Origin of the sequence: Nonomuraea sp. NPDC049607, assembly GCF_040675375.1 — a bacterium.
Classification (GTDB): domain Bacteria; phylum Actinomycetota; class Actinomycetes; order Streptosporangiales; family Streptosporangiaceae; genus Nonomuraea.
Window position 1 is genome coordinate 183,818 of record NZ_JBFAOV010000016.1, and the last position, 56,012, is coordinate 239,829.

Consider the following 56,012-nt stretch of genomic DNA (forward strand, 5'->3'; position numbering starts at 1 on the left):
CCGCTGCTGGCGGAGGGGAAGCCGGGGGAGGGGGCCTGGGCGGTGGCGCCCAAGGTGTTCGCGACCGATCTGGAGTCGTTCGGGGAGAGGTTGCCGGGGATCGCGGAGGAGTGTTTCGGGCCGGCGGCTGTTGTGGTGACTTATCGGGAGATTGCGGAGCTGCGGAGGGTGCTGGAGCGGCTGGAAGGGTCGCTCACGGCGACGGTCCATGGCGGTGATCCGGACGAGGCCGAGGAGATCGTCGAGGTGCTCGGGCGGAAGGCGGGGCGGCTGATCTGGAACGGATGGCCGACCGGGGTGGCCGTCTGCTGGGCGATGCACCACGGTGGGCCTTGGCCTGCTTCGACGTCGGCGTACACGTCGGTGGGGGCGACGGCGATCGGGCGGTGGGTGGCGCCGGTCGCGTACCAGGACTGGCCGGAGGGGCTGCTGCCGGACGAGCTCAAGGACGCCAACCCCCTCGGGATCCCCCGCCGGGTGGACGGCCGCCTGCAGGCGGGCTGACGGACGCGCCCAAGAACGCCAACCCGCTCGGGGCTCCCCGCTGGGCGGACGGGCCCGCCTGCGGACGCGCCTGATGCGCTCTTGAGGGCGGCGAGCATGCCGGGGCTCAGGCGCGTGGGGGAGGGGCGGGCGCGCAGGAGGTGGAGACCTTAGTCAGGGGTCTTGAGTGGGTTCGGGAGAGAAGCGGGGCGTAAGGGGAGGGGGCGGGGCAGGAGGTTGGTCTATGGCCGGTGAGGGAGGGGGCCGGGGAGAGAGGCTTGGGGTTGGTCAGGTGGCGGCGATTTGCAGGCCCTGCGCTGTGATGCGCTCCAAGGCGGCCAGGTGTTCGGGGGACGGGTCCAGCAGGGGCGGGCGGACACCGCCCACGTCCAGCCCCCGCATCCGTACGCCCGCCTTGACCAGCGACACCGCATACCCCGGCACCAGATCACGCAGTTCCACCAGCGGCAGGTAGAAACCGGTGAGCAGCCGCCGCACGAGCACCTCGTCCCCGCCCGTCACCGCCTTGTGGAAGGCCAGCGCGATCTCGGGCGCGAAGGCGAACACGGCGCTGGAGTACAGGCTCACCCCGAGCCCGCGGTAGGCGGGCACGGTCAGCTCGGCGGTGGGGAGGCCGTTGAAGAACGTGAACTCCCCGCCGGGCGCGGCCGCCCGCACGGTCAGGATGATGCGCTGGAGCAGGTCGAGGTCGCCCAGCCCGTCCTTGAAGCCGATGACGTTCGGCAGGGCGGCGAGCTCGGCCACGGCGGCGGGGGAGAAGCGCGCGTTCGCCCGCTGGTAGATGATGACCGGCAGGTCGGTGGCGGCCGCCACCTCGCGCACGTACCGCACGAGACCGGATGGTGGGGCGCTGACCAGGTACGGAGGCAGCAGCAGCAACCCGTCGGCCCCGCTGTCGGCGGCGGCCCGCGCGACGGCCCTGGCGGTGGGCAGCGGCCCGCCCGCGCCCCCGAAGACGGGCGCCCGCCCCCGCGCCGCGGCCACCGACGTGGTCATGACCTTGGTGTAGTCGGCCAGGTCGAGGGCGTTGAACTCACCGGTTCCGCACGCGGCGAACACTCCTCCCGCCCCGGCCGCGACCCCGGCGGAGACGTGCTCGGCCAGCACCTGCTCCGAGACGGCCCCGTCGCCGTCGAAGGGGGTCACGGGAAAGAAGAGAACACCGTCCAGCCGCATCGGCAGTCCTTCCAATGAGGGGGTCTAGCGGATGCCTTCCCTGCGCAGAGTGGCAGCCAGCTTGCGGGTGTGCTTGATCACCGCTTCGGTGATCCGCTCGATCTCGGCGGGCGGGAGCGCGACCGGCATCGAGCAGCTGATCGCGTCGGTGGCCGGGATGCGGTAGTCGACCGCCACGGCCACGCAGGCCACGCCGGGGGTGCCCTGTTCGCGTTCGAGGGCCCAGCCGCGGGTGCGCACCTGGTCGAGCTCTCCGGTCAGCTTGGTCAGGTCGGTGATGGTGTGCTCGGTCAGCGCCTTCAGCGGGTCGGGCAGCAGGGCCACGACCTCGTCGTCGGTGAGCTGGGCGAGCAGCACCTGGCCGAGCGCGGTCACGTGGGCGGGCAGCCGCCGGCCCACCCTGGGGATCACGTGGCCCGCCTCGCGGGACTCGCGGGTGGCCAGGTAGAGGACGTGGGCCTCGTCCCGGCGGGCGAAGTGCACGGTCTGGCCGATCTCGTCCCGCAGGTCCTCCAGGGTCTGCTGGGCGAAGCGCAGCGCCGGGTCCTTGTCGAGGTAGGCGGTGCCGGTCAGCAGGGCGTGTGGCCCGATGCCGAACGCCGACCTGGTCGTGTCGGTCTCCACCCAGTTGAGCTCGACCAGGGTGCGCATGAGGGCGTGCAGGCTGCTGCGTGGGAAGCCGGTGCGCCGCTGGAGCTCCGAGAGCGTCATGTGGTCGGAGGACTCTGCCAGGGTCTCCAGGATGCGTACGGTCCGCTCGGCGGACTTGACCAGCTGTGGCTCCATACTCGTCCCATCTCGGCGGCGGCTTCAGGGTGTCAGGATATGGGATCCCGTCCAGATACATGGACATCAGCCCTTGATCGCCCCACTGGTCAGACCTCGCATGAACTGCCGCTGGAAGGCCAGGAACGCGATGATCGACGGCAGCAGCGCCAGCAGCGAGGCCGCGAGCAGCACGCCGAGGCCGACCTCCTCGTCCGAGCGGAGCGAGCGCAGGGCGATGGGCAGGGTCCAGGTGCTGGAGTCCGTCGAGACGATCAGGGGCAGCAGGTACTGGTCCCAGATCATGGTGAAGCCGAAGACGCCGATCACGCCGAGGGCCGGACGGCACAGCGGCACGATGATCGTCGCGAAGATGCGCAACTCGCCCGCGCCGTCGATGCGGGCCGCCTCCTCCAGCTCGACCGGCACCTCCTTCATGAACTCGGTCATCACCAGGATCGAGAAGCCCCAGGCGCCGACGGGCAGGATCATCCCGGCGTACGTGCCGATCAGGTTCAGGTGCAGGACGGGCAGGTCGGCGAGGACCAGCGACAGCGGGATCGCGATGATCTCCTCGGGCAACATCATCGTGGCCAGCATGAGCAGCATCACGACCGTCATGCCGCGGAACTTCTTGCGCGCCAGCGAGTACGCCGCGAACACGCTCACCAGCAGTTGCAGCAGCAGCCCGACCCCCACGACGACGAAGGAGTTGAACAGGTACAGATAGACGTTCTTCTCCCCGGCCTGGACGAAGTTCTCCAACGTCAGGTCGTCGGGCCACAACGAGAAGGACGTCGGGTCGAGCGTCCTGCTGAACGCGCTGACCAGCAGCCCCACCAGCGGCCCGGTGAAGACCAGGACCATCGCGGAGTAGAGCGCGACCTTGCCCGCGGTGGCCAGCGGCCCCCTGCGCGCCTCCAGGCCCAGGGCGCTGTCGAACCTCATGTCGCCTGCCTCCTGCGCAGTGCCTGCACGACCAGGGTCAGCGCCAGCGTGGCCAGGAACAGCACGATCCCGCCCGCCGAGGCGACCCCCAGCTCGTTCTTCTGGAAGCCGAGCTTGTAGATCAGCGTCATCAGCACCTCCGACGAGCCGTTGGGGCCGCCGTTGGTCAGGACGTACACCTCGACGAACACCCGCAGCCCGCGGATGGCGGCCAGTGTGAACAGGATCCAGAACACCGGACGCAACGCCGGCAGCGTGATGTGCCGCAGCCGGTGCCGGGTGGAGGCGCCGTCGACGGCGGCGGCCTCGTACAGGCTGCGGTCCACGCCGACCAGCCCGGCCAGGAAGATCATCATGTCGTACGGCGTCCCGCGCCAGACGCTCATCAGCATGATCGACCAGAGCGAGGAGTCCTCGCTGCCCAGCCACGGCTGAGGGTCGATGCCGACCCACCCGATGACGACGTTGAGCATGCCGGTGTCGCCCGGATGGAACATGATCCGCCACACCTCGGCCACCGCCGCCATCGTGGTGACGACCGGGAGGAAGGCCGCGGTCCTGACGAACCACAGATGGCGGGCGGGCCCCTCGACGAGCAACGCGAGCACGAGCCCGAGCAGGAGCGAGCCGAGCGTGGTGCCGAGCGCCAGCACGAGGCTGTGCCAGCTGGCCGCGACGAACGCGTCGTCGGCGATGATCGTGCGGTAGTTGTCGAGGCCGACCCATTCGTCCGAGACGTACTGGACCTTGTTGAAGCTCTTCCACAGGCCTAGGACCATCGGGATGAACTTGAAGTACAGGAACAGCAGCAGGGCGGGCGCGAGGAACAGCCAGGCGACCAGCGTCCCGCGCCGCCGCACCGGCCTGGCGCGGCGGCGCGGGGCGGCCGTCATGGCCGCCGCCCGGGTGACGGCCGGGGTCATGACGCCTTCTGGCTCTGCAGTTCCTGATTGAGCTTGGTGGTCAGCTCGCCCATCCTGGCCTTGACGTCGGCGCCGCAGTCGGCCCACACGGCATTGATGACGTCGGCCGAGCCCTGCCGGATGGGCGCCCAGTTGGGCACCGGCGGCGCGTAGACGGCATGTTCGTAGGACTCCTGGAACACCTTCCAGCGCGGGTCCTGCCGCTCGGCGGCCATATCGACGCCCTTGTTCACCGGCAGGCGGACGATGGCGCCGTTGGCGTCCTTGTTCATGCCGATCCGCTGGCCGTCGGGGGAGATCGCGAACTCGGCGAACCTCTTCTGGGCGTCCTCCATGCCGGAGCCGGCCATGAGGTACACGTTCTCGCCCTCGCCGAGGGTCCCGGGGCCGCCGGACGGGCCCTTGGGCACCGGCAGCACCTCGATCCTGTCGGTGCCGACGCTCTTGACGAACCGGGCCAGCACGTACGGGCCGACCAGGTAGATGCCGCCCTGTCCCTTCTCGAACACCTCGTGCGTGACGGTGGTGTCGTTGCTGACCGCGCCCGGGTTGACCGTCTTGCTCCGGCAGAACTGGTCCTGGAGGTACTGGACGGCCTCGACGGTCCTGGGGTCGTCCGTCATCGCGGTGAACCTGCCGGGGCCGGTGGGCTTCACGAAGTCGCCGCCGTTGGCGTAGATGAGGGAGGAGGCGTACCAGGAGGCGTAGCCGCGTTTGGTGCCGGCCGGGATCACGAAGCCCGCGGTGTCCTTCCGGCCGTTGCCGTCGGGGTCCTTCTCGGTGAACGCCCGCGCCAGCTCGGCCAGGTCGGCCCAGGTCCGCGGGGGTTGCATGCCGACCTTCTCCCGCCAGTCCTTGCGGACGATGAGCGCGAAGGCCTGGGCGGAGAAGGGCGCGCCGTAGAACTTGCCGTCGGAGCCGGTGGCCGCCTTCCAGGCCAGGTCGGAGAGCTGGTCGCCGCCGGCCAGCTTGCCCTTGTCGATCTCCCGCAGCCAGCCCTGAGAATGCATGTTGCCGAGTTGCGCGGTGTCGTTGATGACGATGTCGGGGAGCGCCTTCTGCGAGGCCTGCTGGTTCAGTTTCGTCTCGAAGTCGTCGAAGAGCGCGACGACTTTGGTCTTGACCCCGCTGGCCTTGGTGAAGGCCCCGGCGAGTTTCACCGCCGTCTTCGCGGCATCGGAGTCGGGCGGTTGCCTGATCCAGATCTCCAGCGTGTCGTCCTTGCTCGATCCCCCGGAACCGCAGCCCGTCAGCGTGGCGGCCAGGGTCGCGGCGAGCGCGAGTCCCAGCAAACGGCGTGACATCAGACCGCCTCCCGTTCACATACATGGACACATGTCGTGTGTCTGAACTGGTTCCTGTGACGGTAACTATGGCGAGACAACGCGGTCAATATTCGAGTATGTGAATTTGAATCAGAATTGTGTACAACGGTTGGCATGCGCATTCTGATGACCGGCGCGGCGGGAAAAGTCGGCACGCTGCTCCGTCCCCGGCTCGCCCGTCCAGGTCGTACGCTGCGGCTCTCCGACCTCCACCCGGTCGAGCCGGGCCCGGACGAGGAATGGGCGGGCGCCGACCTCGCCGACCCCGCGGCCATGGCCGCGGCCATGAAGGGCGTGGACGCCGTCCTGCACCTGGGCGGCCAGAGCCGCGAACACCCCTGGGACGACATCGTGCACGCCAACGTCAACGGCACCCAGGTCCTCATGGAGGCCGCCAGGAACGAGGGCGTCCGGCATCTGGTGCTCATGGGCAGCCACCACGCGGCCGGCTTCCACACCAGGCCGCGGGACGGGTCCGTCCTGCCCGACTACGCCTTCCCGCGCCCGGACACCTTCTACGGCGTCAGCAAGGTCGTCATGGAGGCCCTGGGCAGCCTGTACCACGACCGGTTCGGCATGAACGTGACCGTGATCCGGCTGGGCACCTGCAACGAGGGCTCGGCCGACACCCGCGGGCTGGCCACCTGGATCTCGCCCGACGACCTCGCCCGGCTGGTCGAGGCCGCGCTCACGGCGCCCGGCTACCACGTCGTCTGGGGCGTCTCCGACAACGCCCGCCGGTGGTGGTCGCTGGCCGAGGCCCGCCGCATCGGCTACGCCTCCCGTGACGACTCCGAGCCGCAGGCCGCCGCGCTCGTCGCGGAACAGGGCGAGCCCGACCTGGCGGACCCTGTGCACGACCGCGCCGGCGGAGTGTTCACGCTGAAGGAACTCGGCGGCTCCTGGTAAGCAAACGGTTGCAAAAACCTTGACGGCTAGACTGCCGAAGGTCAAGGCTTGGCTCTGGCAACCGTTTGCAAGGAGGACGGGCGATGACGGTGACGATCAAAGACGTCGCACGCGCCTGCGGCGTGCACGTGTCGACCGTCTCGCGCACCTTCTCGGCGCCGCACCTGGTCAATCCTGCCACGCGGAACCGGGTGCTGGCCGCCGCCGACGACCTCGGCTACCGGCCCAACAGGGCGGCCAGGGCGCTGACGACCGGGCGCACGTTCAACCTCGGCCTCATCGTGGCCGACATCGCCAACCCCTTCTTCCCGCCGCTGATCAAGGCCGCGCAGGCGCAGGCGCGAGGGCGCGACTACCACGTCTTCGTGGCCGACACCGACGAGGATCCGCGGGTCGAGGAGGAGCTGATCCGCACGTTCGCCAAGCAGGTCGACGGCGTGCTGCTGTGCAGCCCCCGGCTGTCCAACCGGATGATCGAGCGCCTGGCCGAGGACGTGCCGTCCGTGCTGGTCAACCGGCGGATCAAGGGCATGCCCGCGGTGCTGATGGACGTCGGCAAGGGCGCCAGGCTCGCGCTGGAGCACCTGGCCGGGCTCGGCCACCGCAGGATCGCCCTGCTGTCCGGCCCGCCCGGCTCGTGGACCAGCAACGAGATGCAGGCCGCCGCGGCCGAGATGCCCGGCCTCGACCTGCTCTTCTTCGGCCCCAACCAGCCCACCGAGTCGGGCGGCCTGGCGGTGGCGCCCGACGTGGCCGCCTGCGGGGCGACCGGCGTGCTGGCCTACAACGACCTCGTCGCGCTCGGCCTCATCGAGGGGCTGACGGCGATGGACGTCGACGTGCCGGGCCGGATCAGTGTGATCGGGTTCGACGACATCCTGCCCGGGCGGCTCGGCCGGCCCAAGCTCACCACGGTGGCGATGCCCGCCGCCGCGGCCGGGCGGATGGCGGTCGACCTGCTGCTGCAGTCAGAGGGCGAGGGCGCGGTGATCAACCTGGACACCGACCTCATCGTCCGCGAGTCCACGGGAAGGGCCAACACATGATCTTCGGAACGCTGCCGTCCGGCGAGAGCGTCGAGCGCGTGGAGCTGTCGTCCGGACGGTTGCGCGCCGAGGTGCTCACCTACGGCGCCGTCCTGCGCTCGCTGGAGGTCTCCGGCCTCGATGTCGTGCTCGGCCTGGACACGCTGGAGGACTACCTGACCCGCAGCCGCTACTTCGGCGCCGTGGTCGGCCGCTACGGCAACCGCGTGGCCGGCGGCCGTTTCACCCTCGACGGCCGCGAGCACCGCCTGCCGGTCAACAACGGCCCCAACAGCCTGCACGGCGGCACCCGGGGCTTCGACGCCCAGGTCTGGACGATCACCGCCCGCACCCCCTCCTCGGTCACCCTCGAACTGACCAGCCCCGACGGCGACCAGGGCTACCCCGGCACGCTCACCGCCTCGGTCACCTACACCCTTGAGCACGACGCGATCCGCCTCGACTACGCCGCCGAGACCGACGCGCCCACCGTGCTCAACCTCACCAACCACTCCTACTTCAACCTGACCGGCGGCGGCGACGTGCTCGGCCACGTCGTCCGCATGGACGCCGGGCACTACCTCCCCGTGGACGACGGCAAGATCCCCACGGGCGAGCTCGCCCCGGTCAAGGGCACCCCCTTCGACTTCACCGAGCCGCACGCGGTGGGCGAGCGGATGGACGGCGGCTACGACCACTGCTACGTGCTCGACGGCGACATCGAGGTCAGCGCGGGCGGCCTGACCATGCGGGTGACCACCACCGAGCCCGCCGTGCAGTTCTACGCGGGCGGCATGCTCGACGGGGTCGCCACGCCGTACGGGCCCTTCGCCGGGTTGTGCCTGGAGACCCAGCACTTCCCCGACTCGCCGAACCAGCCGCACTTCCCCTCCACCGTGCTGCGGCCTGGCGAGCGCCACACCTCCTCGACCACCTACCGGTTCACGGCCTGACCCCGCGCAGCTCCGTCGCCGCCTTGATGACCAGCAGCGCCACGTCGTCGTGCGACGGCTCCTGGGCGAACGTCTCGACCGCCTGCCGGACGCGTTCGGCCACCGCGTGGGCGCTCAGCCCCCGGCAGGTGGACAGCAGCGCCGACAGGCCGTCGTCGTCGTCGAGCAGCCGGTCGCCGTCGCGCCGCTCGGTCACGCCGTCGGTGACGCACAGCAGCACCTCCTCCGGCGCCAGCTCGAACGTCTCGACGTAGAACCTGGCGCCGGCCTCGACGCCGAGCAGCAGTTGCGGCGCGGCCACCGTGTCCACGACGCCGTCGGCGCGCAGCAGCAGGGGCGGCGGGTGCCCGGCCGACGCGATCGTGCACAGCGCGCCGCCCTGGGGGAGCGGGGTCAGCTCGCCGCACAGCAGGCTCAGGAAGCGGCCGTCGTCGCCCTCCTCCAGCAGGGCCTGGTTGAGCCGGTCGAAGATGTCGGCCACCGTGTAGTGCTCCTTGGCCAGCAGCCGTACGGCGTGCCGGGCCAGGCCGGTCACCGCGGCCGCCTCGGGGCCGCTGCCGCACACGTCGCCGAGGGCGAAGCACCAGTGGTCGGAGACCGTGAACAGGTCGTAGAAGTCGCCGCCCACGTCGGCGCCCTCCTCGGCCGGCTCGTAGACGACCGCCGACTCCAGGCCCGGCATGGGGGCCACGCGCATGGGCAGCAGGCTGCGCTGCAGCACCCGCGAGGTGGTCGCCTGCCGGGTGTACAGCATGGCGGTGTGCAGGTTGAGCGCGACCAGCCGGCACAGGTCGGCCAGCAGGTCGGCCAGCTCCAGCGGCAGGGTCGGCTCGGCGCGGCCGATCACCAGCGCGCCGTGCGACCTGCCCTGCGTGAGCAGCGGGAACGACAGCACCGTCTCGGCGCCGACCGGCCAGCTCACCTCGTTGAGCGCGGTGCGCGGGATCGCCGGCAGCGACCTGCGCAGGTTGGCGTTGTAGCGCTCCTCGCTGTGCCAGACGTGGGCGAGCCTGGTCATGCCCGCCAGATCGGTCAGGTAGACCGCCGCCCACGTCGCGATCTTGGGCACGACGAGCTGTGCGGTCAGCGCGGCGATCAGCTCCTCGTCGTGCACCCCGGCCAGCAGCTCGCCGGCCTCGGCCAGGAACGACAGCCGGCCGCGGTGGGCGCGCTCGCGCTCGGCCAGCCGCTCGCGTTGCACCGGCACGGCCACCTGGTCGGCGATGTGCTGGAGGCTGACCGTGAGCTCCTGGTCGAACCGTCCCTGCTGGGCCGCGGTCACCACGATGTAGCCGGTCACCTCACCGCCCACGTTCATCGGCGCGCACGCCAGCGACCTGGCCCGCAGCTGCTGGGCCAGCTCGACGTCGCCGGCCAGCAGGTCGTCGATCATCGACGGCGTCCTGCCGTCGGGGCCGAACACGCCCGCGGCCAGCACGCCCACCAGCCCCGCCGTCGCGCCCGCGCCCGCCGCCACGCCGAACCGGTCGCCGCCGTCGGCGGCCAGCAGCACGTACGCCGCGTCGCCGCCGCTGCTCGTCTGGACGATCCGGGCGATGGTGTCCAGCAACTCCGCGAACGGCATGTCCCGGTCGAGCAGGTCCTTGATGCGCCGTCCGGCCTCCCTGCGCGGCGGCGCCGACGGCGGCGTCAGCACGTAGCGGTGGTCGCCGGCCACCATCATCCAGACCGACCGCCGGTCCTCCGGACCGCCGCGGCTGCGTACGTGGGAGACGTAGACGGGCATCAGCCGGCCGTCACGGTGGCGCATGCGCGCCTCGCCCCGCCAGCGGCCCAGGGACAGCGTCGCGCCCAGCGACATCGCGTACGGGCCGTGGCCGCGCCAGGCCACCAGGTCGGCCAGCGGCCTGCCGACGGCCTGCTCGGACGTCCAGCCCAGCAGGTGCTCGGCCTCGGAGTTCCACGACAGCACGGTCCCGTCGCCGTCGGCGAGCAGCACCCCGACGTGCAGCGCCTCGATGGGCGCGGCCACGGTGGCGGGCGCCAGGCCCGGCGTGCCGACCATGACCTCCTGGTGGTCGGGCCCGTCGGTCAGCTCCAGGCGCACCCACACCCGCTTGGCGGTCCGGGTGTAGGTGACGCCCCAGGCGTCGGCCAGCATGGCGGCCAGCGCGAGCCCACGCCCGGCCGCGGGTCCGGAGGGAGGTCCGGGGAAGGGGCCGGTGGCGGGCCCGGACGTGCGCACGGCGTCGGTGGACGGGCTCCCGGGCGCCGGGACCGTCCTGGCGGGCCGGTGGTCGTCGACCTCGATCTCCAGCCTGGCCGGGCTCGCCGCCGCGTCGAGACGGCAGGTCAGCTCGATGCCGGTGCCCGCGTGCAGCACGGCGTTGGCGACGAGCTCGCCCGCCAGCAGCACCGCGTCCTCCGCCAGGTGGCTGAGGCGCCACTCGGTGAGCACCTGGCGGATGAAGCGGCGCGCGTGCGCCGGGGCGTGGGGAGTGCCGTCGAAGGCTGTGCTCGACACTCTGGTCGTGTCCACTGTGCGTCCTAGAACATCACTCGTTGTGGCAGTTCGGTCACAGTCAGAGTGTCAGATGGGTGCCGTTGATACCTCCGGTTGTGAAGAAGGTGCTCCCGGCTGACGCACGTCCCGGAGCAGGCCGACCAGCGGCGCGAGCGCGGGCGCGACCGCCGACGGCACCCGCTGGATCCACAGCGGGCGGAAGGCGCGCGCCCGCGGGCAGCACCAGCAGCGCCGAGGCCAGGCCGCCCAGGCTCACCGGCCGCCGCTCGGCCGGACCGAGCCGGCGGTCGGGCAGCACCACCCAGAGCACGTGAGCCGCAGGTCGGCGACGAGCCGGGCGTCCTCGGGGGTGAGGGTGTGCGGTTGCGCCGAGCGGTAGGGCACGTCCGGGCGCAGGGACGTCTCGATGGCGACGTCCCGGAGGTTCAGGAGGGGCATGAGTCATATATATGAGTGGGCGGTCTGCGGGAAGACCGCCCGCATGTGGCCGAAGGGTGAACCCTGCGGCACCTCTAAGGTGTTCACGTGCCACGACAAGCCCGCTACCGGGAGATCGCCCGACTCCTCGGCAGGTCCATCGAGTCGGGCGAGCTGGCGCCGGGCGAGCGCCTGCCGACCGAGGGCGCGCTCGCCGAGCGCTACGGCGTCCACCGGCTGACCGCCCGCCAGGCGATGGTGGAGCTGCGCAAGGCCGGCCTGGTCGAGACCCGGCAGGGGCTCGGGAGCTTCGTCAGGCGGGCGCCGCGCCGCATCGAGGTCTCCATCGACCCCGAGACGCGCCGCCACCGCCCGTCGGACATCGCGGGCCTGGCGAGCATGGCGGGCGTGTTCGGCGGCGGTGAGCGGGTCGTGGAGCGCTCCGAGGCGGCCCATCCGGCGGTGGCCGGCCACCTGCGGCTGCCCGGCGGCGTCGTGCACGAGATCACCACCCTGCTCGGGACGGCCGAGCGGCCCTGCGTGCTCAGCCGCTACCGCCTGGCCCCCGAGCTGGCCGGGCTGCGCCTCGACGCCAAGGCGGGCGTGCTCGTCTCCCTGGAGGCCGCCGGCCACCCCTACCGCTACGCCTGGCACGCCATCTCGGCCGAGCCCGCCGACCTGCACGACCAGAGCATGCTGGAGATGCAGGCGGGCGAGGCGGTGCTGGTGCGGGAGGGGCTGCTCACGCACGACGGGCGGCCCCTGTGCCATGTCGAGCGGCGCTGCCGCGGCGACATGATCTCGTTCGTCACCCGATATGACTGAGCAGCACCTCGGTGTCCAGCTCGTAGACCGGCGGCGCGGCCGACAGCGGCACGAGCGTGGCCGGCGCCCCTGAGGGGCCGAGGTCCACGCGGGTGAACGCCTGGAGCGGCAGCGGCCGGCACGAGTCGCACGTCCGACCCCGCCGGCATGCGGGCCGGCCGTTCGGGCTCGCGCAGGCCGATGCCGTCCATGAGGGGCAGCACGCTGGGGATCGGCGGGTGGTGCGGCACCAGCACGGTGCCGTCGGGGGCGGGCGTGGCGAGCGTGTCCGCCGGCCAGGCCCGTCCGGAAGGCGGCGCGCTCGTCGTGGTTGCCCATCGCGGTCACGACGACCGCGCCGAGCGCCCGCGCGGCCTGCCCGACCGCGTCCTCCAGCAGCTGTGCAGCGGCCCCTCGGGCACGACATGGACGGTGGTGAGATGGATCAGCGTGTACGTCATGACCGAACGATGCGCGGCGCCACTGAACGTGATCAGTCATCTATATGAATAGAACAGGACATTTCGGGCGCACGGCGCGTCTCCGCGCGTGCGGCGGCGTCTCCGACGTACCTTTGGCATCATGGCCACCCGTACGCCGAAAAGCGCATCGAAGGGGCCGGCGAAGCGGTCGACCTCGCCTCGATCGACCCCCGCGAAGCGGCCGGCCACGGCGGCGGGGCGACCGAGGGCGAAGGCCGCGAGCTCCGGCCGCAAGTCCTCCGTGACCCATCCCGACCCGATCAGCTGGGTCTTCACGATGGTCGGCAAGCTGATCGTCGGGCTGTGGATGCTGCTCGCCAACGGCATCGGCAGCACCGCCCGCGCGCTCGGCAAGAACGCCCGCGAGCTCGACCCCGCCCACCGGCGCGACGGCGTGGGCCTGTCGGTGCTGGCCGGCGCGATCGTGCTGGCCGCGATGACCTGGCGCAACCCCGAGGGCACCGTCTCGGGCGTCGTGAACACCGTCGTGCACGCCGTGTTCGGCTCGCTGGCCTGGGCGCTGCCGCTGCTGCTCGGCCTGCTGGCCTGGCGCTACCTGCGCCACCCCGACCAGAACGCCGACACCGGCCGCATGGTCATCGGGTGGAGCGCGCTCATGGTCGGCGTGCTCGGCGTCATCCACGTCGCCAACGACACCCCCTACCCCGCGGGTCAGGGTCAGGGCATGGACAAGGTGTCGGCCGCCGGGGGCATGATCGGGTTCATCGTGTCGGCGCCGCCGATGAGCATCCTGCCGTCCTGGATCACGATCCCGCTGCTGCTGCTCCTGTCGGGGTTCGGCGTGCTGGTGATCACCGCCACGCCCGTCCACCGCATCCCCGAGCGGCTGTCGGAGCTGCGGCACATGCTGTTCGAGCGGCACGCCGAGCCGCTCGCGTCCCGGGAGCCGGCCAAGCGCAGGCCGCGGACGAAGAAGGCGGAGACCGAGGTCGCCGAGACGGTCAAGCCGTATGACACGCCGGTCCTCGCCGAGAAGGACAAGCTGGCCGACCACTCGCCGGAGATCGTGCCGGGGCTCGTCGACGGGCCCGCGGACGAGGAACAGCCCGTGCCGGAGCGCAGGCCGGAGCCGCCGGAGCCGACGCCCGCGCCGCGCAAGGTCGAGCAGCTCGTGCTGTCGCCGCAGGCGGGGCCGTACAGCCTGCCCGACCTGCAGTTCCTCAAGCCCGGCACCGCGCCCAAGCCGCAGACCAAGGCCAACACGACCGTGGTCAACGCGCTGACCAGCGTGCTGGAGCAGTTCACCATCGACGCCCAGGTGATCGGCTTCACCCGCGGCCCGACGGTCACCCGCTACGAGATCGAGCTGGGCCCCGCGGTCAAGGTGGAGAAGGTCACCGCCCTCACCAAGAACATCGCCTACGCCGTCAAGTCGGCCGACGTCCGGATCCTGTCCCCGATCCCCGGCAAGTCGGCGATCGGGGTCGAGATCCCGAACGCCGACAAGGACCTGGTGGCGCTCGGCGACGTGCTGCGCTCCCAGGTGGCCCAGGCCGACCACCACCCGATGATCGTGGGCCTGGGCAAGGACGTCGAGGGCCGCACGATCGTGGCGAACCTCGCCAAGATGCCCCACCTGCTCATCGCCGGTGCGACCGGCGCGGGCAAGTCGGTCTGCGTCAACGGCCTCATCACCAGCATCCTCATGCGCTCGACCCCCGACGAGGTGCGCATGGTGCTGGTCGACCCCAAGCGCGTCGAGCTCAGCGTCTACGAGGGCATCCCCCACCTCATCACGCCCATCATCACCAACCCGAAGAAGGCCGCGGAGGCCCTGGAATGGGTCGTGGGCGAGATGGACCGCCGCTACGACGACCTGGCCGCCAGCGGGTTCCGGCACGTCGACGAGTTCAACAAGGCCGTGCGCGCGGGCAAGCTCGTGCCGCCGCCGGGCAGCGAGCGGGTCTACCAGCCGTACCCGTACCTGCTGGTCATCGTGGACGAGCTGGCCGACCTCATGATGGTGGCCCCGCGCGACGTCGAGGACTCGATCGTGCGCATCACGCAGCTCGCCCGCGCGGCCGGCATCCACCTGGTGATCGCCACCCAGCGGCCCTCGGTCGACGTCGTCACCGGCCTGATCAAGGCCAACGTGCCGTCCAGGCTGGCCTTCGCGGTGTCGTCGCTGACCGACTCGCGGGTCATCCTCGACCAGCCCGGCGCCGACAAACTGGTCGGCCAGGGTGACGCGCTGTTCCTGCCGATGGGCGCGAGCAAGCCCATCCGGATCCAGAACGCGTACGTCTCGGAGAAGGAGATCGCCGAGATCGTCACGCACTGCAAGGAGCAGATGCAGGTCGAATACCGCGACGACGTGGCCGCCGCGCCGGTCAAGCGGGAGATCGACGAGGAGATCGGCGACGACCTCGACCTGCTGATCCAGGCCGCCGAGCTGATCGTGACCACCCAGTTCGGCTCGACCTCGATGTTGCAGCGCAAGCTGCGCGTCGGCTTCGCCAAGGCCGGACGGCTGATGGACCTGCTGGAGAGCCGCAACGTGGTCGGCCCCAGCGAGGGCTCCAAGGCCCGAGAAGTCCTGGTGAAACCGGACGATCTGCCTGGCCTGCTGGCCGACCTGCGTGGCGAATGACCCCAATGCACGGGTCCACGGCGATAACTGATTGAATATGAACCACTACGCACTGTCGTGGTGGGGAGGCGTTCGCTGTGCAGGAACAGAGCATCGGGGCCATGCTGGCAGCGGCCAGGCAGGCGGCGGGATTGACGGTCGCGCAGGTCAGCGCGGCCACGCGCATCAGAGAAACGATCATCAACCGCATCGAGCAGGAAGACTACGACCAGTGCGGGGGCGCCTTCTACGCCCGCGGCCACGTCAAGGCCATCGCCAAGGTCGTCGGCCTCGATCCGGAGGCCACCGTCCATTTGTTCGACCAGCAACACGGCGGGGCGCCGCAGCCCGTGCGCGCGGCCGCCGTGTTCCAGGCCGACCGCACGCTCGCCCTGCGCGAGCGCCGGGGGCCCAACTGGACGATGGCGCTCGGCGTGGCGCTGGCCGTCGTGGTGGTGTTCGGCACGGTACGGGTGCTGGGCGGTGCGAGCGACCAGGTGCGCACCGCCGACGTGCACGCCATCACGCCCAGGCCGAGCGTGCCGCCGAACACGCCCATCACCGAAGGGCCCCGCGCGGCGGCGGCCAAGGCCAAACCGGGCAAGAACATGGTGACCTTGAAGATCAAGGCCAGGCGTACGTCGTACGTGAACGTGCGCGACGGTCAGGGCCGCATGCTCTTCGCCGGGATGTTGCAGGAAGGCGACAGCTCGACCTGGCAGGCCGCGGACAGGCTGAGCCTGCTCCTCGCCGACGCCGGAGCGGTGTCCTTGCAGGTCAACGGCAAGAAGGTGGACAAACTCGGTGGCCGGGGGGAGATGGTGAGCCGCTCGTTCGGCCTCGCCACGTCGCCTCCGCGGTAGTCCGGCGGGGAGGCCGTGCATCAGGTGGTGGCCAACTCCCGATACCGTAGTGTTCACCATGTCATCCCGCCGAACCGCATCGCTGATCACTCTGGGCTGCGCGCGCAACGAGGTCGACTCCGAGGAGCTGGCCGCGCGACTTGAGGCTGCCGGCTGGCAGCTGGGCGACGACGACCCCGACGTCGTCGTCGTCAACACGTGTGGCTTCATTGACTCGGCCAAGAAAGACTCCATCGACACGCTGCTCGCCGCCGCCGACACCGGGGTCAAGGTGGTGGCCGCGGGCTGCATGGCCGAGCGCTACGGCAACGAGCTGGCCGAGGCCCTGCCCGAGGCGAGCGCCGTCATCTCCTTCGACGACTACACCGAGATCGGCGGCCGGCTCGACGACGTGCTGGCCGGGCGACCGCTCAAGCCGCACACGCCGCGCGACCGCCGCACGCTGCTGCCCATCTCGCCGGTCGAGCGCGGGAGCGCGCCCAAGACCGGCATCCCGGGCCACGGCGAGCTGCCCGACGGGCTCGCGCCCGCCAGCGGCCCGCGCGTGCTGCGCAAGCGCCTCGACGAGAGCCCGGTCGCCTCGCTCAAGCTGGCCTCCGGCTGCGACCGGCGCTGCACGTTCTGCGCCATCCCGGCCTTCCGCGGCGCCTACGTCTCGCGCAACCCCGACGAGCTGCTCGCCGAGGCCGACTGGCTGGCGCACCGGGGCGTGCGCGAGCTCGTCCTGGTCTCCGAGAACTCCACCTCCTACGGCAAGGACCTGGGCGACCTGCGGGCGCTGGAGAAGCTGCTGCCGCAGCTCGCCGCCGTCCCGGGCATCGACCGGGTGCGGGTCAGCTACCTGCAGCCCGCCGAGCTGCGGCCGGGCCTGATCGACGTCATCACCACCACCGAGGGCGTGGCCGACTACTTCGACCTGTCCTTCCAGCACGCGAGTGGGAGCGTCCTGCGGCGGATGCGCCGCTTCGGCGACCCCGAGCGGTTCCTGGGCCTCCTGGAGAGCGTGCGCAAGGGCGCTCCCGAGGCGGGCGTGCGCTCCAACTTCATCGTCGGCTTCCCCGGCGAGACCGAGGAGGAGTTCGGCGAGCTGGTCGGCTTCCTGGAGAAGGCCAGGCTCGACGTGATCGGCGTGTTCGGCTACTCCGACGAAGACGGCACCGAGGCGGCCAACCTGCCCGGCAAGCTCGACCAGGAGGTCATCGACGAGCGCGTTCGCGTGCTCACCGAGCTGGCGGAGGAGCTGACCGCCCAGCGCGCGGAGGAGCGCATCGGCACGGAGGTCGACGTGCTCATCGACGACGACCTGGGCGACGGCGGCTACGAGGGCCGGGCCGCCCACCAGGGCCCGGAGGTCGACGGCTCGGTGACGGTCCAGGGCATCGGCCTGGTCAAGGGGCAGATCGTGCGCGCGGTCGTGGTCGACGCCGAGGGGGTTGACCTGATCGCGCGCATCAAGGCCAGTCCATGACCAGGGACGAGCGCCGCGTGGTAAGCCCGTGGAACATCGCCAACGTCCTCACGGTCCTCCGGTTGGTGCTCGTCCCCTTCTTCGTCGCATGCCTGTTCCTGCCCGGCACCGGCTGGCGGCTGGCCGCGCTGGGGGTGTTCGGGATCGCCTCGATCACCGACCATCTCGACGGCGAGCTGGCCCGGCGCTACGGGCTGATCACCGATTTCGGCAAGATCGCCGACCCGATCGCCGACAAGGCGCTCACCGGGGCGGCGCTGGTGTGCCTGTCGATCCTCGACGAGCTGCCGTGGTGGGTGACGCTCGTGATCCTGGGCCGCGAGCTGGGCATCACCCTGCTCCGGCTGGTCCTGCTGCGGCACGCGGTCATCCCGGCCAGCTACGGCGGCAAGGTCAAGACCGTGCTGCAGATCGCCGCCATCGTGCTCTACATCCTGCCCGGGGTGCCGGAGCCGCTGCGGTGGGTGGTGATGGGCGCGGCGCTGGTCGTGACGGTCGTGACGGGCGGCGACTATCTCGTACGGGCGGTAAAGCTGCGCCAGGTGGCCAGACGGGCGCGTGGGGAGTGATCTGAGCGATGGCGGACGTGGCCGAGGTTCTGGCCCTGCTGGTGCGGCAGGAGGCCACCGTGGCGGTGGCCGAGTCGCTGACGGGCGGGCTCATCGGGGCCGCGTTCACCTCGGTCCCGGGGGCGTCCAAGGCGTTCAGGGGCGGGGTGATCTCCTACGCCACCGATCTCAAGCACGACCTGCTGGGCGTGCCGGACGAGCTGCTTCGGCGCGAGGGGGCCGTGCATCCCGAGGTGGCCGCGGCCATGGCCAGGGGGGTCGCCCGGGTGTGCGGGGCCGGCTACGGGCTGGCCGTGACGGGCGTGGCCGGCCCCGAACCGCAGGACGGAAAGCCCGTGGGGCGGGTGTACGCCGCCGTCCACGGTCCCGGCGGGGAGAACTCGGTGCGGGAGTTGACCTTCGAGGGGTCGCGTGAACGTATCAGGGTAAGGACGGTGCACGAGGCAGTCGATCTCCTCGCAGGTGTGCTGAAGGCTAACAAAGGGGAACATTCCGGATGATTACCGTGTTACGTCCCGAGCGAACATGCGAAGCACGGTCTGACGCGGTGTCGGTGGATACGGGTACGGTGGAGCTGTGAGTGAGGTCCGTGAGCCAACTGCAAGCACCGAGCGCCCGGCAGGCGGGCCTGATGAGTCGCGCGACCAGGCACGAGCGGCAGACCCGGGGCGGCGACGCCCCATGATGACGGCGAGGAGTATGTACGAAGCCAAGAAGACCAATGTGCGGCACGATCCGATCGCGCGGGGCGTGGTGAAGACGTCCACGCCGGGGAGGGAGCGACAGATGATTCTGCTGCGTCAGCTGCTCGGTGACGTGCTGAGGCGGTTGCGGGTGCGTCAGGGGCGCACGCTTCGCGAGGTGTCCACGCTGGCGCGTGTCTCGCTCGGCTATCTGTCCGAGGTCGAGCGTGGCCAGAAGGAAGCCTCGTCCGAGCTGCTCGCGTCCATTTGCGGTGCCCTCGGAGTGCCGCTCTCGCAGGTTTTGCGTGAGGTTTCCGACCAGTTCGCGCTGGCGGAGCTCCAGGCCACTCCTGTTCTGGCCGACGTTCCCGAGCACGAGCGCCTGCCCCTTGCCGAGACGGTTCCCGGGTCGATCGGCGACACCGTGTTCCCCGAGGTCAAGGACATGGTGGCGGCCTAACGCGGCTGGCAGCCACCACACCACAGGATGAGCCTTTCCTGTGGCTGTGCCCCCATCTCCCCGCGGCTGATGCGCGTGCCGCATCGGCGACAGGGTCTCCCTGCCCTGCCATAGACCCAGGTCTGGTTCGCCGGGCGGCGATCACCTGTCGTCACCGTGCCGCCATGCCCCTTGTTGGCCTCCAGCAGCCGGTGGGCCAGCGTGACGAGCCCTTCGAGATCCTCGATCTCCCCGACCTTCTTCCACGGCCAGATCCCGCGCAGGAACAGGGTCTCGGCGCGATAGATCGTGCCGATCCCCGCCAGGTTGCGCTGATCGAGCAGCGCTTCACCGATCGTCCTGTCCGGCACCCCTCGTAGCCTTCGCACGGCCTCGCCCGGATCCCAGTCGGCGCCCAGCAGGTCAGGCCCCAGGTGCCCCACCAGCCGCTCCTCGTCGGCGGTCGTGACCAGGTCGACCATGCCGAGCTTGATCCCCACCGCCTGCCACTGCTCGTTGGCCAGGATCAGCCTCACCTGGTCTCCGCCGGCCGTGCGCCGCCCCGCGGGCATGACCCGCCAGCTCCCGTCCATGCGCAGGTGCGTGTGGACCGTCAGGCCGCCCTCGATCCGGGTCAGCAGGTGCTTGCCCCTGGAGACGGTCGTGAGCACCGTACGGCCGGTCAGGTCGGCGGTGGCGTGCCGCGGGACCCGGAAGTCCGATCTGGTCAGCACACGGCCGTCGAGCGCGCCGCGCAGGCGCGCGGCGGTGCGATAGACGGCGTCTCCCTCGGGCATCCCTCCAGTCTAGGTACCGCCTCCGGGCCTTCACGATGGCCACGGGCCGAGGGCGCCCGCTGTGCCGCCCGGTGGAGGTCAGTCCCAGGCGGCGGGGTCTGCGGCGAGCTGCCGGACGCGCTCGGGAAGGCTTCCCGTGGCGACCTGTTCGAGCGTGACCTCCTCCAGGATGGCCCGCTCGGTGGCCCGCAACGCGATCCACACCTGCTGCAACGACTCCGCCGGACCTCGGTAGCCGACGTGTTCGGGACGCTCGCCGCGCACGTTCGCCAGCGGCCCGTCAACGGCCCTGATCACGTCGGCGAGCGAGATGTTCGCGGCGGGCCGGGCCAGCACGTAGCCGCCCTCGGGACCCCGTTGGCCGCGCACGAGACCCGCGCGGCGCATCTGGAGCAGGATGTTCTCCAGGTACTTGGGAGGCATGTCCTGTTCCTTGGCGAGTTCACCCACAGTAGTCGGGCCCGTGCCGGCTGCGGCGAGTTCGGCGGCGGCACGGAGGGCGTAGTCGACACGAGCGGAAAGGCGCATGTTCTCGATTATCCCTCCTGGTCAACACTGGTTAGGCGCAAGGTCGTCAGAACGGGCAGGTGATCCGAATAGGGCAAGCGCGGCACCTGCCCGGAAATCGCGGTCAATCCCTGGGTGAGCAGCACGTGGTCGATGCGCTCCTTGGGGGCGTCGGCGGGCGAGGTCGGCGGGTCCCCGAACGCGGTCAGCGGGTCGGTCAGCCCGGCCGCCTTCAGCACCTCCATGGCCGGGTCGGTGGGCCGGGTGTTGAGGTCGCCCGCCAGGATCACCGGCCGCTTGACCTGCTCCCCGGCTCCGGCGGCGCGGTGCCCGGCCTCGTCGGCGTCCCGGCCGACGGCCAGGGCGCGGGCGATCGCGGCCACCTCCGGCGCCTGGCCCTCGGGGGCCTGCAGGTGGGTGTTGACGATGCCCACCTCCTTGCCGCCGACCTCCAGGACGATCGCCTGGGCCTGGGCTCCCGTCGGGTAGTCGTGCGCGCCCAGGGGATAGGAGTGCACCTGCCTGACCGGGAGGTTGGTGAGCAGGGCGTCGCCCCACACGTTGTCGCCGGCCGGGGCGAAGTGGTAGCGCATGCCGAGGCCGCGGGCGATCCTGGCCAGGTCGTCGTGGCCGCCGTTCAGCAGCCAGCCGCGGTCCACCTCGCTGAGCAGCACGACGTCGGGCTTCTGGGCCGCGGCCCAGGACGCGATCTTGTCGAGCGACAGGCGGCCGTCCAGGCCGTAGCCCATGCGGATGTTGTAGGTGATCAGGGTGAAGGTGTCGCCCTGCTTGGCCCGTACGGGCGGCGCGGACGGCGCCCCGAGCGTCACGAGCCCCACCAGCAGGACGACGAAGGCCACCGGCAACCAGCCGAGACGGACCGTCGCGACCGGCCGCGGCGAGTGCCGGACCAGGGCCGTGACCACGCTGAGGGCGGCGACCAGCACCGCCACCGCCACGAGGACCAGGCCGTTGGGGAAGCCGAGGTTCATGTCGTAGGCCGCGTAGTAGACGAACAGCCCGACGAAGAAGACCAGCCCGCCGCCGAGCACGGCCACGCCGGGACGCCGTCCGGAGGGATGGTCCGGCCGCGCGGTTCCGGCGAGCAGGGCGCCGAGCCAGCCGATCATCAGCACGGCGAAGTAGGACGCCGTCAGGGTGAGGACCAGCGTGAAGGCCACCAGCACGACCCCGGCGATGAGGTCGAAGACCGGGGACAGCGGTGGATGGGGGGCCTGCACGACGACCATGACCAGGACGACGGCGAGTACCCCGGTCCCCGCCAGCACCTGCCACAGGTCGGTCGGGCTCGCCACGGGCTTGGCCCAGCCGGTGGCGGCCACGCCGGTCAGCAGCATCGCCGGGCCGAGCAGGAACCACGTCAGCGTGGGCGCGCGGTCCACCTCGGCCTCCGGGGGGCGTACGAGGCCGAGGAAGGCGGCGCAGAGGGACAGCGCCGCCAGCCACGGGACCAGGCCGTCGCGCCAGACCAGATCCACGCCGTCCAGCAGCAGATGGACGGTCAGCGACAGGCTCAGGCCGCCCATGACGCCCACGGGGACGGCCCGTCGCGGCACGGTGTGGGCGCAGCCGTACAGGAAGACCAGACCCGCGGTGACGCCGGCGGAGGCGACGTAGAGCTGGCCCACCCCCGCCTGCAGCAGGATCCTGGTGAGGACCAGCGCCGCGGCGCCGCCGAGCAGAGCGTGGCGCGGCTTGGCTAACAGCGCGAGGAAAGGCAGGATGAACCAGGCGGCTGCGTAGAGGCCCATCAGCTCAGGCGGTGTCTCGCCCGCGCGGCCGAACAAGGTGATCAACGACGGGAGGAAGACCCTCAACACGTCCAGCAGCAGCACGAGGCCGAGCGCGAGCATGATCGCCGGGCCGCGGAGGATGGTCATGAGGCATCCTCGTGTTCGGCTCCGATGATATGCAAGAGCACGGGCGCTAAACTTCCAACAACCTTTTCGATTTGACGGTGGGAATCAGCGTGGAGCGTCGTCCTGGTGTGCCCAGACTTCTCCGGGAGATCAACGATCGGGCCGCACTGGAGCTGTTGCTGGCCACCGGCCCCATGACGAGGGGGCAGATCGGCGACCTGACCGGTCTGTCCAAGGTGACCGCCTCCCAGACGCTCGCGCGGCTGGAGGAGCGTGGCCTGGTCGAGGTGGTGGGCGCCCAGGCGGGCGGCAGAGGGCCGAACGCGGCGCTCTACTCGGTCATCCCCTCAAGCGCCTATGTGGCCGGTCTGGAGGTCGGCCCCGAGCTGATCTCGACCGCCGTGGCCGACATCCACGGCCGTACGATCGCCGAGGTCACCGTCGACCCCGGCGGCCACGACGACCCGGTCGCCGCCGTGCACGGCGCGATCGTCAAGGCGTGCCGCAGCGCCAAGGTCAGCCTGGCCAGGCTGCGCGGCGTGGTGATCGGCACCCCTGGCGTGGTCGACCCGCGCAGCGGCGACGTGCGTTTCTCCTTCGACCTGCCCGGCTGGCACGAGGGCATCCACGAGGCGCTCGCCGGCGACCTGCGGCGCGAGGTGACGATCGAGAACGACGTGAACCTCGCCGCCCTCGCCGAGTACGCCGACGGGGCAGCCAAGGGCGTCGACGACTTCGTGCTGGTGTGGGCGAGCCGCGGCCTCGGCATGGCCGTCATGCTGGGCGGCAAGCTCCACCGGGGGCGTTCGGGCAGCGCGGGGGAGATCGGTTACCTGCCGGTGCCGGGCGTTCCGCTGCCGGAGGACATCCGTACCAAGCCGGGCCGGCTGCCCTCGCTGGCGGGCGGCCTGCAGTCGCTGGTCAGCGCCGAGGAAGTGGCCGAGCTGGCCCGCGGCTACGGCTTCACGGCCGAGAGCGCCCGCGAGTGCGTCGAGGTCGCGGTGGCGGCCGGGTCCCGCGGCGAGCCGATGCTCGACGACATCGCCCACCGGCTGGCGCTGGGTGTGGCGGCGGTCTGCGTGATCCTCGACCCGGGGCTGGTCGTGCTGGCCGGGGAGGTGGGCCACGCCGGGGGATCCGCGCTGACCTCCAGGGTGGAGGAGGCCGTGGCGCGGATCTGCCCGGTGCGGCCGCAGGTGGTCACCACGGCGGTGGCCCATGCGAACCCGGTGCTGCGCGGCGCGGTGCTGGCCGCGCTGGACCAGGCGCGCGAGGAGCTCCTCGCGCCCTGATCCGGCGGGGGCGTGGTCGCCCGCCTCAGGCGGTGATCAGTTCCACGGCGGCCTGGGCGTTGGCCCTGGCCGCCCCGTACGTGGCGATGTAGGCGGCGCTGCCGGGCCGCCAGACAGGCAGGCCCATCTCGATCACCGTCGCGTCCTGGCGGGCCGCCACCAGCGCGGAGACCAGTTCCTGGCTCGCCTGGTAGCGGTGGGCGTCCTTCACCACGATGACCAGCGACCGGTTCGCGGCCTTGGCCAGCAAGGTGGGGACGTCGGCGGCCTCGGGCTCGACGCGGACGATCTCGGCGTCCGGCAGCCACGGGCCCACACCCCACGGCACGGTTCCCACGGCGATCGTGGGCGGGGTGTCCACCTCGATCACCAGGGGTTCCACCAGGGGTTCCGTCTCGCCGGTCAGCCGCACGGCGCGGCGGGCGGCATGCAGGCCGACCCCGTTCTGCTCGGCGGCGACCGTCTCGGACGCGCCGAACCAGGCCCGCAGCGCCCGGACCCGCTCGGCCGCCTCCTCCAGCCTGGCGGCCGGCAGTCGGCCCTCGGTCACCGCGTCCACGATCTCCGCGATGACCCGCTGGACGTCGTCCTCGCCGGGGATCGGGCCGAGGCAGATCAGGTCCGACCCGGCCGCGAGCGTGAGCACGGCGCCCTTGGCCAGGCCCACGCTCTTGGTGATCGCGTGCATGTCCAGCGCGTCCGTGATGACCACGCCGTCGTAGCCGAGCTCGCCCCTGAGGAGCCCGGTCAGCGCGGCGGGCGACAGGGTGGCCGGGGTGTCCCCGGTCACCACCGGCACCGCCACGTGCGCGGTCATCACGGTCTTGGCGCCGGCCTCGATCGCCGCCCGGAACGGCACGAGCTCGCGGGCCCGCAACACGTCCAGGTCGACGTCCACGACGGGCACGGCCAGGTGGGAGTCCACCCGGGTGGCGCCGTGGCCGGGGAAGTGCTTGACGCAGGCGGCCACGTTCACCGACTGCAGGCCGTTGACCGCCGCGACCGTGTGCCTGGCCACCAGCGCCGGGTCGGCGCCGAAGGACCTGGTCCCGATCACCGGGTTGTCGGCCTCGGTGTTGACGTCGGCGCTCGGCGCGAGGTCCAGGTTGATGCCGCACGCGGCCAGCTCCGAACCGATCGCCGCGTAGACCCGGCAGGTCAGGTCCACGTCGTCGACCGCCCCCAGCGCCGCGTTCCCCGGGTACGGGCTGCCGACGTGGTAGGCCAGCCTCGTGACGTCCCCGCCCTCCTCGTCGAGCGAGATGACGGGCTCGGCCGAGGCGCGCAACGTCGTGGTGAGCGACCTGACCTGCTCGGAACTGGCGACGTTGAACCCGAAGAGCGTCACGCCGCCCAGGCCGTTGTCCAGCTCGCGCAGCACCCAGTCGGGCGCCGTGGTGCCCTGGAAGGCGACGAGCAGCGTGCCGGCCGCGAGGCGACGCAGCCCCCGATCACTCTGACTCATGGCTCCTCATCACTTGAATGAAGGCACGACCGGGTACGGCTCGGACGAACCCGAGCCGTACGCGGATCAGTGCCTGTTACCCCTTCACGGCCCCGGCGGTGAGACCGGCGACCATGCGGCGTTGTACCAGCAGGAAGAAGACGACCACCGGAAGGGTCATCAGGGTGGAACCGGCCATGATCGCGCCCCAGTCGACGCCCTTCTGGCCGAAGAAGTACTGCAGGGCGACCGGCATCGTGTATCCCTCGGACCCCGACATCAGGTAGAGGGCGAACACGAGATCGTTCCAGGCGGTGATGAACGAGAAGATGCTCGTGGCCACCAACCCCGGGGCGACCAGCGGGAACAGCACCTTCCAGAACGTGGTCAGCCGGCTCGCGCCGTCGATCCAGGCCGCCTCCTCCAGCGTCCGCGGCACCGCCGCCACGAACGTGCGCAACATCCAGATGCCGAACGGCAGCGTCAGCGCGACCTGGGTGATGATCAGCCCGATGAGCTGGTCACCGAGGCCGACCCGCTTGACCATCATGTACAGCGGGATGAGCAGGCCCTCCGCCGGCAGCATCTGCACGATCAGCAGGACGACCAGGAACGTGCCACGCCCCTTGAAGCGGAAGCGGGCGATGGCCGTGGCCGACAGCAGCGCGAAGACCGAGCCGATGAGCACGGTGCCGAGCGCCACGATCGCGCTGTTGCGCATGTAGAGCCAGATGGAGTTGTTCGCCACGCCCTCGGTCAGCACCCGCGCGAAGTGGTCGAAGGTGAAGTGCGTGGGGAACGGGATGAACTCCGTCGTGAAGATCTGGTCGTTCTCCTTGAAGCCGGTGGAGACCATCCAGTAGACGGGGAAGACCGCGTAGAGGAAGACCAGCACACCGGCCGTGTTCAGGAGGATCTTCCCGAGCTTCTTGCGGGCCAGCGGGTTCACATCTCCTCCTGCTTCACGATCTGCCGGACGTACGCGACGGTGATGATGAGCAGGATGATCGTCAGCACGATGGAGATCGCCGCGCCCGTGCCCAGCTTCTGCGGGGGCTTGAACGCCTCCGCGACCGCGTACATCGACAGGTTGAAACCGTCGCGGTTGGTCGGGCCGTTCATCAGCACGTAGAGCTGGCTGAAGACCTTGAAGTCCCAGATGATCGACAGGATCGTCAGGACGGCGAAGACCGGCTTGAGCAGCGGAAGGGTGATCTTCCTGAACGTCCGCCACGCCCCCGAGCCGTCGACCTTCGCCGCCTCGTACAGCTCGGACGGGATGCCCTTGAGGCCCGCGAGCACCGAGACCGCGATGAACGGGAACCCGGCCCACACCACGCACACGATCAGTGCGACGTAGAGCGGGAAGGTGTCGTTGAGCCAGGGGGTGCCCGTCCAGTCCTGCTGACCCGCGGGCGGCGCGGCCAGCCAGTCGGGCAGCAGGTTGAGCAGCCAGTTGACGATGCCGGACTCGGCGTCGAAGAGCGAGCGCCAGATGACGCCCTGCGCGACCGGCGGCACGGCCCAGGCGAACATGCACCCGATGACCACGAACAGGGACATCTTCTTGCCGAGCTTGTTCAGCAGCACGCCGACCGCGGTGCCCACGATGAGGGTGAGGCTGACGGCGACGAAGGCGAACACCACGGTGTTGCGCAGAGCCGACCAGAAGATGTCGTTGGAGAGGACCTTGTCGAAGTTGCCCAGGCCCACCCATTCGGCCGGCTTGCTTCCCCTGATCTGCGCGAGGCCGACCTTCTGGAAGGCCATCACGCCGAGCTGGAACATCGGGTACAGCAGCAGTCCCGCGATGACCAGCAGCCCGGGGATGAGCAGCACGTACGGGATGCTCCAGGTGGGCATCCCGGTGGCCTTGACGGGCCCGCCGCCCTTCTTACGGCGGCGCCCCGGGGCGGGGGACGAGCCCCTGCCCCGGGTGACCGTAGTCGTGTTCGCCATCGTTACTGGTTCAGGATCTCTTCGAGTTCCTTGTTGGCGTCAGCGAGAGCCGTGGTGGTGTCCTTCTTGCCCTCGATGACGGCGCGCGCCGCGTTCTGCAGCACGGCCTTGGTGGCGTCGGCCTCGGCCCAGTTCGGGTCGGCCGGGAACGCCTTGGCCTTGGCGAAGGCCTGGGCGAACGGGCCCTGCGCCGGGTCCTCGTTCAGCGCCGCCAGGGTGTCGGGGTAGACCGGCAGCAGGCCGCCTTCCTTGGCGTAGCGGTCGGCCCAGGTCTTGCTGGTGGCGAGCTTGATGTACTCCTTGCCGAGGTCGGCCTCCTTGGTGCCGCCCCACAGCGCGATGTCGTTGCCGCCGAAGAAGGAGGGGGCCAGGCCGCCGGTCTTGGCGGGCAGCGGGAAGAAGCCGAGCTTGTCGCCCTTCAGCTTGCCCTTCGAGTCCTCCTCGATGCCGGGCAGGTCCCAGCCGGCGGTGAGGTACATCGCCACCTTGTTGTTGGCGAAGCGCTTGCGGATGTCGACGGTGTTCAGCGTCAGGTTCGCCTTGCTGGACAGGCCGCCGGTGACCAGACCGGTGTAGGTCTCGAAGCCCTTCTGGAAGCCGGGGTCGGTCAGCTTGCCGACCCACTTGTCGCCTTCCTTGACGGCGAACTCGCCGCCCTCGGACCAGGCGAACGCGGCCAGCAGGTGGTTGGCGTCGGAGCCGCCGTTGAAGGCGAAGCCGTCGACGCCGGCGCCCTTCTCCTTCTGGATCTTCTTGGCCGCGGCGACGAGCTCGTCCCAGGTCTTGGGAACCTCGATCTTGAGGTCGGCGAACCAGTCCTTGCGGTAGAGCACCGCGCGGGCGCCGGCGCCCCACGGGATGCCGTAGATCTCGCCGTCAACCGTCTCGTAGCCGTAGAGGTTCTCGGGGATCTGGGCCCGGTCGCCCTCACGCGCGATGTCGGTGATCGGGGTGAGCGCGTCCTGGCTCTGCCACATGGGGACCTGGTCGTTGCCGATCTCGGTCACGTCCGGGCCTGCGCCGGTGGCGGCGGCGGCGAACTTGTCGGCCACCTGCGGCCACGGGATCCACTCAAGCTTGACCTCAGCGCCGGTCTGCTTCGTGAACTCGGCGTTGAGCTCTTCCATGTACTTGGCGGCGGCAGGGTTGCTGTCGCCCAGACGCCACATGCTGAGCGTCTTGCCCGCGAACTTCGGGCCACTGGAAGCGGGGGCGGCCGCGCTGGACGACGGCTTCGGCTCCTCGCTTGACCCACAGGCGGCCAGGCCCAGGGCCAGGGCGGCCGTGGTGACCGTAGTGGCTGTGATCTTCGCGATCCTCACAGGGTTCTCCCTTCCCGGGTGCTGGCCTACGGTCCGCACCAGGCTGATCGTCAAATGCCGAACGACGCTGTTAAACTAACAAGAAACTTTCTTAAAAGAAACGCTCGTTAGCCATTCGTGACGAGAGGGGTGCGGTAATGAGTCGAAGCCCGGGGATCCCCCGGTTGCTGCGCAGGTTGAACGACCGCTCGGCACTTGAACTCCTCCTCGCGGACGGTCCGCTGACCCGCGCCGAACTGGGGGAGCGAACGGGGCTCTCCAAGGTAACCGCAGGTCAGCTGCTGGCTCGCCTGGAAGAGCGGGGCCTGGTGGAGGTCGCGGGCGAGCGCGCCGGCGGCAGGGGTCCGCACGCCGCCCTGTACGCCGTGGTTCCGTCCACCGCGTACGTCGCCGGGCTGGAGGTGCTGCCCGACAGCCTCACCGTCGGTGTGGCGGACATCACAGGTAAAATCGTTGTCGAGGTGACGGTCAACCCGGCCGACTCCCGCGATCCGGTCAAGGCGGTCCACTCGGCCGTCCAGCGGGCCTGCGCCGCGGCCCGCGTCGAGCTCTCCCAGCTTCGCTCCTTCGTCATCGGCACCCGGGGGGTCGTCGATCCCCGCAGCGGCGACGTGCGCTGGTCCTACGACCTGCCCGACTGGCACGTCGGCGTGCTGGCCAGCCTCCGCCGGACCCTGGGCGGCTCGGTCACCATAGAGAACGACGTCAACCTGGTCGCCCTGGCCGAGAGCCGCTACGGCGCCGCCGTCGGCCACGACGACTTCGTGGTCATCTGGGCCGGCGTCGGCCAGGGCCTCGGCGTCATGCTCGGCGGACGGCTGCACCGCGGCATGAGCGGCGGCGCGGGCGAGATCGGCTGGCTGCCGGTGCCGGGCGAGCCGCTGCCCGCCGACGTGTCACAGCCGCAGTCGGGCTCCTTCCAGCGCCTGGTCGGCCACGACGCCCTGCGCGGGCTGGCCGACGAGCACGGCGTGATCGGCTACACCGTGCCCGACCTGGTCCGCAACGGCGACGAGGACTACCTCGACAAGGTGGCCGGACGCCTGGCCGTGGGCGCGGCGGCCGTGGCCGTCGTGCTCGACCCCGAGCTGATCGTGCTCAGCGGCGACGTCGGCCGGGCCGGCGGCGAACGGCTGGCCGCCAAGGTCCAGGAGGCCGTGGCCCGCCTGTGCCCCAGCCAGCCGACCGTGGTGACCACCAAGGTGACCGGCAACGCGGTGCTGCGCGGGGCCCTGGTCGCGGCCCTGGAGCAGGCCCGGGAGCAGGTTTTCTCCGACACTGTGTGAGAATTTCTGCCCATGTGGCAGCTCGACACCGACGTAGTCCTCATCTCCGACCCGCGCGTCTCGGCGGTCCCCGTCCGGGAGTGCGGCGAGCCGCTGGCCGACGTACGCGGGCGGCTGCGGGTCGACACGCGGATGGCCGACGCCGACGGCGCGTACGCGCACCTGCGCGCGGGGCTGCTCGACCGGCTTGAGCAGGCCGAGAGCGCCCTTCCCGACGGCTTCCACCTGCTGATCGTCGAGGGCTACCGGCCCATCGCCACCCAGCGGCGCATCTTCGAGGGGTACCGCGCGGAGCTCCTCACCACTTTTCCCGACATGACGCCTGACGAGTCCTATATCGCGGCGAGTCGTTATGTGTCCCCTGTCGAGGTCGCCCCCCACACCGCCGGCGCCGCCGTCGATCTGACCCTGTGCGCGCCCGACGGCACCGAGTACGACATGGGCACCGAGGTCAACGACAACCCCGAGGAGAGCGGCGGCGCCTGCTACACGGCCGCCGCGGGCATCCCGGCCGAGGCCCGCGCCCACCGCAAGATCCTGGCCGCCGTCCTGGAGCCCGTGGGCCTGGTCAACTACCCGACCGAGTGGTGGCACTGGTCCTACGGCGACCGCTACTGGGCCATGTCCACCGGCGCCCCCGCCGCCCTGTACGGTCCTGCCCCCTTCTAGCCAGGTTTTCCCCCGGCGGCGGTACGGGCACAACCTGTGGCGGAGGCTTTTGGACTCCCCAGCGAGGTGTGCATGGTTCCGTTGATCGGGATCGAAGAGGAATACCTCGTCGTCGATCCCCGCACGCGTCACGTGTCCCCCCGGGCGGCCGAGGTCCTGGCCGCCGCGACGGACATGCTCGACGTGGCCCACGAGATCACCCGTTTCCAGGTGGAGGCCCGTACGCCGCCCTCCGCCGACCTGAGCGAGCTGGGTTCCCAGCTTCGGACAGCACGGAAGGAGGTGGCCGAGGCGGCCCGGTCCTGCGGCCTGGCGGTCGTGGCCAGTGGCATCCCGGTGCTCGGCAACGTCATGCCGCCACCGCTCACCGACGACCACCGCTATCTGCAGGGCAAGGAGCTCTACCGCGCGTTGCAGGACGAGATCAGCATCTGCGCGCTGCACGTGCACGTCGACGTACCGGACGAGGAGATCGCCGTCTACGTCGGCAACCATCTCAGACCCTGGCTGCCGACGCTGATCGCGCTGGCCGCCAACTCGCCGTTCTTCGTGGGCCGCGACACCGGCTACGCGTCCTGGCGGGTCATCAGCTGGGGGCGGTGGCCGGTGTCCGGGGCGCCGCCGTACTTCCCGACGTTCGGCGACTACGAGCTGGCGCTGCGCGCGCTGTCGGAGTCGGGAGCGCTGATGGACCCCAAGACGGTCTTCTGGGACACCCGCCCGTCGCCGCGGCTGCCGACGGTCGAGATCAGGGTGGCCGACGTGCCGCTCGACGTGAGCGACAGCCTGACGATCATCGGCCTGATCCGGGCCCTGGTCGTGACCGCGTTGCGGGAGGTGGCGCGCGGCGACCGCGGGCTGCCGATCCCGTCGGAGGTGCTGCGGGCCGCCTATTGGAGGGCGGCCCGGGACGGCCTCGTCGGCGACAGCCTCGACGTGCGGCACGGAACGCTCGTGCCCGCCACGGTGATGGCCCGCCGGCTGTTCGGCCACGTACGCGCCGCGCTGGCCGAGGCCGGCGACCTGACCTTCATCGAAGAGGGTCTGGAACGGCTGCTGAGCAAGGGCTCCGGCGCGGTACGCCAGCGGCGCGTGCACGCCCGGGGCAACGACCTGACCGACGTGGTGGACGACCTGATCGAGGCCACCGTCGCCTGAACCGCCCGTTCAACGCAGCGCGAGCACCGCCGCCACGCCGAGGCCGAAGGTCACGACGACGCCGCGCAGCACGTCAGGCGGCATGAGCCGGGCCACGCGGGTGCCGAGGAAGCCACCCGCCAGGCTGGCGGCGCCACCACCGCCACGGGATGCCACTCCACCGGCCCGAACAGCGAGAACGCCACCACCGAGACCGTGCTGACGACCAGCGCCAACGCGGCCCGTACGGCGTTGACCCGGTGCAGGTCGTCGTGCAGGAACATGCCGGGCCACCGCGTTGGTCACCGACGCCGTGACGCCCGGGTCCCCGAAGGCCACCAGCGCCGGGAAGGAGACCAGCGTGCCGCCCCCGGCCGGCGCGTTGACCACCCCGCCACCAGCCCGACCGCGCCCAGGAACACGAACTCCCCACCCGTCATCGCGCGGCCCGCGGTGCTGTGGGTGCCCAGCTCGACGTGGATGACGCCGTGGTCGTCGCCGGGATCCAGCAGGACCAGCCCGAACGCGGGCACGAACGGCAGGAAGCGCACCTCGACGCGGTCCCGGTGGGGTAGGTCGCGCAGCAGGTGCGGCTCAGCGTCACCCCGGCGAAGCGCAGGTCATCGGTGCGGGCGACCCGCTGATCCAGGCCGTCCTTGCGGGTGGTCAGGAACGCCTCCCCGGCCAGACGGTCGCGGACGAGGGCGTTGAGCTCGGCCACGCGCGCCTCCAGGTCGGCCACCTGGTGCTTGGGGCCGAGCGCGGACGCCGCCGGCAGGGCGAGCGTGGCCAGCGTCGCCGCCGCCAGGATCTCACCCTTGACGACGCCGAGGACGCCGAGGACGCCGAGGACGCCGAGGACGCCGAGGACGCCCACCACGAGCGCGATGACCGTCGTGACGTAGATCTCCAGGTTCTTGCCGGAGCCGAGGTCGGAACGTAAGCGTTGCAGAGGCGGCATGCCCTCATCCACCAGCCTTTCCGGCCGCCACGCTCCTCAGGCGCGCAGGCGCAACCCCCTCGGGGTCGGATGGAACCCGGCCGCCTCCAGCGCGGCGGCCAGCGGCGACTCCACGATGGACGTACCGTCGGCCCGCTCCACGGTCAGCTTCCCGAGCGCCCCGTCGCGCACGGCCAGCGCCAGGGCGTCGACGGCCGGTTGCAGCCGCTCGTCGTCGGCGAACGACAACAACGTCTTGCCGCCCCGCTCCACATAGAGGATGAGAAAACCGTCCACGAGCACGACCAGCGAGCCCGCCTTCCTGCCCGGCTTGTGCCCGACGTCGCCGGCGCGTTGCGGCCAGGGGAGCGCGGCTCCGTACGGGCTGGCCGGATCGGCCGCGGCCAGCACCACGGCCCGCCGCCCCGGCGTCACCCGCCCGCCGCTCTCCCAGAGGGGGGCCTCGGAAGGAGGACCGGAGCTCTCATGCGGCCCGCCCCCGGTCGGCGCGATGCCCGGAGCCATGGCCCGCATGCGGTCGACCGCGCCCGGCAGCGCGAACTGCGCACCGCCCAGCCCTTCCACGAAGTACCCCCGGCGGCACCGACCGCTCTCCTCGTAGGCGCGAAGCACCTGGTAGACGGGTGTGAACCCGCCGGGCAGCCGTTCGGAGGTGACCGCGCCCCGCGTCACCACCCCGTGCCGTTCGAGCAGCACCTCGGCCTGCGCGTGCGCCCGCTGCGTCGTGTCGTCGGCGGGCCCGGGCAGCAGCCACCACCGCCCGGCCACGGTCGGCGGCCCGCTTCTCGACGGCAGCACGGCCCGCCGCCGCCGCGTCGTGGCCGGCCGGTGCGCGGGACGCCCGGTGCCCAGCGTCGCCCGCAGCGGCGCGAGCGTGTCGCCGGAGACCCGGCCCGACCACACCAGATCCCACAGCGCGGAGACCAGCGCCGCGTCGTCGAGCGCACCGCCCTGGGCGCCGAGCTGGTCGGAGATGCCCCGGAAGAACAGCGCGCCGCCGCCGCCCAGCAGGTCGAGCACGCGTTCGTGCAGCGGCGTCATCGTGATCTCGGCGGGCTCGGGCAGCAGCAGCGGCGCGGTGTCGGCGAAGTAGAGCGACACCCACCCGTCGCCGCCGGGCAACGACCCCTGCCCCACCCACATCACCTCGCCCGACGAGGTCAGCTCGTCGAGCAGCGCCGGATGGTAGCCGGGCACCCGCGAGGGCAGCACCAGCGTCTCCAGCGCCGACGCCGGCACCGCGGCCCCCTGGAGCTGCTCGACGGAACGCACCAGCGCGTCCATGGCCCGGGCCGCCCCGGCCCGCGAGCCGTCGGACGACGACGAGCCCGAACCGGTGATGCCGTGCCAGGCGGGCAGGAAACGGGCCAGCGTCTCGGGCGCGACCGGCTCGACCTCCTTGCGCAGCCGGGCCAGCGACCTGCGGCGCAACATCCGCAGCACCCCGGCGTCGCACCACTCCTCGCCCCGGCCGCCCGGACGGAACTCCCCGTTCACGACCCGCCCCGAGGCGGCCAGCCGCCGCAGTGCGTCGGTGACCACGGCCACGCCGAGCCCGAACCTGGCGGCGGCGGTGCCGGCGTGGAACGGGCCACGGGTGCGGGCGTGCCGGGCCGCCAGGTCGGCCAGCGGGTCGGGCACCGGCTCCAGGAACACGTGCGGCACCCCCACGGGCAGCGGCACGCCGAGCGCGTCGCGCAGCCGGGCGGCGTCCTCGACGGCAGCCCACTGCTCCTCGCCCGCGACGCGCACGCGGATGGCCCGGCGCGCGCGTTCGAGCTCCTCCAGCCAGGACGGGTCGCCGCCGCGCACGCTCACGTCGGGCGTCAGCAGCGGCCCGTGCGAGCGCAGCAGGTCGGCCAGGTCCTCGGCGTCGCGCAGCGGCCGGTCGAGCCGGGCCAGCTCGCGCTCGCTGGTCACGATCACGTCGGGGTCGAGCAGCTCGCGCAGGTCGGCCTGGCCGAGCAGCTCGGCCAGCAGCGTGGTGTCCAGCGCCAGGGCCTGCGCGCGGCGTTCGGCCAGCGGCGCGTCGCCCTCGTACATGAACGCGCCGATGTAGTGGAACAGCAGCGACGCGGCGAACGGCGAGGCCTGCGAGGTCTCCACCTCCACCACCCGGATCCGGCGCGCCGCGATGTCGCGCATGAGCTGGACCAGCCCCGGCACGTCGAACACGTCCTGGAGGCACTCGCGCATCGTCTCCAGCACGATCGGGAACGAGGCGTACTGGGAGGCCACGCCCAGCAGGTGGGCGGCCCGCTGGCGCTGCTGCCACAGCGGGCTGCGCCGGCCCGGCACGCGGCGCGGCAGCAGCAGCGCCCGCCCCGCGCACTCCCTGAAGCGGGAGGCGAACATGGCCGACCCGCCCAGCTCCTCGGTGACGATCTGCTCGATCTCCTCGGCGTCGAACGCCGCCACGTCGGTGGGCGGCTCGGCCAGCGTGTCGGGGATGCGCAGCACGATGCCGTCGTCGGAGTGCACGGCCTGCACGTCGATGCCGTAACGCTCGCGCAGCCGCCGGTTGATCGCCAGCGCCCAGGGGGCGTGCACCCGCGCGCCGTAGGGGGAGTGGATCACCACCCGCCAGTCGCCCAGCTCGTCGTGGAAGCGCTCGACCAGCAGAGTACGGTCGTCGGGCACGTAGCCGGTGGCCTCGCGCTGCTCGTTGAGGTAGGCCAGCAGGTTGCCGGCGGCGAACTCGTCGAGCCCCGCCTCCCGCAGGCGGTCGGTGGAACCGTGCTTGGCCTGCTCCCGCAGGAACTGCCCGATCGCCCGGCCCAGCTCGGCCGGCCGCCCGGCCGTGTCGCCGTGCCAGAACGGCAGCTTCCCCGGCTGACCGGGGGCGGGGGAGACCAGCACCCGGTCGGCCGTGATGTCCTCGATCCGCCACGACGTCGCGCCCAGCACGAACACGTCGCCGACGCGCGACTCGTAGACCATCTCCTCGTCCAGCTCGCCCACCCGGGACGCCTTCTCGCCCACGAGGAACACGCCGAACAGGCCCCGGTCGGGGATCGTGCCGCCGTTGGTCACGGCCAGCCGTTGCGCGCCGGGCCGCCCCTGGAGCGTGCCGGAGACGCGGTCCCAGACGATGCGCGGCCGCAGCTCGGCGAACTCCTCGCTCGGGTAGCGGCCGGCCAGCATGTCGAGGGTCGCCTCCAGCGCGCCGCGCGGCAGGGTGGCGTAGGGGGCGGCCCGCCTGACCACGGTCTCCAGCTCGTCGACCGTCCACTCGTCGAGCGCGGTCATCGCCACGATCTGCTGGGCCAGCACGTCGAGCGGGTTACGCGGGTAGCGCAGCTCCTCGATCTGCCCGCCGCGCATGCGCTCGGCCACCACGGCCGTCTGGACCAGGTCGCCCCGGTACTTGGGGAAGATCACCCCACGGGACACCGCGCCCACCTGGTGTCCGGCCCGGCCGATGCGCTGCAGCCCGCTGGCCACGCTCGGCGGGGCCTCCACGCACGCCACCAGGTCGACCGCGCCCATGTCGATGCCCAGCTCCAGGCTGGAGGTGGCGACCACGGCGGGCAGCCGCCCCGACTTGAGCGCCTCCTCGATCTGGGCCCGCTCCTCCTTCGACACCGAGCCGTGGTGGGCCCGGACGATCTCCGTCACCACCCCCTTGCTCGCCCCCGCCTGCGCCATCGTCTCGGCCGGCATGCGCCTGGGCGGGGCCGGGGCCTCGTGGTCCTGCGGCGGCGTCTCCCAGATCGACAGGTCGATCGCCTCCAGCCCCTGCCGCCGCGTGTAGGCCAGCTCGTTGAGGCGGGTGCACAGCCGCTCGGCCAGCCGCCTGGAGTTGGCGAACACGATCGTCGAGCTGTGGGCCTCGATCAGGTCGAACAGGCGATCCTCCACATGGGGCCAGATCGACCGGCCGGACGACGGCTCGACCTGCTCGGGATCGGGCGCCCCCTCCATCTCCGTCATGTCCTCGACCGGGACGACGACCTCGATCTCGATGCGCTTGTCGGACGGCGGCTGCACCACCGTGGCCGGACGCGTGCCGCCGAGGAAGGCCGCCACCTCGCTCACCGGCCGCACGGTCGCCGACAGCCCCACCCGCTGCGCCGGACGCTCCAGCAGCGCGTCGAGCCGCTCCAGGCTGAGCGCCAGATGGGCGCCGCGCTTGGTGGCCGCGACCGCGTGCACCTCGTCGACGATCACCGTCTCGACGTCGCGCAGCGCGTCGCGCGCCTGGCTGGTGAGCAGCAGGAACAGCGACTCGGGGGTGGTGATCAGGATGTCGGACGGCTTGGCGGCGAACCGCCTGCGCTCCTCGGCCGGGGTGTCGCCGGAGCGGATCGCCACCGAGATCTCCGGCACGGGCAGCCCGAGCCGGCGCGCCGTCTGCCTGAGCCCGGCCAGCGGCGCGCGCAGGTTGCGCTCGACGTCGACGGCCAGCGCCTTGAGCGGCGACACGTAGAGCACGCGGGTGCCCGGTTTGGGGGCCTTCACCGTTGTCTCGCCGGGGGGCTGCCCGGCGGCCCGCGCCGCGAGCCTGTCGAGCGACCACAGGAACGCCGCCAGCGTCTTGCCCGACCCCGTGGGGGCCACGACCAGCGTGTTGTCACCGCGCGCGATCGACTCCCACGCGCCCTCCTGGGCCGCCGTGGGCGCCTGGAAGGCGCCGGCGAACCATTGCCTGGTCACCTGGGTGAAGTGGTCTAGCGAGCTCACCTGCACATACTGCCTCGCGCCACCGACAGAAAACGCATTGGAGCGGCGACGGGCGATTGAGCGGGGGGCAAGACGGACATACAGCGACCGTGACCATTGATTATGCCGCCGTCGAGAGCCGACGCGCCCAGTTGCGAGACCGGTACGCCTTAACGCACCGGCCGTCGAGCAGCGCCCGTGGCCTGCACCACGTGGCCCTGCTGTCGTCCGATGTGGAACGGACCATCAAGTTCTACCAGGAACTTCTGGAGTTCCCGCTGACGGAGATCATCGAGAACCGCGACTACAAGGGTTCGAGCCACTTCTTCTTCGACATCGGCAACGGCAACCTGCTCGCCTTCTTCGACTTCCCGGGGCTCGACCTCGGCCCGTACCAGGAGGTGCTCGGCGGGCTGCACCACGTGGCGATCTCCGTCGACCCCGCCACCTGGGAACGGTTGCGCGGCAAGCTGGAGATGGCCGGCGTGCCGCACCAGATCGAGAGCGGCGCCTCCATCTACTTCAAGGACCCCGACGGCGCCCGCCTGGAGCTGCTCGCCGACCATCTCGGTGAGATGTACGGCACGCGGGTGTTGTGACCGTGCGTCCCGGCTCAGCGCCGTGACGCCCTGCGCGTACGCGGTACGCCCGCGCGGGGCTCCTGCCTGATTCCGGCGTGCCGCTCCGAGCGCTGTCCCTTCTCCTTCTGCACGGCCTGCCGCATCGCGAGTAACAGCCGGCGGCGGCGCGCTCTGTTGGCCTTGGTCCTGGCGCTCTTCGGGGGTGAGGACTTGGGGGTCTTCGGCATGCGGATGTCCTACCCACACCTGACGCGCTTCCATACTTGGTTCATGCGCCTGACCGAGTTCTGGAGACGGATGAACGCCCATTTCGGCGAGACCTATGCCGACTCGTGGGCCCGCGACTACGTGATCGCCCCGCTGGGCGGCCGTACCGTGACGCAGGCGCTGGCCGACGGCGAGAGCGCCAAGACCGTGTGGCGGGCCGTGTGCCAGGTGGAGGACGTCTCACCCCGGCTGCGCTGAGCCGAGCGCACGGCGGAGCGCGTCCGCCGTGCCCTCCAGGTCGTCCGCGTCGCCCTGCCCGCCCGGCGACCACAACAACGTCCAGCCTCCGCTGGAGGGGGTGGCGAAGACGATCGTCTGGCGGCGCGTGCGCGGATGCCACACCCACAGCACCGGGTCGTCGCCGCCGACCATGCGGCTGACCAGCCCCCGGTCGGGCAGCAACTCGGCGAGCTCCTCCAGAAGGGTGCGTCGTTCCCCGGTGTAGCCACTCGCCACTTCGCCGCCTCCAAGCCAGTACCCTGCAAGTGAGTCTCCCCAGCTCACGGCGTATGACAACACGTCGGCGGCAACCCGCGCGGAAGATCGGGAACGTTCTGTTCCGCGCGCCCCACCCGTCACTCCGGTCCCATGACCACGCTCTCCGGACCGGTGGGGAGAACGTCCGTGACGTCTCCCCGCGCGGCGATCCACGTTCCCCGGGCCTGGTTCACCTGTCCCCCGTCCGCAAGGGACAGGTGTTCGTCCGGCCCGGACCCCTACAAGCGCCCGTCACATCCGCCCGCCGTGCCGGTTCCACGATCCCCAGGGCAGACCCCACGGCCGATCCGTCAGCCGGCAACCACCATGAACGCGAGCGGTATCCGGGCACGGCCTCGCCCTTTCCTGAGCGGCCCGCGCCGGCGAAGGCGTCACTGGCCCGATGGCGGATGGAGGTCCAGGATCATGTCGAACGACCGTGTGCCGTCCCTCCCGGTGAAGGAGCCGACCAGTTGGAAGCCGTGCTTCTTGTAGTAGCGAAGGGCACGTGCGTTGTCGGCGAGAACGCCGCCGAACAGGATGATTCTCCTCCTGCCGAAATGCCGTGCGACGTCCGCGACGAGCGGGAAGATCTGCGTTCCCACCCCCCTCCCCTGGTAGTCGTCGGCCAGGGTGGGGCCGAAGCGGCAGTCCGTCGCCGCCAGGTGGATGCCGGCCTCCCGGTAGCGGGCGATGTCCGCCGGGTGAGGATCGAGACTGAACTCGACAAGGCCGACGATCCTGCCGGACAGCACGTCCTCAAGCACCAGCCTGAGCTTGTCGTGACGCGCGATCGCGTCACACAGCTTCCGGGCGGCCTTGAGGTCGTACCCGTCGAAGGTGCTCAGTCGCCTCGATTCGGCGGACAGCCCCTCAAGGAAGGCCGCAAGACGTTCCGCGTCAGTGTGCATGAGCGGTCGGAAGGCGACCTCCGAACCGTCATTCAGGTTCAGGCGCCACGTCAGGACAAGCGGGTCTTCGGCGACCGCCTTCAGTGTGAGCACCTCGGCAATCCCTCCCCGCTCAGACCTCGGTGGCGCGAACCTACTGGTCATCCACCTTCGGCGGCAACGCACATTGTTCGCTGTCACAGGACACCCGGCGAATGCTGATCATCGTCACGAAGGTTGATGACCACCGGTCTCGTGACACCGAAGACCGACTGACGCGTCGCCAACACGCTCGACCTTCGCTGTCACGGGACACCGAACACGCCGCATGCATCCCAGCAGCGTGTTCGTGATGTGATCGAACAGTCGTTCGGCTACGATGAACCTTGCCGAACTCGGCCACGCCTTCTCCGACCGTCGCAGAAAATGTCGGTGGCAGGCCGTAGCTTTCACTCGACTGATCGGACCACGACCCTCCAGAGGGAGCTCCCATGGCTATCAACGACCGCGAGAAGGCCCTCGAGACCGCGCTCGCTCAGATCGAGCGGCAGTTCGGCAAGGGCTCCGTCATGCGACTGGGTGACGACGCCCGAGCCCCCATCGAGGTGATCCCCACCGGGTCGATCTCCCTTGACGTGGCCCTCGGCATCGGCGGCCTCCCGCGTGGGCGCATCGTCGAGATCTACGGCCCCGAGTCCTCGGGCAAGACCACGGTCGCCCTGCACGCGGTGGCCAACGCCCAGCGGGCCGGCGGCATCGCGGCGTTCATCGACGCCGAACACGCCCTTGACCCCGAATACGCCAAGAAGCTCGGCGTCGACACCGACGCCCTGCTGGTCTCCCAGCCCGACACCGGTGAGCAGGCGCTGGAGATCGCCGACATGCTGATCAGGTCCGGCGCGGTCGACATCATCGTCATCGACTCGGTGGCCGCCCTGGTGCCCAAGGCCGAGATCGAGGGCGAGATGGGCGACAGCCACGTCGGCCTCCAGGCCCGCCTGATGTCCCAGGCCCTGCGCAAGGTCGCCGGCGCCCTCAACAGCACCGGCACCACCGCGATCTTCATCAACCAGCTCCGCGAGAAGATCGGCGTCATGTTCGGCAGCCCCGAGACCACGACCGGTGGTAAGGCGCTCAAGTTCTACGCCTCGGTCCGCATGGACATCCGCCGCATCGAGACCCTGAAGGACGGCACCGAGGCGGTCGGCAACCGCACCCGGGTCAAGGTCGTCAAGAACAAGATGGCCCCGCCCTTCCGCGTCGCCGACTTCGACATCCTCTACGGCGTGGGCATCTCCCGCGAGGGCGGCCTCATCGACATGGGCGTCGAGCACGGCTTCGTCCGCAAGTCGGGCGCCTGGTACACGTACGAGGGTGACCAGCTGGGCCAGGGCAAGGAGAACGCGCGCAACTTCCTGAAGAACCACCCCGACATGGCCAACGAGATCGAGAAGAAGATCAAGGACAAGCTCGGGGTCGGTCCGAAGCTCGACACGCCCGCCGAGCCCGCCGCCGCCGTCCCGGCTCCCGCCGCCGCGCCCTCGGGTCGTGGCTCGAAGTCCACCCCCAAGCCTGGTGACGTCTGATCGGTCGGCGCATGAGTGACAGGGATCCGTCGCAGGCGCCCCGTTCCCAGGACTGGGGCGCATGGCCCGACCTCCCCGCCTCGGGGGAGCGCAAGAAGCGCGGACCCCGCGGCCCCCGGGCCACCACCCCCGAGCCGACGACCCGGGCCGCTGCTCCCGAGCCGATGCCCACCTCCGAGCCGGTGACCCGGGCGACCGGTCGCCGGGCCTCCGGCGGGGGCTCGCGTGGCGCCGACCTGGCCCGGTCGGCCACGGACGGCTGGCCATCGGTAGACGAATGGCACGAACAACGCGCCCGCCTCCGAGCCACCGCCTCCCAGACCCCCACCCCGGACGACGACCACTCCTCCTCCGCCGACACGGGGGCGGAGGACACGGCTGCCCGCGCCGGGCTGGATGACATGACCGGCCAAGCCGGGGCTCACGACGCGGACGTCCAGGCTGAGGCGGACGACGCAGCCGTCGTGGCTGACGTCGTCGTCCCCGATGAGGTGATCGTTCATGCTCAGGTGGAGGACGAGGGCACGTCCGGCGGGCGGACCGTCGACGTGCCTCCGGCGTGGGGCCCGGGCCGGCAGATGGCGGCGCCGACCTTCCAATGGCCGGGTGACCAGCGCAGTCAGGCCGACGGGGATGCCGAGGGGCAGGCTGGTGAAGCCGACGCGAGCTTGAGTGATGCCTCAGGCACCGGGCTCAGGGATGAGGCGCGTGTCGGGCCGGGCGATGCCGCGGGTGTTGAGCCCGGTGGCGAAGCGGGCACGGCGTGGTGGGTCGCTGACCGTGGTGACCTGCCGGACCAGCTCGGTCCTGATGGGCGTCACTCGGCCGATCAGCCCGTCCCGGGCGAAGAAGCCGCACCCGACGGCCGCAGCTCAGGTGGTCGTGGACGAACCGGAGGGCGGGCGTCCCGGGGGCGGTCGGAGGAGAGTGCCGACGCGCCGATCTTCGTCTGGCCGGGAGAGCGCAAGGCCTCTGCCGACAGTGACACCGTTGCAGGCGAGTCTCCCGAGAACGCCCGCCGGGGACGAGCCCGCGAGGCCGGTTCTGGAAGGCGTAAGCGGAAGGTCCAGTCCGACGAGGATCTCTCCGGAAGCCCCTTGGGCGAGCAGAGCGGTCATGAGGGCGCGGACACTGCTGGGCGGCGTACGAGCAGGCGGAGAGCTCAGGATGGTGAGGGCTTCTCCGGACGGCGTCCGGCTGGGCTGAGCGGTGAGGGCGGCGGCGATGTCCCTGTGGATGTCCCTGTGGATGTCCCTGTGGAGGAGCGCCTGCCGGAGCGGGAGGTTCCGCACGAGCCCGACGGCGTTGAGGAAGCGCCGGCGGGTGCGGCTGCTCCCGCGGAGAAGCACGGCGCCGATGAGTGGCATTCTGAGGTACTGGCCGGAAGCAGCTGGTTCGGCGACGAGCAGGACGCGGGTGGGAAGAAGCGTTCGAGCAAGGGACGTCGTGCAGGCGACCGGGGAACCGGCTGGGGGAGCGGCAGAGGGAGTGGACGTTCCGGGAGAGGGGCGGCGGGCCGTGGCGGGCCGCTGCCCGACGGCCCGGACGCCGACAGTCCCGCCGCGGCGGCCCCCGAGGCGGACCCGGAATCCGTGGCACGGGCCATCTGCCTGCGGTTGCTCACCATGGCTCCCAAGACCCGGGCACAACTCGCCGAGGCCCTTCGCAAGCGGGACGTGCCGGATGAGGCGGCCGGAAAGGTGCTTGACCGGTTCGTCGAGCTCGGGTTGATCAATGACGAGGCGTTCGCGGAGGCCTGGGTCGACTCCCGGCACCATGGTCGCGGCCTGGCGAAACGTGCGCTCGCGGCCGAGTTGCGCCATCGGGGCGTGGACACCGACACCGTGAAGGACGCCGTGGAGCGCCTCGACTCCGACCAGGAGGCCGAGACGGCCCGGCGACTGGTGGACCGCAAGCTCTCCTCCACCCGGTCCCTCGACCCGCAGACCCGTACGCGGCGTCTGGCCGGCATGCTGGCGCGCAAGGGGTATTCGTCGGGGCTCGCGTACCGGGTGATCCGGGAGGCTCTTGAACAGGAGGGCATCGACCTGGACGACGACTTCTCCTGATCCCGAGAACCACACCTGACCTGCCCCGACCTCCCTGGACTCCCAACCCCTTCGGGCCCAGAGCCCCTTCGGGCCCAGAGCCCCTTCGGGCCCAGAGCCCCTTCGGGCCCAGAGCCCCTTCGGGCCCAGAGCCCGTCAGGTCCGGAGCTCAAGGGGATCGAGGGCGGGTGGCGGGTGATGCCCGGGGAGTGGTTCGGGTGTGGCTGGGTCAGTGAAGGTGTCCGGTCTGGTGCAGGTGGTCGAAGATGATCTGGTCGACGGGGGACACGCGGTCGCGGTCGGCGTAGGTCAGCCAGGTGACCTCCTCGATCTCGCCGCTGGGTGTCGGTACGCCGTGATGTTCGGCGGTGTAGCAGGTCATCTGCACGGTGATGCCGTCGGCGTGGCCGTGCGCCTGGGCGCGGTAGGTGCCCACGTGGCTGGCGGTGGTGGGGACGATGGCGATGGAGAGCTCTTCGTCGATCTCGCGGATCAGGGTGTCGAGGTCGGTTTCGCCGGGCTCACGCTTGCCGCCGGGGAGGTAGTAGACGGTCTTGCCTCGCGAGCGGGTGCTGAGGATCTTGCCGTCGTCCAGGTGGATCCAGGCGATCTTGTCGATGGTGTTGTCCACTGTGTGTGCTCCTGTTCGAGGGGACGGGCCGAGGTCGAAGCGTACGGACGGGTTGCGGTTGCGGGCTTGGGGGCAGGGCTGAGTCGCATGGATGGTCTGGAGACCTAGGTGGCCAAGGTTTCATGATGGGTTTGGGTTGTTGGGCTTTGGCTGGGCTTTTGGGGGTTGGAGGGGTGAGGGTGGGGGACAAATGGGGGTGATCGTGGGTTATGTGGTTGATTGGGGAGATGCGGTCCCGTAAGACACGCTTGAGGACGCGTTTGCTTGCTCGTGACCTGTTCGACGCATAACCTCGACGGCAGTGAGGAGTTACTCCGCGCAGCGCGGATTGCCATACGGTGAACGACGGACGAACGAGCTCGGTTGATCGAGGCAGGCGAGGTGTCGGCTATGAGGGCCGATGCCCGGTCCGCCTTGGCCTGGCATCGGTCCTGGAGACGACGCCGACCGGGCTTTCCGTGGCGCGCACGTGACCCCTCCCGTTTTGGGTCCGCGTTATGAGGTGTCGACGACGCGAGGAGGGCGGGGCGCGCATGCAGCCGCTTGTCGTGGTGCTGATGGTGGCGGTGCTCGTGCTCGCGTTCGGGATGATCGTGGCGCTGCTCGTCGTCATACGCCGTACCTCTGGCGGTCTGCCCCGTAAGGCCCAGCCGAGCCCTGAGCAGGTGGAGGCCGTACACGCGGAGCTTGAGGAGGCGCGGGAACGCGCCAAGGAGATCCGCACCAAGGCGGAGAGCGACGCCGAGGAGATTCTGCGCAGGTCGGAGGGCTCCGCCGAGAGCGCCGCGCAGATGCGGCGGGAGGTCGAGGAGGAGAGCCGGATCCTGAAGTCCGAGCTCAAGGAGCTCCGGACCGATCTCGAACGCAGGGAGGCCAGGCTGGCCGAGCGCGAGCAGCGGCTCGACGAGGAGGCCAGGCGGCAGTCCGAGCGGGACAGGAAGCTGGCCGAGACCGAGGTCGAGCTGGCCGACCGGCGCGAGGAACTGCTCCAGGTCGAGGACGAGCGGCGGATGATCCTGGAACGGGTCGCCGGGCTGACCGGGGAGCAGGCCAAGTCCGAGCTGGTCAAGGAGATCGAGAACCAGGCCAAGCGCGAGGCGGCGCTGATCATCAGGGAGATCGAGGGCGAGGCCCGCAAGGAGGGCGAGAAGCGCGCCACCAAGATCGTGACGCTGGCGGTTCAGCGGGTGGCGGCCGAGCAGACGGCGGAGTCGGTGGTCAGCGTCCTGCATCTGCCCGGTGACGAGATGAAGGGCCGGATCATCGGGCGCGAAGGGCGCAACATCCGGGCGTTCGAGTCGACCACGGGCGTGAACCTGATCATCGACGACACGCCTGAGGCGGTGTTGTTGTCGTGTTTCGACCCGGTTCGCCGGGAGACTGCGCGGCTCACGCTGGAGAAGCTGGTGCTCGACGGGCGCATCCATCCGCAGCGGATCGAGGAGGCGCACGACCGCAGCCGCCAGGAGGTGCAGGACCTCTGCGCGCGGGCCGGCGAGGACGCGCTCGTCGAGCTGGGCATCACGGACATGCACCCCGAGCTGACGTTGCTGCTCGGGCAACTGCGTTACCGCACCTCCTACGGTCAGAACGTGCTCAAGCACCTGATCGAGTCCGCGCACATCGCCGGGATCATGGCCGCCGAGCTGAAGATGAACCAGCAGCTCATGAAGCGGTGCGCGCTGCTGCACGACATCGGCAAGGCCCTCACCCACGAGGTCGAGGGCAGCCACGCGCTGATCGGCGCCGAGATCGCCCGCCGGTACGGCGAGCAGGAGGACGTGGTGCACGCCATCGAGGCGCACCACAACGAGGTCGAGGTCCGTACGGTCGAGGCGGTGCTCACCCAGGCGGCCGACGCCATCAGCGGCAGCCGTCCGGGGGCGCGCAGGGAGTCGCTGGAGGCGTACGTCAAGCGGTTGGAGCGGCTGGAGGAGATCGCGCAGTCGTACGAGGGCGTGGAGAAGGTGTTCGCCATGCAGGCCGGGCGGGAGATCCGGGTCATGGTCAAGCCGGACGCGATCGACGACATCCAGGCGCAGGTGATCGCCCGGGACGTGGCCAAGCAGGTGGAGGAGGAACTGACGTACCCGGGGCAGATCCGGATCACGGTGGTACGCGAGTCCCGCGCCACCGAGTTCGCCCGCTGATCCCCCACACGCATGCTGCCCCCAAGAGAGGGCGCACGTCCGGAGGTAGGGCACAGGCCAGGGGAAGGGCGCGGGTCCGGGGGTTGGGCGTAGGCCAAGGGAAGGGCGCGGGTCCGGGGAAGGGCGCAGGTCAAAGGAGCGAGGGGAAGGCGGGTCGGCGGGCGCGGGGTGGTCGCGCCCGCCGGAAGGTGCCGTCTCCCGCGATGGCGGTTCCCGGGGGCGATGTGAAGGCCGGGCGGACCCCGGGGGAGCGGTGTCAGGCCAGGCGGATTCTTGGGTCGAGGAGGCCGTAGGCGATGTCGACGATCAGGTTGGCCACCACTACGGCGGTCGTGGCCAGGACGACGACGCCCATGATCACCGGCAGGTCCCCGCTGACGAACGCCTGCACCACCGCCTGCCCGATGCCGCCGAGCCCGAAGACCGACTCCGTCACCACCAGCCCGCCGATCAGCGTGCCGATGTCCACGCCGAGCTGCGTCACCACGGGGGTCAGCGCGGCGCGCAGGCCGTGCCGGTAGATGACGCGGCCCTCGGGCACGCCCTTGGCACGGGCGGTACGGATGTAGTCCTCGCCCAGGACGTCCAGCATGGACCCCCGGGTGAGCCGGGCGTACGAGGCCGCCTGGACCATGGCCAACGTGATCCACGGCAGGATCAGGTGCCGGGCCCATTCTCCGGGGTTCTCGGAGAAGGGCACGTACGAGTCGGGTGGCAGGATCGGGGCGCCCGCCATGGTGAGCTGGAAGAAGAAGAAGTACAGCAGGAGCAGGCCGACCACGAACGTCGGCATCGAGACCCCGGCCAGGGCCAGCGTGGTCAGCGCGCGGTCCAGGAACGAGCGGACTCGGGTGGCGCTGAGCACGCCGGCGCCGACGCCGAGGCAGAGCCACAGGACGGCCCCGCCGAGCACCAGCGAGAACGTCGGCGGGAAGTCCTGGGCGAGCAGCTTGCCCACCGATTCGCCCGAGAAGTACGACTGGCCCAGGTCGCCGTGCACGAGCCGGCCCAGGTAGTCGAAGTACTGGACGATGGTGGGACGGTCGAGGCCGAGGTTGTGGCGGATCAGCTCGACCTGCTCGGGGGTGGCCTGGCGGCCGGCCAGCGTACGGGCGGGGTCGCCGGGGGCGACGAAGAACAGGAAGAACGTGCCCAGGGAGACCAGCCACAACACGAGCAGCCCGAGCAGCGTCCGCCGCAGCAGGAACCGTCGCAGCATCAGCCCTCCACCTCCTGACGAAGTCCCGGCGTCCCGCCGCGTGACCTGCAAGGTTTCCAAGACCGCCGGGCGGGGTCACGAAGTCGCGGCATCGGACCTCCCGGTGGCGGGAGCCGGAGCCGGCGGGGAGCGGCGCTTGCGGCGTCGCCGGCTGAACAGCCGTTCCATCCGGGGGTCGATGGCGTCCCTGATCCCGTCGCCGACCAGGTTGAAGGCCAGCGTCGTGATCAGCAGCGACGCCGCCGGGAACCCCAGATACCAGTACGCCACCCGGTAGAACCCCTGGGCCTCGCTCAGCAGGTTCCCCCACGACGGGGTCGGCGGCACGATCCCGAGCCCCAGATAGGACAAGGTGGACTCGAACACGATCGCGGCCGGCACCAGCAGTGTGGTGAGCACGATGACGGGGGCCAGCAGGTTCGGCAGGATGTCCACGAACATGATCCGCGCGTCGCCGGCCCCCAAGGACCTGGCCGCCTCCACGTACTCGCGTTCCTTGAGCGACAGGGTCTGCCCTCGCACCACGCGGGCGATCGCCGCCCAGGAATAGAACGAGATCACCCCGATCGTCGCGGTCAGCGACGGCCCGGCGATGGACACCACCGCGATCGCGAAGATCAGGTACGGGAACGACAGCACCACGTCCATGAGCCGGGACAGGATGGTGTCGATGACGCCGCCGTAGTACCCGGCCAGCAGCCCGACGACCACCCCGATCAGCGCCGCCACGCCGGTCGCGACCACGCCGACGAGCAGCGAGACGCGCGCGCCGTACAGGACCCTGATGAACAGGTCGCGGCCGAGGCGGTCGGTGCCGAACCAGAACTCGCCGTTGGGCCCGACGGGCAGGCCCTGGTCGGTGATGCCGGTGTCGCGGAACTGCTCGTCGGGGTCGTGCCCGTTCCAGGCCGAGATGAGCGGCGCGGCCAGGGCGAGCAGGCACAGCAGCACGACGACGATGCCCGAGATCAGGGCCACCCGGTCGGACCTGATCCGGGCCCAGGCGAGCTGCCAGGGGCTGCGTCCGGCGATCGTGCGGTCGGCGACGACGTCCGGGCGGATCTCCGTGAGTGTCATGCGGTCCTCCCGGCGGTCAGGTCCTCGCCCGCCTCGACGGGGTAGTGACAGGCGACCAGGTGCTCCTGGGGCACCAGCAGCGGCTCCTCGGCCGAGCAGCGTTCGCGCGCCTTCGGGCACCGGGGATGGAAGCGGCAGCCGGAGGGCGGGTCGATCGGTGAGGGCACGTCGCCGGTGAGGATGATGCGGTGCCGCCGTTCGGCCTCGTCGGGGTCGGCCACGGCGGTCGCCGACAGCAGCGCGTTCGTGTACGGATGACGCGGCGCCGTGTGCAGCTCCTCCGCGGTGGCCAGTTCGGCCACCTTGCCCAGGTACATGACGGCGATCCGGTCGCTGACGTGCCGTACCACCGACAGGTCGTGCGCGATGAACAGGTACGTCAGCCCGAAGTCGTCCTGGAGGTCCTTGAGCAGGTTGAGGATCTGGGCCTGGATGGACACGTCGAGCGCCGACACCGGCTCGTCGCAGATGATCAGCCGGGGCCGCAGCGCGAGCGCCCGCGCGACCCCGATGCGCTGCCGCTGACCGCCGGAGAACTCGGCGGGGAAACGGTTGTAGTGCTCAGGGTTGAGCCCGACCCGTTCCATCAGCTCCTGGACGGTACGCCGCAACTCCTGGCCGCTCTGCACCCGGTGGATGACGAGCGGGTCGGCGATGATCGACCCGACCCGCCGGCGCGGGTTCAGCGAGCCGTACGGGTCCTGGAAGATCATCTGGATGTCGCGCCGGTAGGGCCTCATCTGGCGTCGCGGCAGATTGGTGATGTCCGCGCCGTCGAAGCGCACGCTGCCGGAGGTGATGGGATGCAGGCCCGCGATGCATCGGGCCAGCGTGGACTTGCCGCAGCCGGTCTCGCCGACCAGGCCGAGCGTCTCGCCGGGCGACAGCTCCAGGCTGACGCCGTCCACGGCTCTGACCTGCCCGATCGTCTGTTTGATCAGCATGCCGCTGGTGATGGGGAAGTGTTTGACCAGGTTCTCGACTTCGAGCAGCATCACGCCTCCTCCGCCGTGACCCGCGCCGCCCGCTTGCGCAGCGCCTCCGCCTCCGCGCCGAGCCCGATCGCCTCGTGCGGCAGCCAGCACGCCGAGGCGTGCCCGCGCGCGCCCGCGATGGAGGACAGCGGCGGCCGTTCGGCGGGACAGACCGGCATCACGTACGGGCAGCGCGGATGGAAGGCGCACCCGGACGGGATCGCGATCAGGCTCGGCGGCGAGCCGGGGATGGGCCGCAGCCGGCCGCCCCGGTCGCCGGTGCTGCCCGGGATCGACTCCAGCAGGCCCTTGGTGTACGGGTGGTGCGGGTCGTAGTAGAGCGTGCGCCGGTCGGCCCGTTCGACGACGAGCCCGGCGTACATGACCAGGACCTCGTCGGCCATGCCCGCCACGACGCCGAGATCGTGCGTGATGAGGATGAGCGCGATGTCGAACTCGGCCTGCACCCGCCCGATCAGCTCAAGGATCTGCGCCTGAACGGTCGCGTCCAGCGCGGTGGTGGGCTCGTCGGCGACGATGAGCTTGGGATTGAGCGCGAGCGACATGGCGATCATCGCCCGCTGCCGCATGCCGCCGGAGAACTGGTGGGGGTAGTCGTCCACCCGGCGGTCGGGGCGCGGGATGCCCACCAGGCCCAGCAGCTCGACGGCCCGTTTCCTGGCCTCGGCGCGGCGGGTGCCCGGATTGTGGACGCGGATCAGCTCCTCGATCTGCCAGCCGACCTTGTAGAGCGGATGGAGGCTGGTCAGCGGGTCCTGGAAGACCACGCTGATCTCCGCGCCGCGGATCCGGCGGAGTTGCTCGTTGTCGAGTCCGAGCAGGTCGATGCCCTCGAACAGGGCCGTGCCCGAGATGTCGGCGTCGGGGGTCAGCCCGAGTATCGCCTGGGTGCTCACGGTCTTGCCGCTGCCGGACTCGCCGACGATCGCCAGCGTCCGGCCGCGGTCGACGGTGAACGACAGCCCCCGCACCGCCTGGACCACGCCGTCGGATGTGGGGAAGGACACCTGGAGGTCGGTTACCTCAAGCAGGCTCATATGTCTCCCTCGCGGTTGTCCCGCGGGCCCGCCTGCCGGCGAGCCCGCGGGACACCGGTCGTCAAGGCGTGTTGGGGTTCAGCCAGAGGTTGGTGACGTCGTAGACCTGGTACGACGGCAGGTAGAGGGCGTTCTGCACCCGCTTGTTCTTGTAGAGCGGCGTGTTCTGGTTGTTCAGCGGCACCATCACCGCGTCGGCCAGCACCGTCTGGTCGGCCTCGTGCCACAGCGCCGCGGCCTTGGCCTGGTCGGTCTCGGCGAGCGCCCGCTTGATCAGGTCGTCCACCTTGGGGTTGCTGTAGCAGCCGTAGTTGCTGGTGCCGGGGTTGCAGTTGGTCTGGAACAGCGGCTGCATGACCGCGCGGCCGTTGGTGCCGTACCAGTCGGGGATCCAGCCGGGGGCCGACAGGTCCCACTCGCTGTTCTTGGCGTGCGAGGGCGTCTGCAGGTAGGTGTAGTAGTCGCCCTGGCGCAGCGGCAGGCCCTTGACGGTGATCCCGCACTTCTTCAGGTCGGCCGCGTACGACTGGAAGTTGGCCGGGTGGTTGCCCGCGTTGCGGAAGGCGCCGATGAGGGTCAGCCCGTTGGGGTAGCCGGCCTCGCTCAGCAACTGCTTGCACTTGGCCGGGTCGCCCTGGTCGCCCGGCGTCGGGTACGGGTTGTACTCCTGGTAGCCGATGTTGCCGGGCGGGATGACCGTGTGCAGCGCGGTCGCGACGTCTGCGCCGCCGTAGATCTTGGCGATGGCGGTCTTGTTGATCGCGTACTCGATGGCCTGGCGGACCTTGAGCTTGCCCATCGCCCCACCCGCGTTCTTACTCTGCAGGTTGAACACCACGTACGGGTTCGTCACCGCGCCGGGGAAGATGGTGAAGTTGGGGTCGTTGCCCTTGAGCTGCGGGATCTGCGAGGTCGGCACCGGCAGGTCCCAGGACAGGTCGGCGCTGCCGGCCTCGATCTGCTGCTGGACGGCGTCCGGCTCGCCGACGCCCATCTTGACGTCGATGGCGTTGACGTACTGGTGCCTGATCGGGTCGGACTCCTGCTTCCAGGCGGGGTTCTTCTCCAGCCGGATCGACTTGGTGGCCACGTACGAGGCGATCTTGTAGGGGCCGTTGGAGATCACGTGCTGGCGGAAGGTGGCGTCGTCGGGGACGTACTGGTCGTACTCCTGCGGCGCGGCCGAGGCGAAGTTCAGGGCCAGGATGTTGAGGAAGTCACCGGCCGGCTGGGTCAGGGTGAAGACGAGCGTCTTGTCGTCCTTGGCCTGCACGCCGGCGATGTCGTGGCCGTTCTGGAAGTCGGCCAGGGCCTGGGCGGTGGGCTTGGCCTTCTCGAACGCCTTGATGTAGGCGTCGCAGTACTCGGCCATGCCCTTGATCGTGCTGGTGTAGTAGCCGGGCGCGCCGGAGCCCGCCACCGGGTTGCAGATGCGCTTGAACCCGCGGACGAAGTCGCCCGCCGTCACCGGCCGCGGCGGCTGGGTGTCCCACTGCACGCCGTCGCGCAACTTGATCGTGTACGTGAGCTTGTCGGCGCTCAGACCGCCGTTCGCCTCGGTGGGCAGTTCGGTCGCTATGTCGGGCAGCACCTCGTAGCCCTTGGTGGTGTCGGCTCCCGCCGCGACGCCCTGGAGGGCGTAGAGCTGGCGCGAGTAGCCGCGCATGATCGCGATGGTGACGACGTAGTAGATGCTGGTCGGGTCGAGATGGTCGACGTCGCCCGATCCCACGAGCCTGAGCGTGCCGCCCGAGACGGGGCTGCCGGAGCTCTGGCTCGCCGCGGTGGGCGGAGCGGAGTTGCTGGTTCCGTTCTGCGTCGCGCAAGAGGTGGCGAGCAGAGTTGCCGCTGCCACCGTGATGATGCTGAGATGGCGCAAGCTGGCCATCTGGCCTCCCTCGTGCCGAGATGGGGGTGTTCTTGGCTGGCACAGCTGGGGCGCGTGTCGTGGCCGCGACGCGCGCCCCACGTTTACTGAATCGAGCAACCCATGCCGGAGGAAGACTGTCGAGGTCGGTTACGTAACTGTTTGCGATCAGCGACTGGTCGGTAATGCTGGTTCAGTACGGGAATTGTCTGGAGATCGCGACATTAACTGAATAGCTGCTGGTAGAAGGCCAGCTCGGCGGCCAGGGCCGCGACCCGCGTCTCCAGCCGGCGAAATCCGTGGGATTCGCCGTCGAAAGCGAGATAGGTGCAGGGGACTCCGCGCTCGGACAACGCGTCGGCGAAGGCCGTCGACTGCTCGGGCGGCACCACCGGATCGTCGAGCCCCTGGAGCAGCAGCATCGGGCAGGACACCCCGTCGACCAGGCCGAGCGGCTCCCGGGAGGCGTAGACGGCCGGGTCGTCGCCGACCAGCCACTCCACGTAGCGCGACTCGAAGTCGTGGGTGTGCGTGGCGAGCGGCGCGAGCGCGCTGACGCCGTAGTAGGACACCCCGCCCGCGAACACGCCGGAGCGGCAGCAGGCGGCCATCACCGTCCAGCCGCCGGCGCTGCCGCCGCGCACCGCGATCCGGGCCGGGTCGGCCAGCCCGGAGTCGGCCAGCCACTGCGCGGCGGCGACCGTGTCGGCGACGTCGACCAGCCCCCACTGGCCGCGCAACCGCTCCCGGTAGGCGCGGCCGTAGCCGGTGGAGCCGCCGTAGTTCACGTCGAGCACGCCGATGCCGCGCGAGGTCAGGAACGCCTTCTCCAGGTCGAGCGCCGTGTCGGAGTGGGCGGTCGGGCCGCCGTGCACGAAGACGACGTACGGCGTGGGCTCCTCGCCGACCTGGTGGAGGAAGGCGTGGACGGGCCGCTCGCCCGGCACGACCACCGGCCGCGGATCGGGCAGCCCGGACAGGTCGGGCAACTGTTCGGCGGCGTGGGCCAGCGGCTCGGCCCGGCCGGAGGCGACGTCGACCCGAACGACGGACCGCGGCAGCCTGGCCGCGTGCCCGATGCCCGTGACGGACATGCCGTCGGCCGCGAGCGCGGCCTGCCATCCCGTGTAGGGCAGGTCGAGGTCGTGGAGCGCTCCCGTGGCCGGGTCGAGCACGCCCAGCCGCAGGTCGCCGCGCCCGTGCAGGACCGCGAGCCGCCCGTCGCCGAGCACGGTGTACGGCGCTCCGCCGAGCTGCCACGGCGGCTGCGTGAACTCCTCCTCCGCCGGGCACAACGCCCGCGGCGCCCCGCCGTCGAGGCCGCACTCGTAGAGGTTCCACCAGCCGGAGCGGTCGGAGACCAGGTAGAGGGTGAAGTCGTCCTTCCAGGCGGGCGACAGGACGGACTCGGCCTCGCCGCCCAGCACCGTGCGGGTCTGCCCGTCGCGCAGCCGGACGACGCGCAGCTCGGTGCCGTCCCAGGGCATGCGGGGGTGGTTCCAGCAGACGTAGGCCAGGTGGGCGCCGTCGGGGGACAGGACGGGCGAGGCGTAGAAGTCGTGGCCCGAGGCCCGTTCGCGAGGCTCGCCGCCCGCCAGCGGGATCGACACGACGGAACGGGCGATCTTGCCGTGCTCGCCGTGGCGTTCGCGCACCGCCCAGACCTCGCCGTCGCGGACGGTCAGGTCGGCGTAGCGGGAGCCCTCGGCGGTGAGGGGTTTCGGCTGGCCGTTTCGCCCGACAAGGTACAGGCGCTGGTCGGCCAGCCCGGCGAAGACCACGTCGCCGTCCGGTGTCACGGCGAAGGGGCGGCCGCCGTACTCGTGGACGCGGGTGCGGGCGCTCCAGGGCGCGGGCAGCAGGTCATGGCAGGTGCCGTCGGCCTCGCGGCACACGATCGCGGTGCGGCCGCCCTCACCCGGACGGTCTTCTGTCCACCACACCCGGCCACCTCGGGCGACGGGCCATCCGGGGCGCAGACCGGCGGCGGCGACGTCGCGGGCGGAGATGGGGGACGGCCAGAAAGGCATACCCGCATCCTGCCGGAAGATCCGGGGTCGTGGGGCGCGATCAAGAACATCTCTCCTGCGGCGGCATCGACGTGGGCAGCCTGAGCCCGGTGTCGCCGAACCATTTGCGCAGCAGCCGCGTGGCCGTCCCGTCCCGCCACATCTCGGCCACGGCCTGGCCGGCGGCCTCGCAGGTCTTGATGTCGCCCTTCTTCAGCCCGATGCCGTACAGCTCGTCGGTGAAGGGGTCGTTGAGCAGCCGGAACTGGCCGGGGGCCTGCTGGGCGAAGCCGGCCAGGGACAGGTCCTCGGTGGAGACGGCGTCGAGCTCGTTCGCGGAGAGCTTGCGCACGCAGTCGGAGTAGTTGGCCGCGGGCACGGCCACGACGGGCAGGTCGAGCTTGCCGTCCGGCGGAGGGGCGGCGACCCGCTTGAAGGAGTTGGAGCCGGCCACCTGGCACACGCGCTTGCCCCGCAGGTCGCCGACCTCGCGGATGGTGGGATCATCGGCCCGGACCATCGTGTCCTGGTGCACGAGCACGTACGGGCCGGCGAAGGTGACCTTGGGCCTGCGGGACTCGGTGATGGAGTAGGTGGCGAACACCATGTCCACGGTGCCGTTCTGGAGCAGCGCCTCACGGCCCGCGGCGGGCGCCTCCCACCAGGTGATGCGCACGGGCCGGCCGCCGGCCAGCTTGGCGACGACGTACCGGGCGACGTCCACGTCGAAGCCCACGGGGTCGCCGGGGCCGGACTTCAGGCCCAGGCTCGGCTGGTCCCACTTGGTGCCCACGATGACCTGGCCGGTGCCCTTGATCTTGCCCACGACGCTGGAGTAGGCGCCGCCGCCACCGCACGCCACCGGTACGGCGACCGCGGCCGCGCCGGCCAGCGCCACCACGACTCCACGCATCCGCACGCACAGGAGTCTGCGGGCTGGGCGGCCCCGGAGGGCCGGTCCGCGTGCCGCGTGGGCGAAGATCTGAGGCTTTCTTTACGAGACGGCGGCGGCCGGGAGCTCCGGAGCCGTCCGCGGGAGTACGGCGGCAGGCCCGCGAGCCCGCCGCCGTACCCGCCGGTCACTCCACAGGGATGTCGGGCGCCATGCCGCCGCCCTCGGTGCCCTGGCCGGTGCCCACGCCGACGGAGGCCGCGCCCGGGGTGGCGATCGGCCGCGCCGTGGTCTTCCTGCTGCGACGGCTGCGCCGCTCCAGCAGGGTGGCCAGGTGGCTCAGCGTCATGTTGAGCGCCACGTAGATGATGCCGATGACGATCGCCGCCGGGATCAGCGAGCCGAAGTACGCGGCCGGCAGGATCTTGAACCCGGTGTTGAGCAGGTCGACGTAGGCGATGATGTAGCCGAGCGCGGTGTCCTTCAGCAGCACCACGAGCTGGCTGACGATCGCCGGCATCATCGTCGTGACCGCCTGCGGCAGCAGCACCAGGCGCAGCACCTGGTTCTTGCGCATGCCCACCGCGTAGGCGGCCTCGGCCTGCCCCTTGGGGATGGCGTGCACGCCCGCGCGCACGATCTCCGCCAGCACCGAGCCGTTGTACAGCATCAGGCCCAGCACCACCGCGATGAAGGCGTAGTCGCCGCCACCGGCGATGGCGGGCGCCAGGTAGAAGATGAAGAAGATCAGCAGCAGCAGCGGGATGGACCTGAAGACCTCCACCACCGTGGCCGCCGGGACCCTGATCCAGGCGTGGTCGGAGAGCCTGGCCAGGCCGAAGACCGCGCCGAAGACCATCGCGAGCACCGCCGCGGCGGCCGCCGCCTCCAGCGTGCCGAGCAGGCCCGGCAGGATGAACTCCTGCCACACCTCGGCCGTCAGGAACGGCTGCCAGATCTTGCCGTCCCACTGGCCCTTGGCGTCGAAGCCCCGGTAGACGAAGTACGCGACGGCCAGGACCGCCAGGACACTGATCGCCGT

Annotated in this window: 51 protein-coding genes (2 of these 51 running past the window's edge); 21 read left to right on the plus strand and 30 right to left on the minus strand. The window is 70.9% G+C overall.

Translation table 11 applies throughout. From position 1 onward, the window contains the following. Positions 1-504 carry the end of an aldehyde dehydrogenase (NADP(+)) gene (locus tag AB0J97_RS29190; protein ID WP_364094172.1) on the plus strand. It extends 969 nt beyond the left edge of the window, so 504 of the gene's 1,473 nt are visible here — the last part of the coding sequence; the start codon falls outside the window, past its left edge; the stop codon is at positions 502-504. 267 nt (positions 505-771) lie between these two features. Here the strand turns inward: AB0J97_RS29190 and AB0J97_RS29195 are convergent, their stop codons facing one another. The 5 genes from AB0J97_RS29195 to AB0J97_RS29215 all read right to left on the minus strand — a co-directional run bounded on the left by AB0J97_RS29195 (position 772) and on the right by AB0J97_RS29215 (position 5,620). Next, entirely contained in the window at positions 772-1,680 is a 909-nt protein-coding gene (locus AB0J97_RS29195; protein ID WP_357694323.1) for a 5-dehydro-4-deoxyglucarate dehydratase, read from the minus strand. A gap of 24 nt (positions 1,681-1,704) precedes the next feature. Beyond that, positions 1,705-2,466 (minus strand): IclR family transcriptional regulator, encoded by a 762-nt coding sequence (locus AB0J97_RS29200; protein ID WP_357694321.1) that lies wholly within the window; start codon positions 2,464-2,466, stop codon positions 1,705-1,707. 66 nt (positions 2,467-2,532) lie between these two features. Then, positions 2,533-3,393 carry a carbohydrate ABC transporter permease gene (locus AB0J97_RS29205; RefSeq protein WP_364094176.1) on the minus strand — a complete coding sequence of 287 codons (861 nt, stop codon included), beginning with the start codon at positions 3,391-3,393 and terminating at the stop codon, positions 2,533-2,535. Then, a complete protein-coding gene (locus AB0J97_RS29210) occupies positions 3,390-4,316 on the minus strand; it encodes a sugar ABC transporter permease (RefSeq protein WP_364094179.1) in 927 nt (308 codons plus the stop codon). Before AB0J97_RS29210 ends, AB0J97_RS29205 begins: the two co-directional genes overlap by 4 nt. Next, positions 4,313-5,620 (minus strand): sugar ABC transporter substrate-binding protein, encoded by a 1,308-nt coding sequence (locus tag AB0J97_RS29215; protein WP_364094182.1) that lies wholly within the window; start codon positions 5,618-5,620, stop codon positions 4,313-4,315. Before AB0J97_RS29215 ends, AB0J97_RS29210 begins: the two co-directional genes overlap by 4 nt. A 135-nt stretch (positions 5,621-5,755) precedes the next feature. Between AB0J97_RS29215 and AB0J97_RS29220 the strand changes: the two genes are divergently transcribed. From AB0J97_RS29220 to AB0J97_RS29230, 3 genes are all read left to right on the plus strand, one after another. Then, a complete protein-coding gene (locus AB0J97_RS29220) occupies positions 5,756-6,550 on the plus strand; it encodes an NAD(P)-dependent oxidoreductase (protein ID WP_364094185.1) in 795 nt (264 codons plus the stop codon). 83 nt (positions 6,551-6,633) lie between these two features. After that, positions 6,634-7,596: a LacI family DNA-binding transcriptional regulator gene (locus tag AB0J97_RS29225; RefSeq protein WP_364094188.1), complete on the plus strand. Its 963-nt coding sequence runs from the start codon at positions 6,634-6,636 to the stop codon at positions 7,594-7,596. Beyond that, entirely contained in the window at positions 7,593-8,528 is a 936-nt protein-coding gene (locus tag AB0J97_RS29230) for an aldose epimerase family protein (RefSeq protein WP_357694309.1), read from the plus strand. The genes AB0J97_RS29225 and AB0J97_RS29230 overlap by 4 nt, the downstream gene beginning before the upstream one ends. Here AB0J97_RS29230 and AB0J97_RS29235 read toward each other — a convergent pair. Together AB0J97_RS29235 and AB0J97_RS29240 are read right to left on the minus strand one after the other, a co-directional pair. Further along, the gene (locus tag AB0J97_RS29235) at positions 8,518-11,028 is read right to left on the minus strand and encodes a SpoIIE family protein phosphatase (RefSeq protein WP_364094192.1); all 2,511 of its coding nucleotides are present in this window, start codon (positions 11,026-11,028) and stop codon (positions 8,518-8,520) included. The genes AB0J97_RS29230 and AB0J97_RS29235 overlap by 11 nt on opposite strands. Before the next feature lie 237 nt (positions 11,029-11,265). After that, positions 11,266-11,451 (minus strand): hypothetical protein, encoded by a 186-nt coding sequence (locus tag AB0J97_RS29240; RefSeq protein WP_364094195.1) that lies wholly within the window; start codon positions 11,449-11,451, stop codon positions 11,266-11,268. 87 nt (positions 11,452-11,538) lie between these two features. On the opposite strand from AB0J97_RS29240, the gene AB0J97_RS29245 reads away from it, so the two are divergent. The 8 genes from AB0J97_RS29245 (at position 11,539) to AB0J97_RS29280 (ending at position 19,349) form a co-directional block, all read left to right on the plus strand. After that, positions 11,539-12,255, plus strand: a complete 717-nt coding sequence (locus AB0J97_RS29245) for a GntR family transcriptional regulator (RefSeq protein ID WP_364094201.1) — start codon at positions 11,539-11,541, stop codon at positions 12,253-12,255. A 189-nt stretch (positions 12,256-12,444) separates the two neighbouring features. Then, positions 12,445-12,747, plus strand: coding sequence for a hypothetical protein (locus AB0J97_RS29250; protein ID WP_364094204.1), 303 nt, complete (start codon positions 12,445-12,447; stop codon positions 12,745-12,747). Positions 12,748-12,816: 69 nt separating this feature from the next. After that, positions 12,817-15,327 (plus strand): DNA translocase FtsK, encoded by a 2,511-nt coding sequence (locus AB0J97_RS29255; protein WP_364094208.1) that lies wholly within the window; start codon positions 12,817-12,819, stop codon positions 15,325-15,327. A gap of 77 nt (positions 15,328-15,404) precedes the next feature. Next, positions 15,405-16,169 carry a helix-turn-helix domain-containing protein gene (locus AB0J97_RS29260; protein ID WP_364094211.1) on the plus strand — a complete coding sequence of 255 codons (765 nt, stop codon included), beginning with the start codon at positions 15,405-15,407 and terminating at the stop codon, positions 16,167-16,169. Positions 16,170-16,227: 58 nt separating this feature from the next. After that, on the plus strand, positions 16,228-17,637 hold the full coding sequence (gene rimO, locus AB0J97_RS29265) for a 30S ribosomal protein S12 methylthiotransferase RimO (protein WP_357694298.1): 1,410 nt from the start codon (positions 16,228-16,230) through the stop codon (positions 17,635-17,637). Continuing rightward, on the plus strand, positions 17,634-18,206 hold the full coding sequence (gene pgsA, locus AB0J97_RS29270) for a CDP-diacylglycerol--glycerol-3-phosphate 3-phosphatidyltransferase (protein ID WP_357694296.1): 573 nt from the start codon (positions 17,634-17,636) through the stop codon (positions 18,204-18,206). Before rimO ends, pgsA begins: the two co-directional genes overlap by 4 nt. An 8-nt stretch (positions 18,207-18,214) precedes the next feature. Continuing rightward, entirely contained in the window at positions 18,215-18,706 is a 492-nt protein-coding gene (locus AB0J97_RS29275) for a CinA family protein (protein WP_364094215.1), read from the plus strand. A 286-nt stretch (positions 18,707-18,992) separates the two neighbouring features. Continuing rightward, entirely contained in the window at positions 18,993-19,349 is a 357-nt protein-coding gene (locus tag AB0J97_RS29280; protein WP_357694659.1) for a helix-turn-helix transcriptional regulator, read from the plus strand. Here AB0J97_RS29280 and AB0J97_RS29285 read toward each other — a convergent pair. The 3 genes from AB0J97_RS29285 to AB0J97_RS29295 all read right to left on the minus strand — a co-directional run bounded on the left by AB0J97_RS29285 (position 19,346) and on the right by AB0J97_RS29295 (position 22,533). Beyond that, positions 19,346-20,125: a DNA-formamidopyrimidine glycosylase family protein gene (locus tag AB0J97_RS29285; RefSeq protein WP_364094218.1), complete on the minus strand. Its 780-nt coding sequence runs from the start codon at positions 20,123-20,125 to the stop codon at positions 19,346-19,348. The two genes, AB0J97_RS29280 and AB0J97_RS29285, sit on opposite strands and share 4 nt — an antisense overlap. Positions 20,126-20,203: 78 nt before the next feature. Continuing rightward, on the minus strand, positions 20,204-20,653 hold the full coding sequence (locus tag AB0J97_RS29290) for an Rrf2 family transcriptional regulator (protein ID WP_357694290.1): 450 nt from the start codon (positions 20,651-20,653) through the stop codon (positions 20,204-20,206). Positions 20,654-20,661: 8 nt separating this feature from the next. Then, complete coding sequence (locus AB0J97_RS29295; RefSeq protein ID WP_364094222.1) at positions 20,662-22,533, minus strand: endonuclease/exonuclease/phosphatase family protein; 1,872 nt, start codon at positions 22,531-22,533, stop codon at positions 20,662-20,664. Positions 22,534-22,622: 89 nt separating this feature from the next. On the opposite strand from AB0J97_RS29295, the gene AB0J97_RS29300 reads away from it, so the two are divergent. Continuing rightward, complete coding sequence (locus AB0J97_RS29300) at positions 22,623-23,804, plus strand: ROK family transcriptional regulator (protein WP_357694286.1); 1,182 nt, start codon at positions 22,623-22,625, stop codon at positions 23,802-23,804. 25 nt (positions 23,805-23,829) lie between these two features. Here AB0J97_RS29300 and AB0J97_RS29305 read toward each other — a convergent pair whose 3' ends face one another. The 4 genes from AB0J97_RS29305 to AB0J97_RS29320 all read right to left on the minus strand — a co-directional run bounded on the left by AB0J97_RS29305 (position 23,830) and on the right by AB0J97_RS29320 (position 28,529). Further along, complete coding sequence (locus tag AB0J97_RS29305) at positions 23,830-25,269, minus strand: glycoside hydrolase family 3 protein (protein ID WP_364094225.1); 1,440 nt, start codon at positions 25,267-25,269, stop codon at positions 23,830-23,832. A 76-nt stretch (positions 25,270-25,345) separates the two neighbouring features. Further along, positions 25,346-26,197 (minus strand): carbohydrate ABC transporter permease, encoded by an 852-nt coding sequence (locus AB0J97_RS29310; protein ID WP_357694282.1) that lies wholly within the window; start codon positions 26,195-26,197, stop codon positions 25,346-25,348. Continuing rightward, positions 26,194-27,207: a sugar ABC transporter permease gene (locus tag AB0J97_RS29315; RefSeq protein ID WP_357694280.1), complete on the minus strand. Its 1,014-nt coding sequence runs from the start codon at positions 27,205-27,207 to the stop codon at positions 26,194-26,196. The genes AB0J97_RS29310 and AB0J97_RS29315 overlap by 4 nt, the downstream gene beginning before the upstream one ends. Positions 27,208-27,209: 2 nt before the next feature. Beyond that, positions 27,210-28,529 carry an extracellular solute-binding protein gene (locus tag AB0J97_RS29320; protein ID WP_357694278.1) on the minus strand — a complete coding sequence of 440 codons (1,320 nt, stop codon included), beginning with the start codon at positions 28,527-28,529 and terminating at the stop codon, positions 27,210-27,212. 137 nt (positions 28,530-28,666) lie between these two features. Here AB0J97_RS29320 and AB0J97_RS29325 point away from each other — a divergent pair, with 137 nt between their 5' ends. The 3 genes from AB0J97_RS29325 to AB0J97_RS29335 all read left to right on the plus strand — a co-directional run bounded on the left by AB0J97_RS29325 (position 28,667) and on the right by AB0J97_RS29335 (position 31,642). After that, positions 28,667-29,815 (plus strand): ROK family transcriptional regulator, encoded by a 1,149-nt coding sequence (locus AB0J97_RS29325; RefSeq protein ID WP_364094231.1) that lies wholly within the window; start codon positions 28,667-28,669, stop codon positions 29,813-29,815. 12 nt (positions 29,816-29,827) lie between these two features. Beyond that, positions 29,828-30,484: a M15 family metallopeptidase gene (locus tag AB0J97_RS29330; RefSeq protein ID WP_364094234.1), complete on the plus strand. Its 657-nt coding sequence runs from the start codon at positions 29,828-29,830 to the stop codon at positions 30,482-30,484. Between the two features lie 72 nt (positions 30,485-30,556). Further along, positions 30,557-31,642: a glutamate--cysteine ligase gene (locus AB0J97_RS29335; RefSeq protein WP_357694273.1), complete on the plus strand. Its 1,086-nt coding sequence runs from the start codon at positions 30,557-30,559 to the stop codon at positions 31,640-31,642. A gap of 50 nt (positions 31,643-31,692) precedes the next feature. Here the strand turns inward: AB0J97_RS29335 and AB0J97_RS29340 are convergent, their stop codons facing one another. The 3 genes from AB0J97_RS29340 to AB0J97_RS29350 form a co-directional block, all read right to left on the minus strand. Next, the gene (locus tag AB0J97_RS29340; RefSeq protein ID WP_364094238.1) at positions 31,693-31,905 is read right to left on the minus strand and encodes a hypothetical protein; all 213 of its coding nucleotides are present in this window, start codon (positions 31,903-31,905) and stop codon (positions 31,693-31,695) included. Positions 31,906-32,057: 152 nt separating this feature from the next. Then, entirely contained in the window at positions 32,058-32,582 is a 525-nt protein-coding gene (locus AB0J97_RS29345) for a hypothetical protein (RefSeq protein ID WP_364094241.1), read from the minus strand. Positions 32,583-32,618: 36 nt separating this feature from the next. Beyond that, positions 32,619-37,265 (minus strand): ATP-dependent helicase, encoded by a 4,647-nt coding sequence (locus AB0J97_RS29350; protein ID WP_364094244.1) that lies wholly within the window; start codon positions 37,263-37,265, stop codon positions 32,619-32,621. An 89-nt stretch (positions 37,266-37,354) separates the two neighbouring features. Between AB0J97_RS29350 and AB0J97_RS29355 the strand changes: the two genes are divergently transcribed. Further along, the gene (locus AB0J97_RS29355) at positions 37,355-37,843 is read left to right on the plus strand and encodes a VOC family protein (RefSeq protein ID WP_357694263.1); all 489 of its coding nucleotides are present in this window, start codon (positions 37,355-37,357) and stop codon (positions 37,841-37,843) included. Positions 37,844-37,857: 14 nt separating this feature from the next. Here AB0J97_RS29355 and AB0J97_RS29360 read toward each other — a convergent pair whose 3' ends face one another. Next, positions 37,858-38,052 (minus strand): hypothetical protein, encoded by a 195-nt coding sequence (locus AB0J97_RS29360; RefSeq protein WP_357694261.1) that lies wholly within the window; start codon positions 38,050-38,052, stop codon positions 37,858-37,860. 43 nt (positions 38,053-38,095) lie between these two features. On the opposite strand from AB0J97_RS29360, the gene AB0J97_RS29365 reads away from it, so the two are divergent. Then, positions 38,096-38,290 carry a DUF3046 domain-containing protein gene (locus tag AB0J97_RS29365; protein WP_357694260.1) on the plus strand — a complete coding sequence of 65 codons (195 nt, stop codon included), beginning with the start codon at positions 38,096-38,098 and terminating at the stop codon, positions 38,288-38,290. On the opposite strand, the gene AB0J97_RS29370 is transcribed toward AB0J97_RS29365, so the two are convergent. Both AB0J97_RS29370 and AB0J97_RS29375 read right to left on the minus strand, forming a co-directional pair. Beyond that, complete coding sequence (locus AB0J97_RS29370) at positions 38,273-38,548, minus strand: hypothetical protein (protein ID WP_357694258.1); 276 nt, start codon at positions 38,546-38,548, stop codon at positions 38,273-38,275. The two genes, AB0J97_RS29365 and AB0J97_RS29370, sit on opposite strands and share 18 nt — an antisense overlap. Before the next feature lie 413 nt (positions 38,549-38,961). Beyond that, a complete protein-coding gene (locus AB0J97_RS29375; protein ID WP_364094252.1) occupies positions 38,962-39,573 on the minus strand; it encodes a GNAT family N-acetyltransferase in 612 nt (203 codons plus the stop codon). Positions 39,574-39,950: 377 nt separating this feature from the next. Here AB0J97_RS29375 and recA point away from each other — a divergent pair, with 377 nt between their 5' ends. After that, positions 39,951-41,045, plus strand: coding sequence for a recombinase RecA (recA, locus tag AB0J97_RS29380; protein WP_352323144.1), 1,095 nt, complete (start codon positions 39,951-39,953; stop codon positions 41,043-41,045). A gap of 680 nt (positions 41,046-41,725) precedes the next feature. On the opposite strand, the gene AB0J97_RS29385 is transcribed toward recA, so the two are convergent. Further along, the gene (locus AB0J97_RS29385; RefSeq protein ID WP_364094255.1) at positions 41,726-41,866 is read right to left on the minus strand and encodes a hypothetical protein; all 141 of its coding nucleotides are present in this window, start codon (positions 41,864-41,866) and stop codon (positions 41,726-41,728) included. 435 nt (positions 41,867-42,301) lie between these two features. Between AB0J97_RS29385 and recX the strand changes: the two genes are divergently transcribed. After that, positions 42,302-43,114, plus strand: a complete 813-nt coding sequence (gene recX / locus AB0J97_RS29390) for a recombination regulator RecX (protein WP_364094259.1) — start codon at positions 42,302-42,304, stop codon at positions 43,112-43,114. 208 nt (positions 43,115-43,322) lie between these two features. Here the strand turns inward: recX and AB0J97_RS29395 are convergent, their stop codons facing one another. Further along, positions 43,323-43,724 (minus strand): NUDIX domain-containing protein, encoded by a 402-nt coding sequence (locus AB0J97_RS29395; protein WP_364094262.1) that lies wholly within the window; start codon positions 43,722-43,724, stop codon positions 43,323-43,325. Positions 43,725-44,257: 533 nt separating this feature from the next. Here AB0J97_RS29395 and rny point away from each other — a divergent pair. Continuing rightward, entirely contained in the window at positions 44,258-45,874 is a 1,617-nt protein-coding gene (gene rny, locus AB0J97_RS29400) for a ribonuclease Y (RefSeq protein ID WP_357694253.1), read from the plus strand. Positions 45,875-46,130: 256 nt separating this feature from the next. On the opposite strand, the gene AB0J97_RS29405 is transcribed toward rny, so the two are convergent. The 8 genes from AB0J97_RS29405 to AB0J97_RS29440 form a co-directional block, all read right to left on the minus strand. Then, on the minus strand, positions 46,131-47,093 hold the full coding sequence (locus AB0J97_RS29405) for an ABC transporter permease (RefSeq protein WP_364094266.1): 963 nt from the start codon (positions 47,091-47,093) through the stop codon (positions 46,131-46,133). 75 nt (positions 47,094-47,168) lie between these two features. Continuing rightward, positions 47,169-48,170, minus strand: coding sequence for an ABC transporter permease (locus tag AB0J97_RS29410; RefSeq protein ID WP_357694249.1), 1,002 nt, complete (start codon positions 48,168-48,170; stop codon positions 47,169-47,171). Further along, positions 48,167-49,165, minus strand: a complete 999-nt coding sequence (locus AB0J97_RS29415; RefSeq protein WP_364094269.1) for a dipeptide ABC transporter ATP-binding protein — start codon at positions 49,163-49,165, stop codon at positions 48,167-48,169. The genes AB0J97_RS29410 and AB0J97_RS29415 overlap by 4 nt, the downstream gene beginning before the upstream one ends. Further along, positions 49,165-50,202: an ABC transporter ATP-binding protein gene (locus AB0J97_RS29420; RefSeq protein ID WP_357694245.1), complete on the minus strand. Its 1,038-nt coding sequence runs from the start codon at positions 50,200-50,202 to the stop codon at positions 49,165-49,167. The genes AB0J97_RS29415 and AB0J97_RS29420 overlap by 1 nt, the downstream gene beginning before the upstream one ends. Before the next feature lie 61 nt (positions 50,203-50,263). Further along, a complete protein-coding gene (locus tag AB0J97_RS29425) occupies positions 50,264-52,057 on the minus strand; it encodes an ABC transporter substrate-binding protein (RefSeq protein WP_364094273.1) in 1,794 nt (597 codons plus the stop codon). A gap of 236 nt (positions 52,058-52,293) precedes the next feature. Then, positions 52,294-54,099 carry a prolyl oligopeptidase family serine peptidase gene (locus tag AB0J97_RS29430; RefSeq protein WP_364094276.1) on the minus strand — a complete coding sequence of 602 codons (1,806 nt, stop codon included), beginning with the start codon at positions 54,097-54,099 and terminating at the stop codon, positions 52,294-52,296. 40 nt (positions 54,100-54,139) lie between these two features. After that, positions 54,140-54,991: a glutamate ABC transporter substrate-binding protein gene (locus tag AB0J97_RS29435; RefSeq protein ID WP_357694655.1), complete on the minus strand. Its 852-nt coding sequence runs from the start codon at positions 54,989-54,991 to the stop codon at positions 54,140-54,142. A gap of 166 nt (positions 54,992-55,157) precedes the next feature. Then, positions 55,158-56,012, minus strand: the 3' portion of a protein-coding gene (locus AB0J97_RS29440) for an amino acid ABC transporter permease (RefSeq protein WP_364094279.1). It continues 63 nt past the right edge of the window; 855 of the gene's 918 nt are visible here — the last part of the coding sequence; its start codon lies beyond the right edge, outside the window; its stop codon occupies positions 55,158-55,160.

Bases quoted from the DNA above. Each gene is read 5' to 3' on its own strand.
- AB0J97_RS29205 (WP_364094176.1), bottom strand. From the start codon at position 3,393: ATGAGGTTCGACAGCGCCCTGGGCCTGGAGGCGCGCAGGGGGCCGCTG.
- AB0J97_RS29410 (WP_357694249.1), bottom strand. From the start codon at position 48,170: ATGACACTCACGGAGATCCGCCCGGACGTCGTCGCCGACCGCACGATC.
- AB0J97_RS29215 (WP_364094182.1), bottom strand. From the start codon at position 5,620: ATGTCACGCCGTTTGCTGGGACTCGCGCTCGCCGCGACCCTGGCCGCC.
- AB0J97_RS29195 (WP_357694323.1), bottom strand. From the start codon at position 1,680: ATGCGGCTGGACGGTGTTCTCTTCTTTCCCGTGACCCCCTTCGACGGC.
- AB0J97_RS29210 (WP_364094179.1), bottom strand. From the start codon at position 4,316: ATGACCCCGGCCGTCACCCGGGCGGCGGCCATGACGGCCGCCCCGCGC.
- AB0J97_RS29330 (WP_364094234.1), top strand. From the start codon at position 29,828: ATGTGGCAGCTCGACACCGACGTAGTCCTCATCTCCGACCCGCGCGTC.
- AB0J97_RS29420 (WP_357694245.1), bottom strand. From the start codon at position 50,202: ATGAGCCTGCTTGAGGTAACCGACCTCCAGGTGTCCTTCCCCACATCC.
- AB0J97_RS29255 (WP_364094208.1), top strand. From the start codon at position 12,817: ATGGCCACCCGTACGCCGAAAAGCGCATCGAAGGGGCCGGCGAAGCGG.
- AB0J97_RS29405 (WP_364094266.1), bottom strand. From the start codon at position 47,093: ATGCTGCGACGGTTCCTGCTGCGGCGGACGCTGCTCGGGCTGCTCGTG.
- AB0J97_RS29415 (WP_364094269.1), bottom strand. From the start codon at position 49,165: ATGCTGCTCGAAGTCGAGAACCTGGTCAAACACTTCCCCATCACCAGC.
- AB0J97_RS29275 (WP_364094215.1), top strand. From the start codon at position 18,215: ATGGCGGACGTGGCCGAGGTTCTGGCCCTGCTGGTGCGGCAGGAGGCC.
- recA (WP_352323144.1), top strand. From the start codon at position 39,951: ATGGCTATCAACGACCGCGAGAAGGCCCTCGAGACCGCGCTCGCTCAG.
- rimO (WP_357694298.1), top strand. From the start codon at position 16,228: ATGTCATCCCGCCGAACCGCATCGCTGATCACTCTGGGCTGCGCGCGC.
- AB0J97_RS29285 (WP_364094218.1), bottom strand. From the start codon at position 20,125: ATGCCCGAGGGAGACGCCGTCTATCGCACCGCCGCGCGCCTGCGCGGC.
- pgsA (WP_357694296.1), top strand. From the start codon at position 17,634: ATGACCAGGGACGAGCGCCGCGTGGTAAGCCCGTGGAACATCGCCAAC.
- AB0J97_RS29345 (WP_364094241.1), bottom strand. From the start codon at position 32,582: ATGCCGCCTCTGCAACGCTTACGTTCCGACCTCGGCTCCGGCAAGAAC.
- AB0J97_RS29340 (WP_364094238.1), bottom strand. From the start codon at position 31,905: ATGTTCCTGCACGACGACCTGCACCGGGTCAACGCCGTACGGGCCGCG.
- AB0J97_RS29240 (WP_364094195.1), bottom strand. From the start codon at position 11,451: ATGCCCCTCCTGAACCTCCGGGACGTCGCCATCGAGACGTCCCTGCGC.
- AB0J97_RS29435 (WP_357694655.1), bottom strand. From the start codon at position 54,991: ATGCGTGGAGTCGTGGTGGCGCTGGCCGGCGCGGCCGCGGTCGCCGTA.
- AB0J97_RS29230 (WP_357694309.1), top strand. From the start codon at position 7,593: ATGATCTTCGGAACGCTGCCGTCCGGCGAGAGCGTCGAGCGCGTGGAG.
- AB0J97_RS29290 (WP_357694290.1), bottom strand. From the start codon at position 20,653: ATGCGCCTTTCCGCTCGTGTCGACTACGCCCTCCGTGCCGCCGCCGAA.
- AB0J97_RS29335 (WP_357694273.1), top strand. From the start codon at position 30,557: ATGGTTCCGTTGATCGGGATCGAAGAGGAATACCTCGTCGTCGATCCC.
- AB0J97_RS29325 (WP_364094231.1), top strand. From the start codon at position 28,667: ATGAGTCGAAGCCCGGGGATCCCCCGGTTGCTGCGCAGGTTGAACGAC.
- rny (WP_357694253.1), top strand. From the start codon at position 44,258: ATGCAGCCGCTTGTCGTGGTGCTGATGGTGGCGGTGCTCGTGCTCGCG.
- AB0J97_RS29305 (WP_364094225.1), bottom strand. From the start codon at position 25,269: ATGAGTCAGAGTGATCGGGGGCTGCGTCGCCTCGCGGCCGGCACGCTG.
- AB0J97_RS29280 (WP_357694659.1), top strand. From the start codon at position 18,993: ATGATTCTGCTGCGTCAGCTGCTCGGTGACGTGCTGAGGCGGTTGCGG.
- AB0J97_RS29200 (WP_357694321.1), bottom strand. From the start codon at position 2,466: ATGGAGCCACAGCTGGTCAAGTCCGCCGAGCGGACCGTACGCATCCTG.
- AB0J97_RS29295 (WP_364094222.1), bottom strand. From the start codon at position 22,533: ATGACCATCCTCCGCGGCCCGGCGATCATGCTCGCGCTCGGCCTCGTG.
- AB0J97_RS29220 (WP_364094185.1), top strand. From the start codon at position 5,756: ATGCGCATTCTGATGACCGGCGCGGCGGGAAAAGTCGGCACGCTGCTC.
- AB0J97_RS29250 (WP_364094204.1), top strand. From the start codon at position 12,445: ATGAGGGGCAGCACGCTGGGGATCGGCGGGTGGTGCGGCACCAGCACG.
- AB0J97_RS29360 (WP_357694261.1), bottom strand. From the start codon at position 38,052: ATGCCGAAGACCCCCAAGTCCTCACCCCCGAAGAGCGCCAGGACCAAG.
- AB0J97_RS29315 (WP_357694280.1), bottom strand. From the start codon at position 27,207: ATGGCGAACACGACTACGGTCACCCGGGGCAGGGGCTCGTCCCCCGCC.
- AB0J97_RS29430 (WP_364094276.1), bottom strand. From the start codon at position 54,099: ATGCCTTTCTGGCCGTCCCCCATCTCCGCCCGCGACGTCGCCGCCGCC.
- AB0J97_RS29225 (WP_364094188.1), top strand. From the start codon at position 6,634: ATGACGGTGACGATCAAAGACGTCGCACGCGCCTGCGGCGTGCACGTG.
- AB0J97_RS29365 (WP_357694260.1), top strand. From the start codon at position 38,096: ATGCGCCTGACCGAGTTCTGGAGACGGATGAACGCCCATTTCGGCGAG.